The sequence below is a fragment of the Vibrio sp. 10N.247.311.14 genome, from assembly GCF_041467715.1.
Taxonomy (GTDB): domain Bacteria; phylum Pseudomonadota; class Gammaproteobacteria; order Enterobacterales; family Vibrionaceae; genus Vibrio; species Vibrio crassostreae_C.
In genome coordinates this window covers 1-46664 of sequence record NZ_JBFSVE010000044.1, presented here as the reverse complement: position 1 = coordinate 46664, position 46664 = coordinate 1, and the positions used below count along the sequence as shown (strand labels likewise).

At 44.1% G+C, this 46664-nt stretch carries 40 protein-coding genes; 9 read left to right on the top strand and 31 right to left on the bottom strand.

The features are described 5' to 3' along the window. Positions 1-256: 256 nt before the first annotated feature. The 7 genes from AB6F11_RS15800 to dusA all read right to left on the bottom strand — a co-directional run bounded on the left by AB6F11_RS15800 (position 257) and on the right by dusA (position 7410). Complete coding sequence (locus tag AB6F11_RS15800) at positions 257-1033, bottom strand: phosphoadenylyl-sulfate reductase (RefSeq protein WP_017059954.1); 777 nt, start codon at positions 1031-1033, stop codon at positions 257-259. After that, positions 1026-2753 (bottom strand): assimilatory sulfite reductase (NADPH) hemoprotein subunit, encoded by a 1728-nt coding sequence (cysI, locus tag AB6F11_RS15795; RefSeq protein WP_102394624.1) that lies wholly within the window; start codon positions 2751-2753, stop codon positions 1026-1028. The genes AB6F11_RS15800 and cysI overlap by 8 nt, the downstream gene beginning before the upstream one ends. Then, positions 2753-4618, bottom strand: a complete 1866-nt coding sequence (locus AB6F11_RS15790) for an assimilatory sulfite reductase (NADPH) flavoprotein subunit (protein ID WP_102394623.1) — start codon at positions 4616-4618, stop codon at positions 2753-2755. Before AB6F11_RS15790 ends, cysI begins: the two co-directional genes overlap by 1 nt. A 123-nt stretch (positions 4619-4741) precedes the next feature. Next, entirely contained in the window at positions 4742-4972 is a 231-nt protein-coding gene (locus tag AB6F11_RS15785) for a hypothetical protein (RefSeq protein ID WP_004735813.1), read from the bottom strand. A gap of 201 nt (positions 4973-5173) precedes the next feature. Next, the gene (locus AB6F11_RS15780) at positions 5174-5842 is read right to left on the bottom strand and encodes a TIGR04219 family outer membrane beta-barrel protein (RefSeq protein WP_102394625.1); all 669 of its coding nucleotides are present in this window, start codon (positions 5840-5842) and stop codon (positions 5174-5176) included. Between the two features lie 135 nt (positions 5843-5977). Next, positions 5978-6199 carry an envelope stress response protein PspG gene (gene pspG, locus AB6F11_RS15775; RefSeq protein WP_017059950.1) on the bottom strand — a complete coding sequence of 74 codons (222 nt, stop codon included), beginning with the start codon at positions 6197-6199 and terminating at the stop codon, positions 5978-5980. Positions 6200-6405: 206 nt separating this feature from the next. Then, the gene (gene dusA, locus AB6F11_RS15770; RefSeq protein ID WP_019822275.1) at positions 6406-7410 is read right to left on the bottom strand and encodes a tRNA dihydrouridine(20/20a) synthase DusA; all 1005 of its coding nucleotides are present in this window, start codon (positions 7408-7410) and stop codon (positions 6406-6408) included. Between the two features lie 104 nt (positions 7411-7514). Between dusA and AB6F11_RS15765 the strand changes: the two genes are divergently transcribed. Both AB6F11_RS15765 and AB6F11_RS15760 read left to right on the top strand, forming a co-directional pair. Next, positions 7515-8579 carry a site-specific integrase gene (locus AB6F11_RS15765; RefSeq protein ID WP_102394622.1) on the top strand — a complete coding sequence of 355 codons (1065 nt, stop codon included), beginning with the start codon at positions 7515-7517 and terminating at the stop codon, positions 8577-8579. A 45-nt stretch (positions 8580-8624) separates the two neighbouring features. After that, positions 8625-10637 carry an RNA-binding domain-containing protein gene (locus tag AB6F11_RS15760; protein ID WP_102394621.1) on the top strand — a complete coding sequence of 671 codons (2013 nt, stop codon included), beginning with the start codon at positions 8625-8627 and terminating at the stop codon, positions 10635-10637. Positions 10638-10828: 191 nt separating this feature from the next. Here AB6F11_RS15760 and AB6F11_RS15755 read toward each other — a convergent pair whose 3' ends face one another. The 5 genes from AB6F11_RS15755 to AB6F11_RS15735 form a co-directional block, all read right to left on the bottom strand. After that, complete coding sequence (locus AB6F11_RS15755) at positions 10829-10963, bottom strand: hypothetical protein (RefSeq protein ID WP_346762954.1); 135 nt, start codon at positions 10961-10963, stop codon at positions 10829-10831. 85 nt (positions 10964-11048) lie between these two features. Beyond that, positions 11049-13412, bottom strand: a complete 2364-nt coding sequence (locus tag AB6F11_RS15750; RefSeq protein WP_017059945.1) for a hypothetical protein — start codon at positions 13410-13412, stop codon at positions 11049-11051. Between the two features lie 43 nt (positions 13413-13455). Next, the gene (locus AB6F11_RS15745; RefSeq protein WP_102394620.1) at positions 13456-14931 is read right to left on the bottom strand and encodes a glycerophosphodiester phosphodiesterase; all 1476 of its coding nucleotides are present in this window, start codon (positions 14929-14931) and stop codon (positions 13456-13458) included. 216 nt (positions 14932-15147) lie between these two features. Further along, positions 15148-16302 (bottom strand): hypothetical protein, encoded by a 1155-nt coding sequence (locus AB6F11_RS15740; RefSeq protein WP_102394619.1) that lies wholly within the window; start codon positions 16300-16302, stop codon positions 15148-15150. Positions 16303-16326: 24 nt separating this feature from the next. Further along, positions 16327-16536, bottom strand: coding sequence for a hypothetical protein (locus AB6F11_RS15735; RefSeq protein WP_017059942.1), 210 nt, complete (start codon positions 16534-16536; stop codon positions 16327-16329). 433 nt (positions 16537-16969) lie between these two features. Between AB6F11_RS15735 and zur the strand changes: the two genes are divergently transcribed. Both zur and AB6F11_RS15725 read left to right on the top strand, forming a co-directional pair. Beyond that, complete coding sequence (gene zur / locus AB6F11_RS15730; RefSeq protein WP_017059941.1) at positions 16970-17428, top strand: zinc uptake transcriptional repressor Zur; 459 nt, start codon at positions 16970-16972, stop codon at positions 17426-17428. 17 nt (positions 17429-17445) lie between these two features. Then, the gene (locus tag AB6F11_RS15725; protein ID WP_017059940.1) at positions 17446-17907 is read left to right on the top strand and encodes a chemotaxis protein CheX; all 462 of its coding nucleotides are present in this window, start codon (positions 17446-17448) and stop codon (positions 17905-17907) included. Between the two features lie 148 nt (positions 17908-18055). On the opposite strand, the gene pgi is transcribed toward AB6F11_RS15725, so the two are convergent. Then, the gene (gene pgi, locus AB6F11_RS15720) at positions 18056-19708 is read right to left on the bottom strand and encodes a glucose-6-phosphate isomerase (protein WP_017065622.1); all 1653 of its coding nucleotides are present in this window, start codon (positions 19706-19708) and stop codon (positions 18056-18058) included. A gap of 326 nt (positions 19709-20034) precedes the next feature. Between pgi and AB6F11_RS15715 the strand changes: the two genes are divergently transcribed. Further along, entirely contained in the window at positions 20035-20454 is a 420-nt protein-coding gene (locus AB6F11_RS15715) for a secondary thiamine-phosphate synthase enzyme YjbQ (protein WP_017059938.1), read from the top strand. A 117-nt stretch (positions 20455-20571) separates the two neighbouring features. Here AB6F11_RS15715 and AB6F11_RS15710 read toward each other — a convergent pair whose 3' ends face one another. Genes AB6F11_RS15710 through AB6F11_RS15700 form a run of 3 tightly spaced genes read right to left on the bottom strand, consistent with a single transcriptional unit; the run spans position 20572 to position 24284 of the window. Continuing rightward, entirely contained in the window at positions 20572-21777 is a 1206-nt protein-coding gene (locus AB6F11_RS15710; protein WP_102394618.1) for a BamA/TamA family outer membrane protein, read from the bottom strand. 23 nt (positions 21778-21800) lie between these two features. Continuing rightward, the gene (alr, locus tag AB6F11_RS15705) at positions 21801-22886 is read right to left on the bottom strand and encodes an alanine racemase (RefSeq protein WP_017063183.1); all 1086 of its coding nucleotides are present in this window, start codon (positions 22884-22886) and stop codon (positions 21801-21803) included. A 6-nt stretch (positions 22887-22892) separates the two neighbouring features. After that, a complete protein-coding gene (locus tag AB6F11_RS15700; protein ID WP_016767560.1) occupies positions 22893-24284 on the bottom strand; it encodes a replicative DNA helicase in 1392 nt (463 codons plus the stop codon). A gap of 176 nt (positions 24285-24460) precedes the next feature. Here AB6F11_RS15700 and AB6F11_RS15695 point away from each other — a divergent pair, with 176 nt between their 5' ends. After that, a complete protein-coding gene (locus tag AB6F11_RS15695) occupies positions 24461-25345 on the top strand; it encodes a DUF481 domain-containing protein (RefSeq protein WP_102394617.1) in 885 nt (294 codons plus the stop codon). Positions 25346-25525: 180 nt separating this feature from the next. Here the strand turns inward: AB6F11_RS15695 and rplI are convergent, their stop codons facing one another. The 5 genes from rplI to rnr all read right to left on the bottom strand — a co-directional run bounded on the left by rplI (position 25526) and on the right by rnr (position 30453). After that, entirely contained in the window at positions 25526-25978 is a 453-nt protein-coding gene (rplI, locus tag AB6F11_RS15690; protein WP_010434182.1) for a 50S ribosomal protein L9, read from the bottom strand. 38 nt (positions 25979-26016) lie between these two features. Further along, positions 26017-26244: a 30S ribosomal protein S18 gene (rpsR, locus tag AB6F11_RS15685; RefSeq protein WP_000090472.1), complete on the bottom strand. Its 228-nt coding sequence runs from the start codon at positions 26242-26244 to the stop codon at positions 26017-26019. A gap of 112 nt (positions 26245-26356) precedes the next feature. Continuing rightward, positions 26357-26746 carry a 30S ribosomal protein S6 gene (gene rpsF / locus AB6F11_RS15680; protein ID WP_004741278.1) on the bottom strand — a complete coding sequence of 130 codons (390 nt, stop codon included), beginning with the start codon at positions 26744-26746 and terminating at the stop codon, positions 26357-26359. A 277-nt stretch (positions 26747-27023) separates the two neighbouring features. Continuing rightward, a complete protein-coding gene (rlmB, locus tag AB6F11_RS15675; protein ID WP_017063180.1) occupies positions 27024-27764 on the bottom strand; it encodes a 23S rRNA (guanosine(2251)-2'-O)-methyltransferase RlmB in 741 nt (246 codons plus the stop codon). Positions 27765-27951: 187 nt separating this feature from the next. Beyond that, entirely contained in the window at positions 27952-30453 is a 2502-nt protein-coding gene (gene rnr / locus AB6F11_RS15670; RefSeq protein ID WP_017063179.1) for a ribonuclease R, read from the bottom strand. A gap of 247 nt (positions 30454-30700) precedes the next feature. On the opposite strand from rnr, the gene AB6F11_RS15665 reads away from it, so the two are divergent. Further along, the gene (locus tag AB6F11_RS15665) at positions 30701-32110 is read left to right on the top strand and encodes an amidohydrolase (RefSeq protein ID WP_102394616.1); all 1410 of its coding nucleotides are present in this window, start codon (positions 30701-30703) and stop codon (positions 32108-32110) included. 155 nt (positions 32111-32265) lie between these two features. On the opposite strand, the gene motX is transcribed toward AB6F11_RS15665, so the two are convergent. After that, a complete protein-coding gene (motX, locus tag AB6F11_RS15660) occupies positions 32266-32901 on the bottom strand; it encodes a flagellar protein MotX (RefSeq protein WP_004735859.1) in 636 nt (211 codons plus the stop codon). A 298-nt stretch (positions 32902-33199) separates the two neighbouring features. Beyond that, the gene (locus AB6F11_RS15655; protein WP_010434108.1) at positions 33200-34516 is read right to left on the bottom strand and encodes an adenylosuccinate synthase; all 1317 of its coding nucleotides are present in this window, start codon (positions 34514-34516) and stop codon (positions 33200-33202) included. Positions 34517-34687: 171 nt separating this feature from the next. Here AB6F11_RS15655 and AB6F11_RS15650 point away from each other — a divergent pair, with 171 nt between their 5' ends. After that, the gene (locus AB6F11_RS15650) at positions 34688-34876 is read left to right on the top strand and encodes a DUF2065 domain-containing protein (RefSeq protein WP_010434105.1); all 189 of its coding nucleotides are present in this window, start codon (positions 34688-34690) and stop codon (positions 34874-34876) included. A 172-nt stretch (positions 34877-35048) separates the two neighbouring features. On the opposite strand, the gene hflC is transcribed toward AB6F11_RS15650, so the two are convergent. The 8 genes from hflC to tsaE form a co-directional block, all read right to left on the bottom strand. After that, entirely contained in the window at positions 35049-36026 is a 978-nt protein-coding gene (gene hflC / locus AB6F11_RS15645) for a protease modulator HflC (protein WP_017059930.1), read from the bottom strand. Between the two features lie 2 nt (positions 36027-36028). Continuing rightward, positions 36029-37231, bottom strand: a complete 1203-nt coding sequence (gene hflK / locus AB6F11_RS15640; protein WP_017063176.1) for an FtsH protease activity modulator HflK — start codon at positions 37229-37231, stop codon at positions 36029-36031. A 27-nt stretch (positions 37232-37258) separates the two neighbouring features. Further along, complete coding sequence (gene hflX / locus AB6F11_RS15635; RefSeq protein WP_017059928.1) at positions 37259-38566, bottom strand: ribosome rescue GTPase HflX; 1308 nt, start codon at positions 38564-38566, stop codon at positions 37259-37261. A gap of 44 nt (positions 38567-38610) precedes the next feature. Then, complete coding sequence (hfq, locus tag AB6F11_RS15630) at positions 38611-38874, bottom strand: RNA chaperone Hfq (protein WP_017059927.1); 264 nt, start codon at positions 38872-38874, stop codon at positions 38611-38613. Between the two features lie 192 nt (positions 38875-39066). Next, positions 39067-39999 carry a tRNA (adenosine(37)-N6)-dimethylallyltransferase MiaA gene (gene miaA, locus AB6F11_RS15625; protein WP_102394615.1) on the bottom strand — a complete coding sequence of 311 codons (933 nt, stop codon included), beginning with the start codon at positions 39997-39999 and terminating at the stop codon, positions 39067-39069. Between the two features lie 97 nt (positions 40000-40096). Continuing rightward, positions 40097-42301: a DNA mismatch repair endonuclease MutL gene (gene mutL / locus AB6F11_RS15620; protein WP_136989461.1), complete on the bottom strand. Its 2205-nt coding sequence runs from the start codon at positions 42299-42301 to the stop codon at positions 40097-40099. Positions 42302-42403: 102 nt separating this feature from the next. After that, on the bottom strand, positions 42404-44119 hold the full coding sequence (locus AB6F11_RS15615; RefSeq protein WP_017067933.1) for an N-acetylmuramoyl-L-alanine amidase: 1716 nt from the start codon (positions 44117-44119) through the stop codon (positions 42404-42406). Beyond that, positions 44113-44577 (bottom strand): tRNA (adenosine(37)-N6)-threonylcarbamoyltransferase complex ATPase subunit type 1 TsaE, encoded by a 465-nt coding sequence (tsaE, locus tag AB6F11_RS15610; protein ID WP_004735870.1) that lies wholly within the window; start codon positions 44575-44577, stop codon positions 44113-44115. Before tsaE ends, AB6F11_RS15615 begins: the two co-directional genes overlap by 7 nt. A gap of 240 nt (positions 44578-44817) precedes the next feature. On the opposite strand from tsaE, the gene queG reads away from it, so the two are divergent. Then, positions 44818-45996, top strand: a complete 1179-nt coding sequence (gene queG / locus AB6F11_RS15605; protein ID WP_017059922.1) for a tRNA epoxyqueuosine(34) reductase QueG — start codon at positions 44818-44820, stop codon at positions 45994-45996. Positions 45997-46664 lie beyond the last annotated feature (668 nt).

Below are 46664 nucleotides of genomic sequence, written 5' to 3'. Positions count from 1 at the left end.
TTCTCGCTGAAGCCTTGTGGCGTCTGCCGTGTCAGTGAGGCGGCATTATAGAGATATTCATCACATTGGCAAGTGTTTATTAAAGAAAGATGCAAAAATAACGATTACATGGCGAATAAACACTCAAAGCCTTATTTGTGTAAGTTTAACTACAGAGTACTTACAAAATAACCACAGACTTATCCACAATTGCTCTGATTTTCATCCTAGAAAACAAAAAAGCTGCCTCATGGCAGCTTTTTAAATGGCAACGAGTCTAAATCCCAGAACCATATTGCTCTCCATCATCTTCATGGAGACCACATTCGCGTTTCAACCCATTAAAACGAGTTTCCTCTTCAGTCATACCCGGTTCCCACTTCTTAGTTGTATGTGTATCTCCAACAGAAAGGTAACCCTGCTCTCGAAGCGGGTGATAACCGAGACCATGCTCTTCTAGGTAATAGTGAACATCTTTATTCGTCCAATCGATTACCGGCAAAAATTTAAACACACCATTTTGGATAGATAAGATTGGCAAATTTGCACGCGATTGAGATTGCTCTCTTCTTAAACCGGAAAACCATGTCCCAGCCTCGAGCTCATCCAACGCTCTTCTCATCGGTTCAACTTTATTAAGCTTGTTGTACTTCTCTATCCCTTCTATACCTTGATCCCAAAGTTTTCCATATTGCGCTTCTTGCCAATTAGGGCTCTGTTGGGCGCGAAAGACTTGAAGGTTTAGAGTCAACTTCTGACTTAACTCATCAATAAAGCGATAGGTCTCCGGAAATAGATACCCTGTGTCAGTCAAAATAACCGGAATATCTGGTTTTGCTTGGGTCACTAGGTGCAACATCAATGCTGCTTGGATTCCGAAACTAGAAGACACAACATGTGTCCCTTCTAAATTATCTAAAGCCCACTTAACTCTTTCTAATGCGGTTAGCTGCTCTAACTCTGCGTTGATTTGTCCAAGACGAAGTATTTGCTCCGTCTTAGTCAATGCGAGTAGCTCTGCTAACTTCAGTTTTGAAGCGACAGAATTATGCATGCAGATCCCTCTTTGAAATTATCACCTCTTCGATGATGCCAGCTCGGATTGTAAAATCACCGAACCCTTCATTGTCGTTACGTTCCGTAGCCCAACGTCCCACCAGCGAATCAATCTCTTCTAAGATCTGAGCTGAAGTGATGTTCTCTTTATACATCTTAGGGATACGAGTTCCGGCTTTGTTGCCACCTAAGTGCATGTTGTAACGCCCCGGAGCCTTGCCGACTAAACCAAGCTCAGCCAACATTGCACGACCACAACCGTTTGGACAACCTGTGATTCGAAGGATGATGTTATCTTCTTCTGGTAATCCATGTTTTTTCAGAATGTCTTCAACATCCGTTACAAACTCAGGAAGAAAGCGCTCAGCTTCTGCCATTGCTAAAGGACATGTTGGGAAAGCCACACACGCCATTGAGTTTTTACGTTGCTCTGAAACAGCATCATCCATCAAGCCATATTGACGCGCCAGTTTTTCAACCTTGGCCTTTTGACTCGTCGACACACCCGCAACAATTAGGTTTTGGTTTGCAGTCATGCGGAAGTCACCTTTGTGGATCTTCGCTATTTCAGCAACACCTGTTTTCAGAGCTTTACCCGGAAAATCAAGTAAACGACCATTCTCGATGAATAACGCCAAGTGGTGCTTACCATCAATGCCTTCCGCCCAACCAATGCGATCACCACGGCCAGTAAACTCATAAGGACGGCTTTCAGAAAATTCTACGCCTGCACGCTTTTCTACTTCTGCTTTGAATACATCAATACCAACACGGTCTAGTGTGTATTTGGTTTTTGCATTCTTACGGTTTGAACGGTTACCCCAGTCACGCTGAGTCGTTACCACCGCCGCTGCTACATCTAACGTTTTATCTAATGGCACAAAACCAAAGTCGTCAGCTTTACGTGCATAAGTAGAGGTATCACCATGTGTCATAGCAAGACCGCCACCGACTAACACATTAAAGCCCACCAGCTTTCCGTCTTCAGCAATAGCAACAAAGTTAAGATCGTTAGCATGGACGTCCACATCATTTTGCGGAGGAATGACAACCGTCGTCTTGAACTTACGCGGTAGGTAGTTGCTACCAAGGATAGGTTCTTCATCCGTTGTTTCTAGTTTTTCACCATCTAACCAGATTTCTGCATAAGCACGAGTCTTCGGTAATAGATGTTCACTGATCTTTTTCGCCCACTCGTAAGCTTCTTGATGAAGTTCAGATTCAACCGGGTTTGTCGTACATAGAACATTTCGGTTTACATCACCCGCTGTCGCAATTGAATCAATGCCAATGCTATTTAGCGTTTGGTGCATCAACTTAATGTTCGGCTTCAAGACACCGTGGAACTGAAACGTTTGACGAGTTGTTAGACGAATTGAACCGTAAGAGGTACTTTCGTCTGCGAACTTATCAATCGCCAACCACTGCTTAGGGGTAATGATGCCACCAGGCATACGAGCACGAAGCATGACGTTATGTAACGGTTCGAGCTTTTGTTTGGTACGTTCGTTACGAATATCACGGTCGTCTTGTTGATACATACCGTGGAAACGAATCAACTGAAAGTTATCAGCAGTAAAGCCACCTGTTATGCGGTCTTGGAGATCTTGTTCAATCGTACCGCGTAGGTTATTACTTTCACGCTTAAGACGCTCATTGTCAGCCAAAGGTCCAAGTACTTGACCTAGCACTTCTTGCTCTATTACTTGCTTGCTCATTAGTACACATCCCTTTGGTAACGTTTCGCTTTACGTAAATCATTAATATATTGTTCAGCTTGCTCGCGGCTCTGGTTGCCATGCTTTTCCGCTATCGAAACTAACGCTTCATGAACATCTTTAGCCATTCGAGTCGCATCGCCACAGACATAGAGGTACGCGCCCTCTTGCAGCCATTGCCACACCTGCTCTGCTTGTTCGATTAAACGATCCTGAACATAAACCTTTTCTTTTTGGTCACGGCTAAAGGCAACATCGAGCTTAGTTAGCGCGCCAGACTTGAGGTACTTTTGCCATTCAACTTGGTATAAGAAATCTTGAGTAAAGGTACGGTCACCAAAGAACAACCAGCTTTTTCCTTCAGCATCATTGTTTTCACGCTCTTGAACAAAACTGCGGAACGGTGCGATACCGGTACCCGGGCCGACCATGATGATTGGTGTATTGTCGTCTTGTGGTAGCTTGAAGTTATTGTTGTTCTCAACAAACACCTTCACTTCACCACCCTCTTCAAGACGTTGAGCTAAGAAGCTAGAAGCTCCGCCTAAACGAGACTCTTCGCCTTTTTGGTATTCAACCAAACCAACCGTCAAGTGAACTTCTTCATCTACTTCTGCTTGGCTTGATGCAATAGAATAGAGACGCGGTGTCAGCTTACGTAACAGGCCAATTAACTCATCAGCCGATAGCTTAGTTTTCTTCTCAGCTAAAACATCGACAACTTGAGTATTACCCGCGTATTCACGAAGCTTGTCTTTATCTTCCACCAGCTTGATTAACTTCTTGCTGCCCGATAACTCAGCAAACTTAGTCACAAGTTGAGGGTTTGAAGTGGTAATCTCAAATTTACTCACTAGCGCACTATGGATAGATAGATTCTCACCATCGACATCGACACTTTCGATACCCGATAACCCAACCTTAGAAAGAATCTGATTTGCGAGTTCTGAACTGTTTTCATACCATACGCCTAGCGCATCGCCGGGTTGGTAGGTAATGCCCGACTCATCAAGATCAATCTCGATATGACGAACATCTTTGCCCGAATCACGACCGGTGATCTTTTGGCTCGTCAATAGTGTCGCGGTGTATGGGTTTTGTTTGGTGTATTGCGAATGACCGGCGGCCGCTTGACCGACTGGTAATTGAACCACATCGGCTTCAGTGCCTGTCGATAGCGTCTCTTTTACTTGCTCTAATGCTTTAGCGCGCCATTCCGTTGCTGATTCTTCGTAATCAACATCACAATCAAGACGGTCGACAAACGATTTAGCACCAAGCTTAGCGAGGAAGTTATCGAAGTCTTTAGCCGTTTGGCAGAAGAACTCATAGCTTGAGTCACCTAAACCAATCACACCGTATTGTAGGTTTGATAATTTTGGCGCTTTCTTCGATTGTAGGAATTCATGCAACTCAATAGCGTTATCAGGGGCTTCGCCCTCACCATTGGTTGAAGCCACAAAAATGACGTGTGTCTCTTTGGCTAGGTTCTTACCTTTATAATCACTTGCATCGAAAAGCTCGACAGCAATACCTAAGGCTTTTGCTTCTGCCTCTAGCGATTCAGCGACGCCTTTAGCATTACCGGTTTGAGAAGCGAAGATAATGCTGAGCTTACCCGCTGGCTTAGCCGCTACTGCGGCGGCCGCTTGAGCGATTGGCGCAGCAGCACCGACAGGCTGAGCTTGGCTCACTCCCCAAAGGTAACCACTGACCCATGCCAGTTGCTGTGAAGACAGTTCAGAAACAGTTTGCTGAAGATGACCCAATTGTTGGTCATTAAGTGGTGCTGCTAGCCCAGGTAACTCATTAGCCCCAGACTGTGCATTATTATTTTGTGAAGACTCTTTCTTATTTAAAGACATGGTCACGACATCCCTAATCATTGCGTGACGATAGATTAACCACTCCTTTTAATAACAAGAAAGAATAGAAAAGTATGTTTTATAACTTTTTGGAAGTAAAAACCGATTGAAACGCAAATTGACTTACTGGTTTTCAATACGCACTTGCTGAAAGCCAACCGCCATTGCCGATTTAGATGCTAGGTCTAAATCCGCGTAATGGCACTCTTCACCATGAACATCAGTAAGCAGAACAAAGCCACCTCCCATATGGCGAAACTCCACAACCCAAGACCCTTCTTGAATTGAGGGCTCTATGATAGCTTCAACTAACAGGTTTTCTCTATATAAATTTCGTAATTCATTGAGTGTCATATTCCATCCCTTGCTTTGACCTCACTACATAGACCTTATAAGAATAGACGCAAATTGGCTCTCTGTATTAAGGATGGTCGAAAGTGATGAATGTGCTAACTAATTCCAGAAAGATATATACTCAAGTAACCAATAGATATAAAAAACGCCACTTAATAAAGTGGCGTTCTTAAAATTCGCTCTAAATTTACTTTATATGGCCTAGAAGCGCACTTCAGCACCAGCAAACCAGCCATCGACCATGACAAAGCTCTTGCCTAGTTCTGAGCTAAAGAACTCATCCGAATCTAAATCGATAACACGGTAACCACCACGCAGGGCAATTTCAGATTCTGATACTGGAATTCGGTACTGAACACCCGCCATCAAGTCAGTGCTCTTAATACCACTGCTATCACCAAACTCCATCGTACCAATGATATCGAAGTTGGTGTCAGGAACGTTGATCTCTGCGTTACCGTAGAAGCTCCAAGTGAATTCATCAAAGCTTGTTTGAGCGCCACCCGTTTTCGGTTCGATGTAATTCGAGTTTGAATACTGAGTAAACGTCACACCCGCATCGAAGTTCATCAGCTTGTGATCTAACAACGTGTAATAGAAGGTGTAATCGTACTTATCGAAAGCCAATGAATCTGCATCAACAGAAGTATAGCGAAAGCTAGCGTTTGGTAGCATCGGGGCATTATGCTCAAATGCGAAATACAACGAAGGTGAGTTAGAGTCATCATCTTGTCTAACTTCGTTTAGCTTTGTACTTCCCCACCACATATCGGCACCGACTTTAGCCGTGTAAGAAAACTCTTCTTCAGCAGACACTGCTGAACTTAAAGATAGCATTCCCACTAAAGCAATTAATGGCATTTTATTCATTTGAGATAGCTCCAATTCCATATCGTTGTGCTAATTGTATGCACATTCATAGATTATTGGGGAAAATTCTATCACACATCTTAAATTCTCAAACGATAAACCGCTGACGATCAAAGATTTGACGACACCATGATCTTAGTAACGTCTTTGGTTAGAACTGTGTACAAAGTTTTTGAAAAACCACACACCGATTGCAATCACGATCAACCAAGGCAGTAACTTAAACACGACCCCCATCATACCTAAGACCAACATGACTAATAACGCTACTCCGGTTGCAGCCAATACCGTCATAAACGTGATACCAGTGACAAGTAGAGTCGCAACGAAAATAAGAACAAATATTAATTCAAACATAATGGTCTCCCTAATGAGTTAATGACCTATCTTTCCTACTTTCTAACATTGCAGCTTCCATACCAAGTATGCCAACCCTATAAAATCCTTATTTATCAGATAAATAAAAAGCCACACATCTTCATGCGTGGCTTTTCGGAAACTTATAGTGGTAAATTTAACCTCTAGTGGCGAATTTAACCTTAAGTTTTTAACTTAGAGGGAGCTTAAACATTTAGCTCTTTAGGGATCTTAGCCAATGCTGTTTGCATCACTTCAATACCTGCACCTTTCTTATGTGCGTTTTCACTGATGTAGCGACGCCATTGTCTTGCACCAGGCATGCTTTGAAACAAACCAAGCATGTGACGAGATATGTGACCTAAGCTTGCGCCATTTGAAAGTTCACGCTCGATGTACGGGTACATCTCTTCGACAACCTGTGAGCGCTTCTTAATTGGAGTGTCTAAACCAAAGATCTGTTGATCAACTTCAGCCAAAATAAATGGGCTATGGTAAGCCTCACGACCAATCATCACACCATCAAGGTGTTGCAAGTGCTCCTTAGTTTGCTCAAGAGTAGTAATGCCACCATTCACGGCAATCACCAGATCAGAGAAATCTTTCTTGATTTGGTATGCACGATCATAATCTAGCGGTGGGATCTCACGGTTCTCTTTCGGGCTAAGGCCACTCAACCACGCTTTACGCGCGTGAATAGTAAATTGCTCACAGCCACCTTTTTCAGAAACCGTCGAAACAAACTTAGTTAGAAACTCATAAGAGTCTTGGTCATCGATACCGATACGCGTTTTCACGGTAATTGGAATATCAGTGACTTCTTTCATCGCTGAAACACAATCTGCCACCAACTCGGGCTCAGCCATCAAGCATGCACCAAATCGACCATTCTGAACTCGGTCTGAAGGGCAACCTACGTTAAGATTCACTTCATCGTAACCACGCTCACCAGCAAGCTTGGCACAAGCAGCAAGATCAACCGGGTTTGAACCACCGAGTTGAAGTGCAAGAGGATGTTCTTGCTCGTTATATTCTAGGAAGTCGCCCTTACCATGTAAGATCGCGCCCGTTGTTACCATTTCCGTGTACAGAAGAGTCTGCTGAGAAAGCAAACGGTGAAAGTAACGACAGTGGCGGTCAGTCCAATCGAGCATGGGTGCAACAGAAAGTCGGTTACTAGCGTATTTACTGGTTTTATTAGTGTTTGTCATGATTCAGTCTCAATTAATACTGTACAAACATACAGTTAATTACCTAGAATTAAACGGAATTACTTCCTGTAGTACCCCTCAAGTACCCCTTTAGGAGTTGGACAATGGCAAGTTATACCATCGAGACCAGAAAGCTAAAAAGCGGTGAACCAAGGTTCAAGGTAACAATCATCGTTAAAAAGAATTCGCGCATTATACACAGGGAAAGCAAAACTCTAAAAAAGAAAGCGCTCGCTAAAGCTTTGGGTAAAAAAAGGGTAGCTGAACTAGAGGCTCAAGGGGTACTAAATCAGCCAAAAACAGTCCCCCTTTCGGTACTCCTCGATTTATTCATGGCCGAAAGAGATCTTTGGGACAATACAGGCCGCACCAAACGCTATGTGATTAAGATGCTTAGGGATTGCGACATCGCCCAAGTTGAGAGTAATCAGCTACGAACTAGCGACTTAATCGAGCACTGTAAAAACAGAAGAGGTGCAGGAGCCAAACCCGCAACGATTTATCATGATATTGCTTACCTACGTTCTGTAATGAAAAAGTCTAAGCCTGTCTTCAACATCGACACCAATCACCAGATATTTGATGAAGCCGTCCCAGTTCTGATTGATATGGGGTTAGTTGGTAAGAGTCAGAAACGAACACGTCGCCCTACTTCTGAAGAACTGAAGCTTTTAAAACTTGGATTAGAGCAACGTGAGTCTTTCCGGCCAAACGGTACAACTCGAATCCCATTCACTGACATTCTTGAGTTCAGCATTCTTACTTGTATGCGAATTGGTGAAGTCTGCAAGCTGCGTTGGGAAGATCTCAACCAAGAACATAAAACGATACTCGTTAGAGATAGAAAAGACCCAAGGAAGAAAGATGGCAATCACATGATTGTTCCGTTACTTGGTGAATCATTCGAGATCGCACTTAAACAACCGAACAAAGGCGAACTCATTTTCCCGTACAACTCACGTAGTGTGAGCGCAGGCTTTCAGCGAGTTAGAAACGAATTAGGCATTGAAGATTTAAGGTATCACGACCTACGAAGAGAGGGCGCTAGCAGGCTGTTTGAAAAAGGCTACTCAATCGAAGAGGTTGCTCAAGTTACTGGTCATCGGAATTTGAATATATTGTGGCAGGTTTATACGCAATTATACCCACACAAATTGCATTCCAAATAACAAGAAGTATCATACTTACAGATTGAGTCAAATATCAGGATTAGCATGAGCATTACCACCATCAATGACATCCTCGACCTAGAAACACTGTCGGAGTCAAATCAAGTTGAGTTTAAATTGGCAGGAGGCAGAGATGGTAAAGGAGCATTACCAAAAGACTTCTGGTCGTCCTATTCAGCTATGGCTAACAGTAGAGGTGGTTGGGTAATACTTGGAGTCCAAGAGCTCAATCAAGAGTTTATTCCTGTGGGTGTCGCTGAGCCAGAGAAAGTAAAAATTGACTTGTTTAATCAATTGAATGATCGTGATCGTGTTAGCGCCAACGTCATATCAGATGATGATGTACAAATAGTTCAGCTCAAAAGCAAGCCTGTTATGGCAATTCATATACCTCCAGCTACGCGAAACCAAAAACCAGTGCACCTCAAAAAGACGCCTTTTGGTAACACTTACATGCGAATTCATGATGGAGATCGTAAGTGTGATAACGAAACTGTCAAACGAATGATAGCTGAACAACTCTATGACAGCCGAGATAGTGAAATCCTCTCCGAACATTACAGTTTTATTGAGGATATAAATATAGATAGCCTTAAAACCTATCGCAACTTGCTGGCTGCTCATAGTCCACAGCATCCTTACCTTGAATATGAACTTTTCGACCTATTTAAAAAAATAGGTGGGTGGATCAAAAACAGAGAGAATGGTAAAGAAGGGCTTACTCTCGCAGGTGTTCTGATGTTTGGTAACTGGGAAGCAATTTCCGCAGCCGCTCCGAATTACTTTGTTGATTTTCAAGAACGGCCAGAGGCAAAGACAGAACTCAGATGGGTTGACCGTGTTTGTCCCGACGGTACTTGGTCAGGTAATCTTTTTGATTTCTACCGTAAAGTATATGGAAAGCTATCCTCAGAAATCAAAGTTCCTTTTGAAGTCGAAGCTGGTCAACGAAAAGCAGACACACCAGTTCACATTGCTCTGCGTGAAGCTCTCGTCAATAGTATTGTCCATTCAGACTTTACAGATCGTGTATCTATTCTAATCGTCAAACGTCCTGATATGTTCGGGTTCCGAAACCCTGGGCTCATGAGAATACCACTTGAAGATGTGATAGCAGGCGGCGTTAGTGATTGCCGAAACCGACTTTTACACCAAATGTTTCTTCTGATTGGCTTAGGTGAACGTGCTGGATCAGGTATGCCCAAAATATTCAGCGGTTGGAAATCTGTCAATTGGCGCACACCAAAATTATGGGAAAAACCAACTCCGCCTCAAACTATACTTGAACTATCTACCGCAAGTTTAATACCAGATGCTACTCGCGCTAAACTACTACAAATCTTTGACTATAAGTTTAATGCTTTAGGAGACTTTGAACAGTTAATTGTAGCTACAGCTGCAATCGAAGGCTGGATCAATCATGAACGAGCTTGCCAACTAACAACCAAGCACTCACGTGAAGTAACATTAACTCTACCAAAATTAGAAACTAAAGGTTTTTTAGTTTCTAACGGTGAACAGAAACAAAAGTCTTACACACTTCCGGGGGTATCATTACCTACACCTGATGAAGTTTTCGCACCTTCACTTGAGTTAAATGCGTTAACCCTAGATAGCAACTCAACGCAAAACTACGGTAGCTTAACGCACAACGACGATAGCTTAACGCATAACGAAACAGGCTTAACGCATAACACAAAACAATTGCCAAACGAAGAAAAGAGAGATGTACAAGGTCGCATTATTTCTGAACGCTTTGAACGCCCATTCGTGGATGATATTAATAAGCTTGAGCCTAGCTTTAAAGAGCACTTAGAGGGTATTGCCAAGCTTGCCATGGAAAATAAGAGGTTAGCCCCAGAGGATATGCGAAACATCTTGATATCATTATGTAAAGACCAATATATACCAATTGGAGAGTTAGCAAAGTTAGTTAACCGAACTAGCCAAAACATACGACAAAGTCATTTGAAACCTATGATTAATGAGGATTTACTCAAAATGGCCTTTCCAAATACTCCGAATAATCCAATGCAAAGTTATACGGTAAAAAACTAAGACTCAATAATCTCAATAAAACCTAGATAATTGATTGAACTTCATTTCTAGGTCATTAACTTTTTTAACGAGCTTATCCATTAATACATTAGTACTTCTGATGTTCTGCCAAAGCATTCCTAAGAGTACTATTTCCACAGGCTTAAGCCCCAGCTGAGATAGCAGGGGCAAAATTTGTAACTCGCTCATAGCTAACCCTTAAATTCATTGCGTAGGGTTTCCCACAGGCCAAATACTATTGGAGCACTTGCGCCAATAATGCCACCGAATTGAACACCGTCTGCCGATACGCTCGCGGTGATAAGTTCAGGGTGACCAGATACCAAAGCAGCTCCCGCGCCAAGTAACGCTAAACCCTTTTTAGTGGAAGGAGCAGATCATTTTCTTCTGTTCACTTTCTATGACGCGGACTTAAATAACCAACTTTTCAAGTTCGATTCGGTGAGAGGCTTTTCCTTTACTGTGCTTTACCCATAAACGCTTTGGTTGGTATCCATTGGCACGGACCTCAACATCATAATTACCCTCTGGCAATCGCATACCGGCTTGGTACCTAGGCTTAATATTCATTATTCGAACCTTAAAACCCGGTTGGTTCTGTGCATTTGAATTGATGTACATAGGAAACTCCGTTTGGGCTTCATTATTGTTTTTAGCTGAACTCACCGGTTCGCTCTCAGCACGCTGAGTTAAATAACGAGCAAAAACACCATCCAACTCCGCTACCGAATGCTCCAAAGAGGTAGAAAACCCATCAGTAATACGCATACTTTTGTCTATTTGAGCGCCAAGTGGGTGAATCAACGGTTGAGTATGTATCACCCAACGAACGGCATAAGAAGCCGACGGAGATAGTGTGTCACTGACTTGCTCTAAGAAAAAGCCAATCGTTGAGTCCGTTTGAGTGTACTTGGATGAAAATACATTCACAGGCACAACAAGAATAACGAATATGACGATAAACGAGCTGCCTATATTCAGAGCCTTGCTCTTCAAGTTCGGTGCTGGCCGTGGTTTATGGTAATTCATCAACACGATAAATTTTCCTGGCAGCTTAAACACCGTTAGGACAACGAGAAATAGCGATAGTCCCATTGATATTGGCGGCACAATGATAGAACGCAATGCCGCTTTGCCTTGTTCAGCATAAGGGCCATCATCAGCAAACTGAGCGCGTGACGCCTCAATATAACCTAGCCAATAATCTCTCTCACGCCTCACATTTGGAACAATAACCTGTTGGTAAAATTGCTTATTATTCCACGTCGCCATCATGGGCTCGACGTAATAACGTTCGCCCATACGATTCTTTATTTGTTGCTGAACTTCGGCTACTTTTTGAAAATCATTCCAAGATAAGTTCGGTTCAATGTCGTAACCCCGCTGCTTTGCCTCGGCATGCCAACGAGCTTTGGTGTCCTTCATAACTTTGTTTCTGACTGCATTTTTAAACACGCTAATTTGGTTTATTTGCCAATTGGAGTCTAAATGGATCCCCTTTCGATGAACTTGAGTACGAACCTTACTTGCTGTTGTAGAGTGGGAGCGAAACTCCGACATAGAGTCGATTCCCATAGGATAACCGGTCTCTTTTAAGAACTGTTTTTGCCACACTGCCAGTATTCGTGGTGTGTAATGAGCGACACTATTGGTATACGTTTTATCTTGAATGGCTTCTCCAGCTTGCCCTGTCGCCTGCTCAATACCGGCTTGGATAACTGATAAGCCTAGAGAACCGAATGCTTCCCCCCAAGATGTTTCACCTTTCGTTCGTCGAAAGGTTTTCTCTAACCAATAATCCATCGGTTGGTGGGGAATCGAGTTATCTTTTAATAAGCGTTCATAGCGATCTTCAATGCGGCTGATACAATTGGCTCTTGAGCTTCCTTTGCGTTTATAACAGCGTTCTTTATCATCAAATAGGTCAAAAATAGGTTGTGCAACTCTTTGTGCTCTCGCCTCTGCTCTCGTTAAATAGGCCTTACTCGCCTGTTGATAATCACGATACCCCGTCGCGACGGTCGACTCGACCTCTTCCCACGCTTGATTGGCCTTTTGATGGCGAGACTCTACCGTCTGATTATACGCCCCAACATGTTTTTGATATTGATGCCACGATTGCTGAACTTCACTCCGTAATACTTTATAGTTCGCATAGTGCTCATCGAAATTGGCGTTTGCTCGATTTTGAATATAACGATCCAAAATTTGAACTTTCTTATCATCAATATGACTTAAGAATGCATCATTGCTGTAAACCAACCCACCGATCAAAGCGAGAAAAGTCATTTCTGACGACTCGGTACTCGCCTCTGAGTTATAAGGGATCCCTTCGATATTAATCGCATTCATCGCTAAACTAGATCGCAGTACAGAGGAAAAGAAAGCCTCCTGTCTCTGCTTTGCACTACTCGGTTCAATCAACCATTTATCTATTACCGCCTTTTGACCAAAAAAAACCGTTGGCCAAACCAAAGCTGTAATCACGACCAACGATGAAATAGCGCGAAACTTCGTCGTGGTCAGCCATCCTTTAAGTAGAAAATCCGCAACAATTAAAGTCACCCCGATCCCTGAGATGGTTCGGCCAAATAGCTCCGTTTTATGTAATTGAGCATCACTAACATCGATTCCACCCGCAATTTCAACCAACTTGGCGTTGAAAGCGACTTCAGGAAAAAGATAAAGAAGTGAACAAAAAAACAACAAAACAGCCAACCATTTCGGCTTCTTATTATTTGTGGTTATTACGTCCTGGCTAGGAACTGGTTTCATCTTAACGCTTCCATAATTTGTCTATCCCTGTTCTCATCAAACATCATTTTTCTGTCGGCATCGAAATGCTGATCGCATCGTTACTTAAATTTAAATCTTCATCTTGAATATCAAACAGCACTGCTGGCTTCGCGCTCTGCGTTGTTTGCGTTCTTTTTTTCACACCTTTCACGCTAGCAGGCTTGGAATATGACACACTCCTAATGAGACCTCGGTTAGTGATGTAATGGCCATCTTTGAGGTAATCTATTTGTTCATAGAGTCGGTGAAAATCAGCGTCATTGGGTAGGCCAGCAACGGTTTCGCCTGCTAACGTTGTGGGTTGGTAGCCATTTGATTGAACGACAAGCTGTGGAGCAAGCTGCTGACAAATAGAGAACTTACTGGTATCCATGATCGCCTCATCTGGCAGAGGTCGACCTGCCTTAGCTAACGAGACCAATTGATCTTGGTGGTAATCCGTTCCGTTAATCGTATAAGTCACCACCTTCATGCCTTGCGCTTTCGCACGGCTGTAAATTGTCGCATATTGTCGGTAACTTCTTATATCAACATGTAATCCACTATTGGGGCCAAGTATTCGTTTTACCGTTTTAGCGGAATGTTTGGGCTTATGCTTACGATAACGCCCCTCCATAGCAAAGGCGCGATCGATATTCTTTTTATTTTTCTGATAATAATCATCAGAACCCATGCCTCGCTTTGCATCTTTTTTAAATTTAGCAACCGACGCCGAATGAGGCTCCCATACATACCCAAGATAAACACTTGGATTGATTTCCCGCATTTTTTTCAGAACGTCCATATCCATTGATGAATAAAAATAGTTTCTATAGGGGAGACTTTGTCTGGCCATTTCGTCGAGTTTAAACAAATCTTCCATGGAGCCATCTGATGTTTTTATTTCAATATTAAGGGGTTGTTCAATCGTTGCGTAATGGTACCAATCATTCACGGCTTCATTGAAATAAGCGGGACGATACCCATCTAATGTTCCGTCAGGGCTCCTTCCACTCAGAGAGTTCCACTCACTACTCTTCATACGACTCACGCGATATCGCTTACCATCACTACGAGCGGTTGCTCTTCCTGTTTCTATGTCGTGATGTACAACCCAATCTTTATCACGCGTCAGCATCACATCAATTTCTGCTCCATCAAAACCACTTACCGCCGCCATTTGAATCGCATTACGAGAGTTTTCAGCATAATTAGAGCTGCCACGGTGGGCGATAACATCAATAGGGCACTGTCCTTTGATGTAAGAGATATCCCCTCCCATGGTTTGATAAAGATTGCGCGATTTTAACGCCAACTGCATATCACGAAACATTTCTCGCCCCTCTGCTGAGTTATGATTCGAGATTAGTTTTGCATCTGCAGGTAATCCAAGCCCTCGCTCCAAGGTTGGTTGTGGTGGTGTTACTTTATCTGTAGATGAACATCCCTGAATAAGAGCAATAGTAGTGACAAGCAGCCCTCTTGAAAGCGTGGTTACACGTGAAGGTGGTGAAAACATGAGATCCTTATCCGTTGGTAGCTTATATGTGACATAACTGGGTTTCACACGCTGAGCACGACAAAGTCGGCCTCCAAGCACGGAGACCGCAAAGTGCTAATATATGATGACTCCAACCATTGATTTCGATTGTTGATATGTTGTTGGAGTGGACGTATTTAATGGTTTAATTTGATTGAAAGCAAAGGCTCAAAAACTCATAAATACAAATCATGATTACATTATTTCATCAAATAATAATTGAATAAGCCCTTGTTCATCTGGGATGTCATACCCCTTTCGACATGGATAAGCCAAACCATCTGTGAAGTTCAAAAACGAAAAGCTATTGTCTATGCTTTCGCTCCCCTCTTCATCCTGCCATGGTTCAATAGTACTGTTCTGTTTAGTCACGATATAACCACACGAATTGACAGGCATCTCGGTCTTACGATTTAAGACTATCTTATGATTGGAATTATTGTAGTGATTTACTCGAATCTTACCGGCTAACGCTAGATATATCGCCCCTGCGGCGCCCAAAAGCAAAGTATGGCCGATAACTTTACCTGTCGCACTCGCTACGGCGATTCCAACATTAGCAGTCGCACTCGCGATGCTTTGACCTCGGTTTCCATAACGGTCTGTAGAATACACGTAATCCACGCTATGTTTTCTTTCAACGCGAGCACGTTGTCTGACAGGAGTATGGTTTATGTACTCTTGACCACCAAAAGCATCAAAGTTGTGTATTAATACCGGAACACAATGATAAGTTTCTCCATTCCAGTTCACTACACGAGCCTTCATTTGCCATGGATAATACTCTTCATCTAAATATTTCTTACATAAAGCTGGTAACAAATGGCTAAGTAACGCTGTGTTGTGATCGCTCTGCGCCATGTTGTACAGTCCTTGCGTTATTGATCGGGCCTGCTCTTGATCTCCTGATCTTGCGGCAACGATAAAGAGAATGACCTCGCCCCAAAAAGTATCGTTGATCAAGTAGTCAACCGGCAAATTATCGATTTCGATTAAAGCTCGTGGAACATCTTCATCGGACAAAGCCTCCAATACTGCAGACAAGTGATGCACGCGATCTTGAGGCTTTGCAATAGGTTCGTAATATGCGTCCCATCGTTCAACAAAGGTCTTCCAACGCATTATTTTTTTAAACTCCTCAGTTACTCCTTCCGTGGTGAGTAACTTAGGTTCAATATATTTTGCAATGTGCTTTTTATGACCGTCTCGCTTTTTCATCGCCTTTGTGTAAATTTTGCTATCAGACTTGAATAAGTGCAGTGCTAAACCATAGCTTTCATACCATTCACCAAGGTTAAGATGACTACTTTCTAATGAAGCTTTAGCCAAAGCGTCAAAATGCTTTTTCATTTTATTCCCTTCCAATTTGACGACTTAAATAAAGATAAAGGCGATGACTAAAATAATAGCTGCGGCTATAGCCAGTTTGATGTATAGCTCATTTTTTTTAACTCTTGGTTCTTCCACTTCTTCAAGCTTATCCCTCATGGCCTTAAAGTCATCCAAACGTTGTTGATAACGTTTTTCTCTTTGATTATAGATGGACAACAGTTTCAGAAATGATTCTTTGTTTACTTGCTCCACAGCTTAACTCCAAGAATTTGAAATTAAAGACTAAAACTCCAATACACCATGACAAGCTCATGTTGACAGGAGGGGTCAATAGTCTTCTTCTAGTCTATATTAGGCATCGACTTTAGCGAATAAGGAACAATATGCGATAAGAAATGTGATTTAAAACAGCACATTATTGTAAGAAAAATTAATTGAGCTAAATTGAACTCAAATGAAGATGTCATATCAACTTTACCTCATACTTTTTTATAAACCTATTCACCAGATCTCTAATTCAACCTCATTAATCAGTTATGCCTTGAGTCACACTGTCATTTTGAGTTACCTTGTCTTATTCAAAGTCGTGGGTCACAATACGCTCTGTACCTGACTTTAATAGAAATCATTGGCTCCCAAAACGTAATAACCTAGAAATAAGGTTTGATTAGGGATGTCCGATTGAATGGTGAAAAATTTGGACCACACATTAATAGAGCAAGTTGAAGGGATATGCGCATCGCGAGGCGTTAGATTAACACCTCAAAGAAAGCGAGTGTTTGAGCTCATCCTCTCTAATAAAAAAGCCTCCAGTGCTTATGAATTATTAGAGCAGTTGAAAGTCAGTGAACCGCAAGCCAAGCCACCTACAGTATATCGCGCTTTGGATTTCTTGTTGGAGCAAGGTTTCATTCACAGAGTTGAGTCAACCAATAGCTTCATATGCTGCTGCTCTTGCAATGCCAACAAACATTTCTCCCAACTACTGATCTGCGATAAATGTGGCACTGTGATAGAACTGCAGGACGATGCGCTTGTCACCCTACTCGCCAGTAACGCTGAGAAGCATGGCTTTCAATTGACGAATCATGTCATTGAATCGCATGGCATTTGCCAATCTTGCTCCTCCGAGATGAAAGAATAAGATTATAGAAGAACATTATGCGCGCTGAATTTGTAAACCCGTTTTTAGCTTCTTTGATGAACGTATTAAAAACGATGGCTTCTCTAGAATTGAAGCCACAAAAACCGAGAGTTAAGAAAGATGAAATCGCTCGTGGTGATGTATCCGGCCTAATTGGTATGGTGGGTACACAATCTCGTGGCTCTATGTCGATCACCTTTGATGAAGGTCTCGCTCTCGAAATCATGGAAAACATGCTTGGTGAACGACCAAACGGCCTCAACGAAGAAGTGACCGATATGGTGGGTGAAATCACTAACATGGTGACTGGCGGTGCGAAACGTATTCTTGCGGAAAGCGGTTTTGACTTCGATATGGCAACACCAATCGTGGTTTCCGGTAAAGGTCATACGATTCGTCACAAGTGTGATGGGGCAATCATCATCATGCCTTTTTCATCTCAATGGGGTAATGCTTTCATCGAGATCTGTTTCGAATAACAGCTGTTGATTTCTAGCAGTACTGAGTATCAAAGAAGGTTGGCATAATGCCAGCCTTTTTTATTACCTGCGATTTAACCATTGCTTGCTCTACAGATACAAAAACGCCAACCCGAAGGTTGGCGTTTTTTTGGTGCTATCAACTCAATTAAGCTTTAAGCGCTTTAAATGCGTTGATTAGACCGTTAGTTGAGCTGTCGTGAGACGTTACTTGAGCATCGTCAGCAAGCTCTGGAAGAATTTGGTTTGCTAGTTGCTTACCAAGTTCTACACCCCACTGGTCGAAGCTGAAGATGTTCCAGATAACGCCTTGAACGAAGATCTTGTGCTCGTACATCGCGATTAGGTTACCTAAAGAGCGAGGGTTGATTTGCTTAACAAGAATAGAGTTCGTTGGACGGTTACCTTCAAATACTTTGAAAGGTACAAGCTCAGCCACTTCTTCAGCTGTTTTGCCAGCCGCTAGGAATTCAGCTTCCACTGTCTCTTTTGTCTTACCGAAAGCTAGAGCTTCAGTTTGAGCAAAGAAGTTAGACATTAGCTTCTGGTGGTGATCAGATGCTGGGTTGTGGCTGATAGCAGGCGCGATGAAGTCTGATGGGATCAGCTTAGTGCCTTGGTGAATCAGTTGGTAGAAAGCGTGCTGGCCGTTTGTACCAGGTTCACCCCAGATGATAGGACCAGTTTGATACTCTACCGGGTTACCTTCACGGTCTACAAACTTACCGTTTGATTCCATGTTACCTTGCTGGAAGTAAGCCGCAAAACGGTGCATATATTGATCGTAAGGTAGAATTGCTTCTGACTCAGCGCCGTGGAAGTTGTTATACCAAATACCGATAAGCGCAAGGATTACTGGAATGTTGCTTTCAAACTCAGTTGAAGCAAAGTGGTTATCCATCTCGTGAGCACCTTCTAGTAGCTCAACGAAGTTATCGAAGCCAACAGATAGTGAGATAGAAAGACCGATTGCAGACCATAGTGAGTAACGACCACCAACCCAGTCCCAGAATTCGAACATGTTGTCAGTATCAATACCAAACTCAGCTACCGCAGTTGCGTTAGTTGATAGTGCTGCGAAGTGTTTAGCTACGTGTGCGTTGTCACCCGCTTCAGCCAAGAACCAATCACGTGCAGAGTGCGCGTTAGTCATTGTTTCTTGAGTCGTGAATGTTTTAGATGCCACTAAGAATAGCGTTGTTTCTGGGTTAAGAGGCTTAAGTGTCTCAACGATGTGAGTGCCATCTACGTTAGAAACGAAGTGCATGTTTAGGCGAGTTTTGTATGGCGTTAGTGCTTCAGTCACCATGTATGGACCAAGATCCGAACCGCCGATACCGATGTTTACAACATCAGTGATCTCTTTACCTGTGTAACCTTTCCACTCACCAGAAACGATGCGGTGTGTGAACAGTTCCATTTTTGCTAGTACAGCGTTAACTGCTGGCATTACGTCTTTGCCGTCAACCATTACTGGCTTGTCGCTACGGTTACGTAGAGCAGTGTGAAGTACTGAACGACCTTCAGTCTTGTTGATTGCATCACCACCGAACATTGCTTCGATTGCAGACTTAACTTCAGTCTCGTTCGCAAGAGCAAATAGGTGCTGCATAGTTTCAGCATCGATAAGGTTCTTAGAGTAATCCACTAAGATGTCAGAACCGAAACGAGTAGAAAAGCTCTCGAAACGCTTTGCATCTTGAGCAAACAGCTCTTTCATATCCATATCTTGAGCAGACTCAAAATGTGCCGTTAGAGCTTTCCACGCTTGTGTTTGCGTTGGGTTGATATTTTTCAACATGGTATCTATCCCGATGTTACTGTAGGTTTTATTCTAAACGTCACCTGGGTGATGAATAGAACCCCCGATTAGGCGAAAGTTTATATTTTTCTGTGATGACCAAACCGCGTCACCACTGAAAGATTCTTTGTAATTTTTTTTCACGACGTATTATGCCGCATATGAAGAGCTGTACCTTGAGATAAATCAGGATTAGATTTCCTGACAGAAGAATCGGTACAGACTCTAGCTCTAACATAATTAAATGTGAGCGATACCTGATAAATTCAAGTTCAAAAGATAGCGTTAAACCACTTTTTTTCCAAATACATTATAAAGGATGGCGTATGTGGATTCAGAAGACTATACACCTAAATGCACGAAAGCGTGGATTTCATCTCATTACTGATGAAATTGAACAACAGATACACGATATCAATTCTCTATCTGTTGGTTTATTACATCTTTTTATCCAACATACCTCTGCCAGCCTCACGCTAAACGAGAACGCTGATCCTACCGTCCGTACCGATATGGAGTCGCACTTTAATAAGTTTGTCCCAGAGCGAGCGCCCTACTACAGACACACCTATGAAGGTGATGATGACATGCCTGCCCACATTAAAGCATCGACACTTGGCACCAGTGTGACAATACCAATTAGCAATGGTCGTTTAGCTTTAGGAACATGGCAGGGTATTTACTTAGGAGAGCACCGAGATTGTGGTGGAAGCCGAACTGTGATTGCTACGATGCAAGGTGAGTAGACTGCTTGAAAACAAGATCTCCTTAATAAAAACAATATCTTGTTAATAAAAAAGAGTGGTGTGCTTCCACGACCACTCTTATAAAAATAGTATTTGGCCTACTGTAGGCCGAAAGGTTTAGAAGGGCTGGTTTATCATAACCCTAAAGGTCCCTTCATCACCACCTCGCGCCAACTCAGCACGAACAACAATGCCTTCCACTTGGAAACGCACCGCGCCACCTAAGCTCCATTTCATGTCCGAGTGCAGTGTTTTGATGTCGTACTCATCGGCAACGCGCCCTAATTCAGCAAACGCTACCCATTGCCACCAAGGCAAATCGTAGTAGTTTATCAGTGGGATATCGCCAAGTGGTTGCCAGTCAGGAAGTACTCGGTACTCAGCAGAATAATGAACTGCAGAGCGACCGTGATAACGACCTCCGGTATAACCTCGTAAACGATACAAGCCACCCAATCGAGCTTGCTCCGTTTCTGGTGGGCGAGCACAATCTTGCCCAGAGCAGTTATCCCACGTTGGCGTGTCAGCGGTATAGAAATCAAATGCTAAAACTTGTTGATCGAACAGGTCCCCTAGAGGACCTAAAGCGAAGTACTGGCTATTTTGGAAGGTCCACTTAAGCCACAAGTCATCGTTAGACCAACTCTCTGCGCCAGTGGTGAACTCAAGGTTAGTTTGAGAACCTCTGGTCGGGTTGCGTGTGCTATCACGGTTATCCCAATTAAACGCCAAACTAAAGCCTGTTGCCTCCTCGGTATTATTTAAACCTTCCAACTCACGAGCAGTATAAAAAGGCGTAAATAGAATCGAACTGACACCCGATTCGATTGGCGAAGCAAAGCTCACATCTTTGATTGGCTGAAAAGCACCGAGTAAACCGTGTTCTGCAACGTTGCCCCAAGGTAGCAAATACTTAAACTCAAACTGATAGTTTTGCTCTAAGCCATCAGCAATGGTTTTGTCATCGATAGATGAATCATTATCGCCTTGAGAACCAATGTAATACGGGTTGTCGTTGAAGCGCGCTTGATACATCTGAGTGCTAAACAATACGTTCTCAGACAAGGCATAGTTAAAAGCCGATAGAAAACCGACGTAACTGTCTTTGTCTGAATAGAGTGCCATACCAAACAGAGCGGCTTGAGGTTGCCAAACACCCTTTGCGACACCCGCAACCCCAAAGGTGTTACCCATGGTTTCGGTGCTGAAGTAGAAAGGAACAAAGGCTGAATCTTTTTCTTCACTCACAGCGGAAGAAGAAAAGCTGACACCGAGTAATGTCATTGCAGACATTAGCCAGCTTCGAGTCGTTCGCTTGAACATAATTTACTTATCAAGATCCATGATTACTTCACATATTCCATCGCAACACGCGAAGTCAGCTTAGTGACTAACTCGTAAGCGATAGTGCCGATATGTTCAGCCACTTCTTCTGAAGGTAAACCTTTACCCCACAGAGTCGCTTCATCGCCGACTTTATCTGCCGCATCAGGGCCTAGATCAACCGTTAGCATGTCCATTGATACACGTCCTGCGATCGGTACTTTTCGACCGTTAACGAACACTGGAGTACCGTTAGGTGCAGTACGAGGATAACCATCACCGTAACCAATCGCGATAACACCAACCTTGGTATCACGTTCACTGGTCCAGTTTCCGCCATAACCCACACTTTCACCGGCTTTCACATCGCGAACGGCAATTAGGTGTGAGGTCAGGGTCATCACAGGCAAAAATCCAAGCTCTTGCGCTGATTTATCAACAAATGGAGAGACACCGTAAGATATGATTCCCGGACGAACCCAATCAAGGTGGCTGTCTGGCCAAGCGAGTAAACCCGCAGAGGCAGCAAGTGAACGCTCCCCTTCACAACCTTCAGTAAGCGACAAGAAAAGCTCTGTCTGTTCAACGGTGGTTGCTCTATCCAGTTCATCAGCACAACCGAAGTGGCTCATGTAACGTAGAGGTTTGGCAACATTCGCACATTGATGCAAACGCTCAACAAAGTTTTGGTATTGCTCAGGGCGAACACCTAATCGGTGCATACCACTGTCGACTTTTAGCCATACCACAACGGGTGTTTCCAAATCCGCATTCTCTAGCGCGCTTAATTGCTCTTCACAATGCACCACCGTTTGAATGTTATTGGTCACCAAGATTGGCAAATCGCCCGAAGAGTAAAATCCTTCCAGCAACAAAATAGGTTTAACAATGCCACCAGCACGAAGTTGTAACGCTTCTTCAATACGCGCCACACCAAAAGCATCAGAGCTTTTTGAATGCTTGGCTATATGCAGTAAGCCGTGTCCGTAGCCATTGGCTTTCACAACAGACATGACCTTGCACTGAGGAGCCTTCGACTTTATCTGGTTCAGGTTATGTTCGAGCGCGTTTAAGTCAATGCTCGCCGTCGCCGCTTTCATGTAAGTCATTAGCGATTACTCATCATCAAATGCAGGGCCTGCATAGTTATCAAATCGGGAGTGTTGGCCTTGGAACGTAAGACGAACAGAACCGATCGGACCGTTACGTTGCTTACCAAGGATGATCTCAGCAATGCCTTTCAAGGAACTATCTGGGTTATAAACCTCATCACGATAGATGAACATGATCAAATCGGCATCTTGCTCAATCGAACCTGATTCACGCAAATCCGAGTTTACTGGGCGCTTATCAGCACGTTGCTCTAGGGAACGGTTAAGCTGAGAAAGTGCCACAACCGGAACGTTGAGCTCTTTTGCTAACGCTTTCAATGAGCGAGAAATCTCGGCGATTTCAAGAGTACGGTTATCAGATAACGAAGGTACACGCATTAATTGAAGGTAATCTATCATGATCATAGAGATACCATCGTGTTCACGAGCGATACGTCGAGCACGAGAACGCACTTCTGTTGGCGTTAGACCCGAGCTGTCATCGATATACATATTCTTCTTATCCATCAGAATACCCATACTCGACGAGATACGAGCCCAATCTTCATCATCTAGCTGACCAGTACGAATCTTGGTTTGGTCTACGCGAGAAAGTGACGCAAGCATACGCATCATCAGCTGTTCGGCTGGCATCTCTAGCGAGAAGATTAAAACCGGTTTGTCTTGCTTCATCGCCGCGTTTTCACACAAGTTCATCGCAAATGTGGTTTTACCCATCGATGGACGAGCAGCAACAATAATTAAGTCAGAGCCTTGTAGACCTGCTGTTTTCTTGTTGAGGTCGTTGAAGCCAGTATCGACACCTGTCACACCATCTTGCGGCGTTTTGTATAGGATCTCGATACGTTCTAGCGTCTTCTCTAGAATGCTATCAACGTTTTGTGGACCTTCGTTTTCACTTGCACGGCCTTCGGCAATCGCGAAGACTTTACTTTCAGCAAGATCAACCAGCTCTTCCGATGTACGACCTTGAGGGTCATAACCAGAATCAGCAATCTCATTCGCGACACCAATCAGGCTACGAACAAGTGCACGTTGCGCTACGATATCCGCATACGCATTGATGTTTGCGGCACTTGGTGTGTTTTTCGCTAAGTCAGCAAGGTAAGCAAAGCCACCCACTTCTTCAAGTTGCTCACGCAGCTCTAAATGTTCAGAGAGTGTAATAAGATCCAGAGGAGAACTTTCTTCAAGGATATCCTTTACCGCTTCAAAGATCAGACGGTGAGGACGGCTATAAAAGTCTTTGGCCACAACCTTTTCGGCAACTGTATCCCAGCGTTCGTTATCTAATAACAAACCGCCAATAACAGATTGCTCAGCTTCTAATGAATGTGGCGGGACCTTGATGGCGTCCACCTGATCGTTGGCTGATTTCTGACTTTTGGTATCCACTATGACTACACTCAATAACTAATAATGATCGTTCATTATACCCAAGAACATCCGTTTGTAATCCGATCCTATGAGTTTGTTTTATTCTTCAGGAAGAATTTACCTATTGCTGACGGAATTAACCAAGGGTAGCATTACGATCCTGCCATTCACTCACTGTATAACTAGAGGTATGCGTGTCCAAATTATTGGCTCTGAGCACTGGTATTCTAAGCACTGGTCTCCTGAGCGCTCCGATGGCCTTAGCTGATGATGCTAAAGACTCTGTTGATGCAATCCTCGACTCTATAGTAGTTTCAGAACCTACTTCTGAGCCGATCGTCGTTGCACCGACACCTGAAGAAAAAGAGTTGGATATCGCACCGAGTGATACAAGTGATACAGAACTACCGAGCCCGCTAAAAACGGAAGTCGAATTTGGATATCAGTCGCATACTGGTAACTCTGATTCACGAGCGCTTAACGCACGCCTTAACGGTGAGTACACGGCTGGCCGTCATAGAACCAGTGGTGAATGGAAATACTACAACCTCTACAAAGATGGCGAAGAAGATAAAAGGCAATCGACTTACTCAGCTCAGAGTGACTACAAGTTAAGCCCTAAAACCTACCTTTACGGCAGTTTCAAAGGAGTCGACTCGAGATACAGTGCTTACTTTAAGGACTACACAATTTCGAGTGGTCTGGGTTACCAGTTTTCGAATACCGAAGAGTTTGTGTTGGAAGTCGAAGTGGGACCAGGTTTTCGTTACCAAGAACCGAACCTTGATGAGATTGATGATGATGACATCATCTTCCCAGAGATTGTTGAAGAGGCAATTTTCCGTGGCAACGTGAATACGTCATGGCAGGTGTTGAAGAATTTGCAGCTCAAGGCAGACGTGACGCTTGTCTCTGGTCACAGTAACCTAAAGTTTGATACTGAGTTAGAAGCCATCAACGATATTACTGACAATATCGCGCTGAAGATCGCTCACTCTCGCCAGTACCACGATAAAGTGCCTGAAGGCTTAAGCAAACAAGACTCTGTTCTATCGATCAACTTGCTCTTCCAGTTCTAATCTTAGGCCACCTCTAACCTTGAGAACAACTTGTTCAGCAATAACAGCTTATGGATCACCGTAAGCTTTTTACCTACTGTAGCCCTTCCTTGTACTTTCCTATATTCCAGACATAAAAAAACACCAGCCGAAGCTGGTGTTTAAAACTTTCAAAAGAAAGAATTCGTCTTGGTACTGAAATTACTCAGCTGCAACGATAGCGATTTTCGCAGTAGCAAAAACTTCAGAGTGAAGTTGGATGCTTACTTCGAATTCGCCGATGTTACGTAGAGCGCCTTCAGGTAGGCGTACTTCGCTCTTAGCTACTGCAACACCTGCCGCTGTAATAGCGTCAGCGATGTCACGAGTACCGATAGAACCGAATAGTTTACCTTCGTCACCAGCTTTAGAAGCGATTGTAACGCCTTCTAGAGTGTTAACGCTCTCTGCACGAGCTTCAGCAGCAGCTAGTTGCTCAGCAACTTTAGCTTCTAGTTCAGCACGACGAGTTTCGAACATAGCAACGTTGTCTTTAGTTGCCATAACTGCTTTACCCTGTGGGATAAGGAAGTTACGAGCGTAACCAGATTTAACGTTTACTTGGTCGCCAAGGCCACCTAGGTTACCGATCTTATCAAGTAGAATAACTTGCATTATCTTAGTCCTCTTAAACTATTATTAACTATTACCGATTACTGATGCTTGTCAGTGTACGGTAGTAGAGCTAGGTAACGAGAACGCTTGATAGCGCGAGCTAGTTGACGCTGGTACTTAGCGCTTGTACCAGTGATACGGCTAGGTACGATTTTACCAGCTTCAGTGATGTAGTTTTTAAGAGTTGCTACGTCTTTGTAGTCAATCTCTTGTACGCCTTCTGCAGTGAAACGGCAGAATTTACGACGACGGAAGAAACGAGCCATGGGCTATCTCCTGATCTTAAATTTAGTAAAGCGGTCTTTCACAATTATCGAAATAACTATCAATGACCTAAAACAAGTTGAGAATTTTTTAAGGCGTTAAGCCAAAAAAGAATTACTCAGCAGCTGCTTCTGGTTTAGCTTCTGTACGCTCTTCGCGACGAGGAGCACGCTCTGCACGCTCTTCTTTTTGCTTAAGCATAATAGATTGCTCAGTCACAGCGCCTTTAGTGCGCATGATCATGTTACGTAGAACTGCATCGTTGAAACGGAAAGCAGTTTCTAGCTCGTCAATCACTTCTTGACCAGCTTCAACGTTCATAAGAACGTAGTGAGCTTTGTGAAGCTTGTTGATTGGGTAAGCCATTTGACGACGACCCCAGTCTTCTAGACGGTGGATAGTACCGCCAGCTTCAGTGATAGAACCAGTGTAACGCTCGATCATGCCAGCAACTTGCTCGCTTTGATCAGGGTGAACCATGAATACGATTTCGTAATGACGCATTTGGTTGCTCCTTACGGATTATTAGCTTCCACGAGTGGCCCGGTCGTCCAGAGGAAGCAAGGAACTAAAGATAAATGACCGAGTTTTAAGGACGGCAAATGTTATAGAAAGAACCCGGTATTGGCAAGCGCTATTTGGTGAATAATGAAACAGTTTTTCTGTCGCCATCTAGCCATCCGACAAACCGATGGATTTTGCTATAACAGCCTAAAAAGAAACGCCCACCAGCAAGTGGTGAGCGCTAATAAATTCATAGACTTAAAGCAGCGTTAACGCATTACTGAGCTAAACGCTGTCTTACCGCTTCGAACAGGCAAATACCCGACGCCACAGAAACATTTAAGCTCGATACGCTACCTGCCATTGGAATCTTAATCAGATCATCGCAAGTTTCACGAGTTAAACGACGCATACCGTCACCTTCTGCACCCATAACTACCGCAAGAGGACCCGTTAGCTTCGCTTGATAGATATCATGCGTTGCTTCACCTGCCGTACCCACAAACCATACGCCCTGCTCTTGCAGTGCACGCATTGTGCGAGCTAGGTTGGTTACGCGCACGAGAGGAACCGTTTCAGCTGCGCCACATGCAACCTTGCTTACCGTTGCTGTTAACGGCGAAGAGCGATCTTTAGGTACGATAACAGCAGCGACACCTGCGGCATCCGCGTTACGTAGACAAGCGCCTAGGTTATGAGGGTCTGTTACGCCGTCTAGAACTAACAGCAAAGGCTGTTCGTGCTGCGCTAGGATATCGTCTAGGTGAGTTTCATTAAGCTGCTTAGCAGGCTTCACCTTAGCAATAAGACCTTGGTGATTCGCACCTTGTGCTTTTTCATCCAACGGCTTACGACCCATCTGTTGAATCGACACACCAAACTGTTGCAGTTGGTTCAGTAATGGAAGAAGACGCTCGTCTTGGCGACCTTTCAATACATACGCTTCGATAAAACGTGCAGGATCTTTTTCTAGTACGGCTTTCACCGCGTGAATACCGTAAATAAATTCGTTACTCATTGTCTCAACTTACTCTTATTGCTCAGAGATGAATGACATCAATGCCGATGTGTCCACCTCTGTGTTGTTCATTTCGAGAGTATGCGTCTTGTGCCTGATACTCTCGCATTAAAGTCATTTCACACTAAATCAGTAGGCGCTAAACCTGATTAGCAGAGCGCCTTATTAGCCTTAAGATTTATCAGTCTTAAGAGTTATCAGCCTTTGGCTTACGGCTTGCTGCACGCTTTTTCTTAGCGCGAGCTTTAGCAGCACCGGTTTTATTCGCTGGCTTTTTCTTCTTAGCAGGGCCTTCGCTGCTTCCGTCAGGTCGCTTAGTTGGCTCAACCATAGGCTTCGCTGATACACCTGGCTTATTACTCTTCACTGCTGAGCGCTTCTTGCTTTTCGCCTTTTTCATCGCTTCGGCTGCACGCTTCTTGGCTGTTTTGCCTTTGCCACGCGGCTGACGATCAGTGTCTTCTAAGTCAAAGTCGATTTGGCGAGTTTCTAAATTAACCGCAGAAACCTTCACTTTAACCGAATCACCCAAGCGGTAGATATTACCTGAGCTTTCACCCACTAGACGCTGACCAACAGCATCAAATTGGTAGTAATCATTCGCTAGCGCTGAGATGTGTACCAAGCCATCAATGTGCAGTTCAGTTAGACGAACAAAGAAGCCAAAACCAGTCACGTTGGCAATCACACCATCCATCACCTCACCGACATGGTCTTGCATGTATTCACACTTCAACCAGTCGTTTACTTCACGCGTTGCGTCATCAGCACGACGTTCAGTCATTGAACACTGCTCGCCGTAGAAGTCCATATCATCGAAAGTGTAGTGGTAACCACCAGTTGGCGTCCAACGTTCGCTGTTACGACCTTCTTCTTTCGCAATAAGGTACTTAATCGCACGGTGCAATAGCAAATCTGGGTAACGACGAATTGGCGAGGTAAAGTGAGCATAGCGTTTAAGAGCTAAACCAAAGTGACCCGCGTTATCCGCGTTGTATACCGCTTGCTTCATTGAGCGTAGCAGCATAGTTTGGATTAATTCACGATCTTCACGTTCATTAATCTGTTGCATCAGTTGTGCATAGTCTACTGGTGATGGCGACAGACCACCTTCCAGTGTTAAACCTAATTCACTTAAAAAGCTCTTGAAGCCCATTAAGCGCTCTTCGCCCGGAGTTTCGTGAACACGGTACAGCGCAGGCTCTTTCGCTTTTTCTACGTAAGATGCCGATGCGATATTCGCAAGAATCATACATTCTTCGATGATCTTGTGTGCATCGTTACGAATTACTGGCTCAATACGGTCAATCTTACGATCCGCATTGAAGATAAACTTAGTTTCTACCGTTTCAAATTCAATCGCACCACGTTCGTCACGCGTTTTCTTAAGCACCTTATACATCTTATGAAGCTCTTCAAGATGTGGTACTTCAGGTTCGTAACGCTCACGTAATTCTTCATTGCCATCTAAGATCGCGCCTACTTTGTTATAAGTAAGACGAGCATGAGAATTCATTACCGCTTCGTAGTGCTTGTAGCCCGACAGCTTACCTTTGTCTGAGATAGTCATCTCACACACCATACATAAACGGTCTACCTGAGGGTTCAATGAACACAAACCATTTGAAAGCACTTCTGGCAGCATTGGCACGACTTGTGACGGGAAGTATACCGAGTTACCACGGTTAATCGCTTCTTTGTCTAGCGCTGTATCTGGGCGAACGTAGTAACTTACGTCAGCAATCGCTACCCATAGACGCCAGCCGCCGCCTTTCTTCGCTTCACAGTAAACCGCATCATCGAAGTCACGCGCATCTTCACCATCAATGGTAACCAATGGCAGTTTACGCAGGTCTACACGTCCTTCTTTTGCTTCTTCAGGAACATGCTCACCTAGGTTTTCGATTTGCTTATCTACCGCTTCAGGCCACTCTTGTGGGATCTGGTGAGTACGGATCGCAATCTGCGTTTCCATACCCGGCGCCATGTTTTCACCAAGAACTTCGGTTACTTTCCCCATCATGTTACGAGAACGACCACCGCGATCCGTAATTTCAATCACAACCACATTACCCATTCGAGCACCGCCTTTATGCTCAGTAGGGATCTGGATGTCGTGACTAATACGCGAATCATCAGCAACAACGTAAGAATGGCCGTACTCTAGGAAGAAGCGACCAACAAGTGGCGTTTTACGCTCTTCAAGCACACGAACCAAGCGACCTTCACGACGGCCACGCTTACTGTTGTCAGTAGGCTGAACCAATACGTAATCACCGTGCATGATGGTTTTCATCTGATGATGCGGCAGCACGATATCATTGTCTTTACCCACACTGCCGTCTGGGCGAACCCAACCATGACCGTCTTTATGACCAATCACATAGCCTTTGATCAGTTCCATCTTCTCAGGCAATGCGTAGCACTGACGACGAGTAAAGATAAGCTGTCCATCACGCTCCATTGCACGCAAACGACGACGCAGCCCTTCATATTGTTCCTCTCCAGCAAGACCCAAAGCTTCGAATAGATCGTTGCGGTTCATCGGAATATTCGCGTCTGTTAGAAACGAAATAATGAACTCTCGGCTTGGTACTGGGTTATCGTAATTTTTCGACTCTCGGTCGGCAAAAGGATCAACAGTGGTTGTCGCTGTCGTATTTTCTGACGTTGGTGTGTTTTTTGACATAGGCGGGCCTGCTTAAGCAAGGAAGGTATATACCCCTAGTATATCTGATGCTAGGGGTAAGCTACAGATATGCTTTAGAAAACACTCAAATAACCTCAGATTGATACATATCTTCACTTTGTGAAACATCGCTTCATAGACGTGGATTATCATCAAAATTTCAAGCAAGCGATAAAACAAACGTTTGCGCCATGAATGAAATACACTATTATCCACGCACTTTACCAACTCCTGTTCTGGGTATGATATGAAACTAAAACGCACTTTATTGGCTTCAGCTATGGCGAGCCTAGCGCTGTTCCCATTCGCAAGTTCGGCAATGGAAAAGGCTGACCTGATGATTACCGATGCGATGGTTCTAACCATGAACCAAGACAAAACGGTTTATGAAAGCGGTACTGTTGTCGTCAAAGACAACAAAATCATTGCGGTTGGAGATGCTTCACTAGAGAAGCAGTACCAAGCTAAGCAAGTGTTAGACGTGGATGGCGATATCGTTATGCCAGGTCTCATCAATACCCATACTCATGTATCAATGACAGTTTTCCGTTCGTTAGCCGATGATGTGCCAGATCGCCTGCACCGTTACATCTTTCCGCTAGAGAAGAAGCTAGTATCGCGAGACATGGTACGCATTGGTGCGAACCTAGGTAACGTTGAAATGGTGAAAGGCGGTGTGACCACTTACGCCGACATGTACTACTTCGAAGATGAAGTCGCAAAAACCGTCGATAAGATCGGTATGCGTGCCATCCTAGGTGAAACGGTGATTAAGTTCCCTGTAGCCGATGCGGCCAACGCCGAAGAAGGCATTAAGTACGCGTTGAACTTCATTGAAGAATACAAAGATCACCCGCGAATCACACCAGCGTTTGCACCGCATGCGCCTTACACCAACACCACAGAGATCCTTCAGAAAATATCTAAACTATCCCTAGAATTAGATGTTCCAGTAATGATTCACCTTGCAGAATCACACCGTGAAGAAGAGAAAATCGCAGAGCGTTCTGATGGATTGTCCCCGGTTCAATACATGGACAGCATTGGCGCACTCAACAAGAACTTGGTGGGTGCACACATGATCCTCGTTGACGAACATGATATCGAACTGGTGAAGAAATCGGATATGGGTGTAGCTCATAACATGAGTGCTAACATCAAGTCAGCAAAAGGCGTATCTCCTGCACTTAAGATGTATGACGAAAATGTTCGTATTGGTTTAGGTACCGATGGCCCAATGTCTGGTAACACACTGAGCACCATTGATGAATTCAACCAAGTCGCTAAAGTTCACAAGCTGGTTAATAAAGATCGTGCCGCAATGCCGCCGATCAAGGTGATCGACATGGCAACAATGGGCGCAGCAAAAGCGCTACACATGGAAGATAAGATCGGTTCTCTTGAAGCCGGTAAACTCGCCGACATCATAGTGATCGATACGAAAGCGCCAAACATGGTTCCGGTCTACAACCCATACTCTGCATTAGTTTACTCAGCTAACTCGGGTAACGTTCGCCACACCATCGTTGACGGTAAGATCATCATGCAAGACCGCGACATGCTAACGGTCGATGAAGATAAGATTCGCCAAGAAGCACTCGATTTCACCAAAGTCGTTCGTAAGACGGTGATTGAATCTGGTGAAGTTGTTCAATAACGCCACCGAGTGAGATAAACGGTTTACCGTTAAGATCAAAAAAGGCCTCATAGGTATTTACCTACGAGGCCTTTTTAATACGGTATCTTTCTATATCAAGATAGATGGTTAACGAGTGCAGTCGTTCACCATCTAACCTTAATTAATATTCGTAATTACCAGAACACGTCTCGACGTTTTGCTCGAGCGATAATATTGTCCGGCATTCTCTGTTCCAGACCGCTACGAAGCACGGTGATGCGTTTGTGTTGCCTGTCATCCGCAGTCACCGAGTTGTATAACCAGCGGTAAGCATCTTCATAATCTAACGGGCTACCGTAATCACGCAGCAAGAGTTCCGCTAAGTGAATGCTTGCACTGAGATTACCCATAGAGGCCGCTTCACGTAAATACGGAATCGCGCGCTCTTTGTCTTGTTGAACCAAGGTTCCACGAGAATAATAACGACCTAGCTGCTCTAGTGCAGCCGGTAAACCTTGATGCGCCGCGTTTTCCATATAGTAAATGCCAAGCTCGACATCTTGTGGAACACACACGCCCCAAGCCAACATATCACCGTATAAAAACTCATAAGAAGGCAAGCTAATACGCGTTGCACGAGCAACGATATCTTCAACTAACTGGCACTTATCAGCTTTCACTCGCTCTAGGTGTTGATTATTCTCGATTAAATTAATCAGTTCAGCTTCTGTATATATTGGAACGGGCTCTCCCACGTCAGTCAAATTTGCATGACTCAAGGGTGAGCTCAGCGCCATTATCAATGAAGCTGCTACAATTCGTAGCTTCATACCTGCACTCTATTATCTGTCGCTAAAGTTATCTATTGAGGGCCGCAGAGGATTTCTACACGCACAAAACAGGGTGAACTTCACTTTCCATGATATCTGTATCGGCAATAACCCCGACGGCTTTAGACAAAACTTGCCGCTAATGGGCAATATTTTGCCTGATGACGCTTAAAAGATCACCATCAAAGAGTGAGCGGTTAAATTGCAGGTATTAAAAAGCCGACTTAATAAAGTCGGCTTTTAGAAAACTATTTTATTATCAAAGCACTGTTCGTGCCTGGTAATCACTCAGCAGGCATTATGCGCCGTATGGGTGAACCTTGATGATAGTTTCGTTACGATCTGGGCCAGTTGATACGATATCAATTGGAACGCCAGTTAGGTCTTCGATACGCTTGATGTAATCTAGAGCAGCTTGTGGAAGCGCGTCGATAGATTTAGCACCAAATGTGTTTTCAGACCAACCAGGCATTGTTTCGTAGATTGGCGTCGCTTCTTCGAATGACTCAGCAGCCATTGGAGAAACTTCTAGGATAGAACCATCTTTCATCTTGTAACCAGTACAGATTTTTAGTTCTTCTAGGCCATCTAGAACGTCTAGTTTAGTTAGACACATACCAGATAGAGAGTTGATTTGGATTGCACGACGCATAGCAACAGCATCGAACCAACCAGTACGACGTAGACGACCAGTTGTTGCGCCAAACTCGTGACCAACATCGCCTAGGTGTTTACCAACTGGGTCTTGCTTCTCAAGGCCATCGTATAGCTCAGTAGGGAATGGACCTGAACCAACACGAGTACAGTAAGCCTTAGTAATACCAAGGATGTAACCGATGTGACGAGGACCGAAACCAGAACCTGCAGCAACACCACCAGCAGTCGTGTTAGAAGACGTTACGTATGGGTAAGTACCGTGGTCGATATCTAGTAGCGTACCTTGAGCACCTTCGAACATGATCTTGTCGCCGCGCTTACGTGCTGCGTCTAGTTCGTCAGTTACGTCGATAACCATCGCAGTTAACATATCTGCGTAGCTCATCGCTTGCTCAAGAACTTCTTCGTAGCTTACTGTTTCAGCTTTGTAGAAGTGCTCTAGTTGGAAGTTGTGGAATTCCATCACTTCTTTTAGCTTCTCAGCAAATGCTTCTTTATCGAAAAGGTCACCAACGCGTAGACCGCGACGAGCAACTTTATCTTCATAAGCAGGACCGATACCACGACCCGTTGTACCGATAGCTTTAGCGCCACGAGCGATTTCACGCGCGTTGTCGATTGCAATGTGGTACGGAAGAATTAGAGGACAAGCTTCAGAGATGAAAAGACGTTCACGTACTGGAATACCGCGATCTTCAAGAGGCTTCATTTCTTTTAGAAGTGCGTCAGGCGATAATACTACACCGTTACCAATAACACATTTAACGTTATTACGTAGGATGCCTGATGGAATTAAGTGAAGAACGGTTTTTTCACCGTCAATTACAAGTGTGTGACCTGCATTGTGACCGCCTTGGTAGCGAACCACGTATTTTGCATCTTCAGTTAAAAGGTCAACGATTTTACCTTTACCTTCATCACCCCATTGGGTGCCTAGAACGACTACGTTATTTCCCATCTTTCCAATTTCTGTTGCTAATTAAAAATGGATTCTAGCACTGAATCACACTTCTTGCAGTCACTTTTTGTTCATAAACGTTAACGCTGTACAAAAATAAACCAGCCATAACTGGGGCAGATGTGTAAAGATACTGATATCATTGCTTTTTTACAGACAAAAGGCAGAACCATGTCTCAATCAATTTGGCTCGCTATTGGGCTCGTACTTATTGTGGAAGGGCTCGGCCCCTTGATTGCACCCAATGGCTGGAGAAACATGGTCGCGCAACTGAGCGAGCAACCAGACACGCAACTGCGCCGCATTGGAGGCTGTCTTGTGGTGGCTGGAGCGGTTATCGCTTTCATGACCTACCGCTAGGTTTCTATAAGTAGAACGCTGTTAAGCGCCTTCCCTCGCGCCCCAATAGTGAATCCACAAACATGTCTCCTCCTGAAAGAAGTCATAGAAAACAAAAAGGCTCCCACAATGGGAGCCTTTTAAGTTTTAACGTATTTTGCTTATTAAGCTAAGCATTCGCTAACGCATCAGCTTATTTTGCTGGAGCGCCGCTTGCTTGATTCATGTATTGGAAGAAGTCAGTCTTCGGATCCAGTACTAGAATGTCGCTCTTATCGCTAAATGATGTCTCATAAGCTTGCAATGAACGCATGAAGCCGTAGAACTCAGGATCTTTGCTGAACGCATCAGAGTAGATCTTCGCTGCTTCTGCATCCGCATCACCACGAGTGATTCGAGCTGTACGGTCAGCTTCAGCAAGAACTGTTGCCACTTCTAGCTCAGCTTGAGCACGGATAACTTCCGCTTTCTCACGACCTTGAGAACGGTGTCTACGAGCAACCGATTCACGTTCTGCACGCATACGGCGGTAGATAGATTCACTGATTTCGTCAGGAAGGTTAATCTTCTTCATACGAAAATCAACAACTTCAACACCTAAATCAGCCATCGCACTTTCTGCCGTTCCAGACAAAACGTTTTCCATGATCTTATCGCGTTCGCCATCAACTTCTAGTGCTTCTGCAGCCGCTACCGTTGTGACGACTTCGCTATCAGCAGAGTCTGGCAGGATGTCCTTGTTGCGAGGGCCTGACACGATCTGCTTAATTTCACGAGAACCAATTTCAGAACGAAGAACATCTGTCACTTTACGCTCAAGAAGTGCTTCTGCCGTCATGATATTACCGCCACCGGTACTCAGATAGAAACGTCCAAAATCAGCAATACGCCATTTTGCGTAAGTATCAATTAGAACGTCTTTTTTCTCTGATGTTACGAAACGGTCAGAACGGCCATCCATCGTTTGAATACGAGCATCAAGTACTTTTACGCGATCAAACATCGGTAGTTTAAAGTGCAGACCTGGTTCATAGATTCGTGATACGCCGTTGTCATCGAGAACTCGACCAAAACGAATTACCATGCCACGCTCACCTTCTTGAATCACAAACACTGACATCAATAGAAGGGCAATCGTCACAACTAATACAGGGATCATTAATTTACGCATTATTAGTATCTCCCTTGGCGTGAACTGTCTGAACGAGTTTGAGTGCTAGGCTTTGGATCCGCTTGAGTTTCTAACTCAATTTGATCGTAAGTTGATGATGCTTTTGCAGGGCGAGAGCCCGACTGAGAACCACCTTGTGCGCCTAGCTTATCAATTGGTAGGTATAGCAAGTTACCGCTTGATTCAGAATCAATCAGGACTTTCGATGTGCTTGAGTACACTTTTTCCATTGTATCTAGGTACATACGGTTACGTGTTACTTCAGGAGCAGCTTGGTATTCAGGTAGCAGTTTCTCGAATTGAGCAACTTGACCTAGAGCACCATTAACTGTGCGCTCTGAGTAACCCACCGCTTCTTTCTTCAAACGCTCAGCACGACCTGTTGCTTTTGGAAGAATGTCATTTCGGTAAGCTTCAGCTTCACGTTCAAAACGCTCTTCATCCTCACGAGCCGCGATAGCATCATCAAATGCATCTTTCACTTGCTCAGGTGGACGTGCTGACTGGAAGTTCACATCAACAATCAGAATACCCATATCGTAGCTATCAATAATACGGTTCAACGTTTCTTGAGTGCTTTGACGAATCTGCTGACGACCACTTGTCAGGATACTATCCATTAGTGAGTCACCAATTACCGCACGAAGCGCGGAATCGGTTGCTTGACGTAAACTGTCGTCTGCATTCGTTACACGATACAAGTACTTGTATGGGTCAGAAACACGGTATTGAACACCCATTTCAACGGTCACAACGTTTTCATCTTTCGTTAGCATCGTGCCAGCAGCACGTAGAGAACGAATCGCTTGAACGTTTACTAGTTGCTCATCACTGATTTCATCGATGAAGCGTGGGTGCCAGTTAAGACCAGGTTCTTCGATACGGTCGAACTGACCCAGTCGAAGTACTACTGCTCTTTCTGCTTCGCCAACGGTGTAGAAACCAGCGAAGAACCAGATAGCAATAGCAATAACGGCAATGACACCAAAGCCAATTGCACCGCCACCACCAATAGATGGCCCGTTACCGTTGCCACCCTTTTTACCAAACTTGCCACCTAACTTTTGACTTAGTTTATTAAACACTTCGTCTAGATCTGGCGGTCCTTGATCTCGGCCGCCGCGATTATTTTTATTACCCCAAGGGTCATTATCGCGGCCGTTATTATCGCCGTTGTTGTTATTTCCAGGCTCATTCCACGCCATTAGAAAGCTCCATCATTTGATATGACGTTATACTGTAGCAGTCTCTTTGGTAACGATAAAGTCACCTAAGAGCGCCCCTTCTCTTTTTTCAAGTTTAGACCAATCTATTTGTTGCATTCGGATATCTATCAACAAGTTACCATTTTCATCATACTCTTCCTGTTGAATACATTTCATCTCGAAGAATAAGCTGCGAATACGGCCCTGATGTTGATGTGGAATACACAACCGGAATTGAACCATCTGGCTAGCTAAACGCTCAGTTAAAGCTTCAAACAGCAGTTCAATACCTTCTCCTTCCATTGCAGAAACCCAAACAGCGCGAGGTGCGCCCTCTTCGTCTCTTTCAATTCGAGGTTTTTGGTCTTCCATGCAGTCAATTTTGTTCATGACTACAAGGGTTGGCACTTCATGAGCATCGATTTCTTCTAATACTTCATGAACAGCCTGAATGTTCTCACGAAAACGGTCATCACTGGCATCAACAACATGTAACAAAATGTCAGCTTCCTGCGTCTCTTGTAATGTTGCCTTGAACGCAGCGACCAAGTCGTGTGGTAGATGACGGATAAAACCTACGGTATCTGCGAGAATTGCAGGCCCGACATCTGCCAAATCAATCTTACGTAGTGTTGGGTCTAGGGTTGCAAACAGTTGGTCTGCCGCATAAACACCAGCACTTGTGATGCGATTGAAAAGTGTTGATTTCCCTGCGTTGGTATAACCAACCAAAGAAATTGTTGGGATTTCAGCTCGATTACGAGCACGTCGTCCTTGTTCACGCTGTTTAGCAACTTTCGCTAAACGACGTAGTATTGCCTTTATACGGTCACGCAACAAACGTCGATCGGTTTCCAGTTGAGTTTCACCTGGACCACGAAGACCAATACCACCTTTCTGCCTTTCAAGGTGAGTCCAACCACGAATCAATCGGGTAGAGATATGACGAAGCTGAGCGAGCTCAACTTGTAGCTTACCTTCATGAGTTCGCGCACGTTGTGCAAAAATATCTAAGATCAAACCCGTGCGATCAATCACACGACATTTACACAATTGCTCGAGGTTGCGCTCTTGGGCAGGAGAGAGGGAGTGGTTAAAAATCACAATTTCAGCACCGGTCAGCTGAACAGCTTGTGCGATTTCTAGGGCTTTACCTTCTCCAACGTAGTATTTAGGGAGTGGGGATTGTCGGCTACCAGTAATCACTTGTAGCGTTTCTACCCCCGCTGAGGAGACCAGCATTTCACATTCGCTTAGATCTTCCCATTCTCCCTCTTGCGTGAAGTTGATATGAACAAGTACGGCTCGCTCGCCGGATTCATAACGGTCAAACAAGCAACCAACTCCTTATTACAGCGCAAGCTGTACAAATTGAACGATTAATCTTCAGTCTTCTCTGGACGATCAGATGGCGTGCGTTGCTCGCCGCTGTGGTGACTAACTGCGCGAGCAGGTACCACAGTAGAAATCGCATGCTTGTAAACCATTTGGTTTACTGTGTTCTTCAATAAGATCACGAATTGATCGAAAGACTCGATCTGACCTTGCAGCTTAATGCCGTTAACAAGATAGATAGAGACTGGAATGCGCTCACGACGGAGTGCATTTAGGAATGGGTCTTGTAGCGATTGCCCCTTAGCCATTTTATTTTCCTTATTTGTATTTTGTTGTAATTATTTAGCTAGTGGTGCACAAAAAGGTGCGGCCTTTGCATCTGAGCTAAATGAATAAAAAAACTCCGTTGTTATTGAAAGGCTGTGATTTTTAAAAGCCTCAATAACGGATCCTTTCCAGAGTATATTCACGCAAAAGCGATCACATTATACACAGCAATACTAATCAGATGCTATTGCATCTGAAAGAGTTTCTAACGCTTGATCAATGTTTTCGCTATCTAACCAAGTTAAATCATCCCAACTGCGCAACCAGGTGATTTGTCGCTTGGCCAACTGACGGGTTGCACAGACACCACGGAAAACCGCTTCGTCTAAATCACAATTACCGTCTAAATAATCCCACATCTGCCTATAACCAACGCATCGGATCGATGGCAGTTCAGGGTGAAGATCTTCTCTGGCGTACAACGCCTTCATTTCATCTTCAAACCCAGCTTCTATCATCTTCTCGAAACGCAGCTCAATGCGGCGATGGAGTTCAGTCCTTTCCTTGGGAGCTATTGCAAATTGTTTTACACGAAATGGCAGGCTATCGCCTTTCGTTTGAGTTAGCTCTGTTAATGTTTTACCCGAAATTCGGTAAACTTCCAATGCCCTTGAAAGCCTTTGTGGATCATTTGGGTGTATTCTTTCAGCGGATACGGGATCTATCTCTCTTAATTGATCGTGCAATGCCTGCCAACCTTGTTCGATAGATTCCGCTTCAATCTGCTTACGAATCTCTTGATCCGCGGCTGGTAATGGCGATAAACCTTCCAACAATGCTTTGTAGTACAGCATTGTGCCACCAACAAGTAACGGGATTTTGCCTTCCGCTACAATCTTATTCATTTCATTGATCGCATCACGACGAAAATCTGCCGCAGAATACGCTTCGCTTGGATCCAAAATATCAATCAAGCGATGAGGCGCGAGCTCAAGCTCTTCCGCATCCGGTTTAGCGGTACCAACATCCATGTCTTTGTAGATCAATGCCGAATCGACGCTGATGATCTCTACAGGGTATTTCTGACGTAAGCGGATAGCTAAATCTGTTTTTCCTGACGCCGTTGGGCCCATTAAAAACAACGCTAAAGGTAATTTTTCAGTCATGATATTTTGTATTTGCTTCTCTGTTTTAGCGCTTTTTAGCAAAGGGCTTTGTGTCGCGACGTATTCAGCTAAAAAGACAAAGGTCGTCGCGAAAAAATTAAACCGTAAACGCGGCTATAGTCGCTGAAAAGTCGATAGGATTAACAAACTCTGGATCATCTAATGGAAGTAGACCATGCCAAAGTTGTTCTAGTTCCCCAACTAGTTGAACCGCTTCAGATAAAGTGTAGTCGCTTTTTACTTGTGCGGTTTGAATCCCGATCCAGTTAACCAAAGCTGACAACATGTCATTAGGTTGCTTCACTGCACCCTGGGCATTTATTGAAGCCGCGTAAGATAACAGATCTGGGATCAAAATTTGTAAGTTTTGCTGCCTTAAAGGAGAAGGCACGCCCATCACCATTACCGCCTCGCTGTTTCGCGCCTTAAGCTCAATCCCCAGTAATGCCAGAGTTTGACTCAGCGCCTTAGCAACTTCGACAAGTTCACTACCCAGCTTAATCGATAAAGGCACCAATAACGGTTGGCTTTTTAACGCGCCACCTCGAGTATCAAGCTGACCAACAACACGTAATAATTCAGCCTTAGCTAAGGAAACCAAAACACAGCCATTCTTGTTGCCCATCACGAGATATTGACGTTCAACAACCGAGACCGCTTTCCCCAAATCCGTCACTGCTGCTCTTGGCTTTAAATGAACAGGATTCTGTTGAGCAGGCTTAGCTTCTTTATTTTCTTTATTTTCTAAGTTGTCTCTGGTTTCTACTGGTGCCACATGCTCTTGAGAAGATGAAGGCTGTACAACTTGATCATCAAAATCAGGCGTTTTCAAAAGCTCTTTATAGGCTTTCACTTCTCGCTTAGAGGGCGCGGGTTCACCATGATGTTGGTGTGGCTCTTTCTCTTTTTTAGGTTCAGGTCGAGACTCTATCCACTCTTGGCGAGAGGAACCGGTAAAACTGCTGTCACTAGTAGCCGAGCTTCGGCCAGCAGATGAACTTGAGCTGGTTGATGAGCTTGGGCTAATTGATGAAACATAATGTCGCCCACCATCATTAACGCTGTGTTGAGGCTTATCAAAAGCGTGCTCTGATTCTGCTTTTCTCGGGTAGGCAGGCGTTTGCTCAATAGCGTGTCGCACCCTATCCGAAACTTGGGTTTGATCCGAACTGCTAGGCATTACGCTTTCTGGCTCAGCGAAACTTGCAACACCATCAACTGCAGAGCTCGTACTATCTTGCTGATGATGAATCACTTCTGACTGATGAAAAGCCGACTGATTGATTGGTGCAGCATCGATCTGCTTGCTCTGCGCTAAACCATCGCTCAATGCTTGGTAAATAAAGTCATGCACAAGGCGCGCTTGATGAAAACGCACTTCATGTTTTGCAGGGTGGACATTCACGTCCACCTGATGTGGGTCGAGTTCAATGAACAACACATACGTCGCGAATTGGTCTGGACGCAGGCTGGTTTCGTAGCTTTGACGAATCGCATGATTGATCAGCTTGTCACGCATCATACGACCATTCACATAGCAGTATTGCAGGTCGCTTTGCTGTCTGGCTCCTTCTGGCGTGGTGATCCAGCCATGAAGTTTTAGGCCTTGATGCTCAAGTTCGATCTTAAGCATATGACGAACAAAAGGATTGCCACATACCGCAGCGATGCGCTTTTCTGCTTGAACTTGTGTTTTTGCAGCGCGGTACTGACGAATCATCTTGCCGTTATGACGAAGGTTGATCGTCACATCAAAGCGACTTAATGCAATACGCTTGAGCAACTCATCAATATGGGTGAATTCAGTCTTCTCGGTGCGTAAGAATTTGCGGCGCGCTGGTGTATTGAAGAACAGATCCAACACCTCAACCGAAGTACCAATTGGGTGTGCTGCTGGCTGCAGTTTTACCTGCATATCACGACCTTCACTGTGTGCTGCCCAAGCTTGATCTTGAGTGGCAGGGCGTGAAGTCATGGTCAAGCGCGCAACCGAGCTAATACTCGCCAGCGCTTCACCACGGAAACCGAGGCTGACGATCGCCTCTAGGTCATCAAGAGTGTGGATTTTGGAGGTAGCATGACGACTCAGTGCCAAGGCAAGCTCATCTTTTACGATGCCTTTACCATTGTCACGAACGCGGATCATCTTGGCGCCACCTTTCTCGATATCAATATCGATACGTGTCGCACCAGAATCCAAACTGTTCTCAACCAACTCTTTTACAACAGAAGCGGGTCTTTCTACCACTTCACCCGCTGCGATTTGGTTAGCTAACCGAGCTGGCAGTATTTTGATCGTCATATTTATAGCTACCTTACTGCCATTGATGGAAACGCTGCTACGTTTGCACTAGTTCTTATTTTTTATCATTGATATACCTGAAGCTGTTTAGCATTCCCAAGACTACTTGTGAGGAATAATCAACACTTGGCCGATAGCTAGACTGTCAGATCTTAGCTTATTCGCTTGGCGAATGCTGTTGACGCTCACGCCGTATTTCGAAGCTATCTTGCCAAGGTAATCACCTCTTGCAACTTTGTGTTTGCGCAGAGGAACATCTTTAACTTCAACCGTAATACGTAACTTTTGGCCTACTCTCACCGTCTCTGATTTCAAACGGTTCTCACGTTTAATATCAGCCACCGACACTTTATAGCGGCTGGCGATCTTACCTAGGTACTCTCCAGACTTAACCGTGTGAGTGATGGTCTTCGTTTTAACCGCACTGCTTGATGATGAAGTTGAAGCACTGCCTGGAATCTTAAGTACTTGGCCAATTGCTAGGCTGCTCGATTTCAGATTGTTGAACTTCATCAACGTCTGTGTCGACGTACCATACTTGCTCGCAATCACAGACAAAGACTCACCACGAGAGACTTTATGTTGGCTCACGCTGCCCGTTGATGACGTTGCGTTAGACAAGATAATCCCTTCAGGCGGGTTAGCCTTCAAATACTTAACCACCGCTTTAGTCACTGCTCGTGCCAATTTATCTTGGTGCGAACGTTGGAAAAGAAGCTTCTCTTCCGTCGGATTCGAAATAAAACCTGTCTCTACCAGTACTGATGGGATCTGTGGTGAACGTAATACTGCTAAGCTGGTGTTAATCGGCTTGCTATTGTGCAGTTTCGCAACCTTACCCATTTCAGACAGAATTGCCGTTGCCAGTTTGTAGCCCTCTTTTTGAGAGTGGCTAAACTGCAAATCAAGCAGGGTTTGGTTTACGTTCTTATCATCAATATTGCTTGTGAACGCTGCACCGCTACCACCAAGCAATTCAGACTGTTTCTCTTTATTCTCAATCCAACGAGAGATCTCTGTATTTGCGCGTCGAGTGTTCAATACAAACACTGAACCACCTCTTGGTTGAGGCGTCGTAAAGGCGTCGGCGTGAATAGAGATCAACAGGTGAGCTTCATTCTCTCGAGCAATCGCAACACGTCGATTCAGGTTCACAAAGTAATCAGCATTACGAGTCATACGAGTTTTGATCCCCGGGACCGCATTCAGTTGAGCTGCTAACTTCTTAGAAATACTCAGAGTCGCGTCTTTTTCGTATTTACGCGTAGGACCAATCGAACCTGGGTCTTCACCACCGTGGCCAGGATCAATCACAATTAGAATATCTTTCTGGCGCTTAACCTGATTAATGTTCTTACTTACCGTTGGCTTACTCGGTGTCGATGTCGCTTTACTTGCCGCACCATGAGGTAAGTCGATCACCAAACGGTGTCCATACTGACCACCTGGGGTCGGGCTCAGTTTGAATAATTCTGCTTTAGACGACTTCTTTAACTCAAAAACCAAGCGATAGGTGTTTTTGTCTGGCGGTGAGCTCTTACGAATCTTAGATAGAACAGGGCTGTCTTTCACCTCGACCGGTAACTTAGTCGCAAGACTGGTATTTTTTAAATCAACCACTAAGCGACTCGGGCTACTCAGGGTGAAATAGCTAAAGTCCGCTTCTGATTTTAAGTCGATAACCACACGAGTTTCTTCTGGAGAAGGCCAAACCCTTAAACTTTTCAGTGAGTTTGCAGAAACAAGTGAAGAAAACAGTATAGAAAAAACAGCAGCCATCATGGCCACTGTTGAAATAAGGCGTTTAGAAATCAACATAACTCCAACTGACTAAGTAAGCGCTGTCCGTATTCACTATTAGCGGTTAAAGAAACAATACGGTGATCGTCTTGGTAACGAATATCAATATCCAAATCGGCTTCTGGTAGCATCCCATAACCTTTCTCAGGCCATTCAACCAAACAGATAGCATCCGGAGTAAAGTAGTCACGAATTCCCATAAACTCTAACTCTTCAGGATCGGCTAGGCGATAAAGGTCAAAGTGGTACACCTGCCAATCTGCAAGTTGATAAGGTTCAACTAGAGTATACGTTGGGCTCTTTACATTTCCTTGATGGCCAAGCGCTTTTACAAAGCCACGACTAAAGGTCGTTTTGCCTGCGCCAAGATCACCATGCAGATAAATAGTCGTCTGCTGTGAGCAAAGATTAGAAAGCTCCGTTCCTAATTGAATCGTTGCTTGTTCATCTTTCAAAGTAAATTGTTTCGTGCTCATGAATACGTTCTCTAAAAATCGATCGTTGACTATATAAAAATCAAAAGAACAAGAATAGTAAACCGTGATGCTTTTGGGAGACAAGCACTCAAGTGTAAGTTCTATGAAAAATACTGCTCAAAACGCGTCTGTTCTGGTCAACACCACTAAGATCCGTTAAGATCCGCCCCCATTTTTGCCGAACCTAATTTTAATTAGCCTTATCTCTAATTGTAAAACAGAGAAAATAAGAAATAAGCCATGAATCTAGACCATCTTGCTGAAAAAATTAAAATCTGGGGAAAAGAGCTGGGCTTTCAAAAAGTTGGCATCTGCGATGTTGATTTAAGTGAACACGAAGCCCCTCTTCAAGCATGGCTAGATGCTGGCAACCACGGCGAAATGGATTGGATGGCTCGACATGGGATGATGCGTGCACGTCCTGATGAACTTCACCCAGGCACAATTCGAGTGATCAGCGCTCGAATGAACTACCTACCACCAGAAGCTCAGTTCGCCTCTAACCTAAGCGATACCACTCAAGGCTACATCAGCCGCTATTCTTTAGGCCGCGACTATCACAAATTGTTCCGTAACCAGTTGAAAAAGCTAGGACAAAGAATTGAAAAAGAGGTCGAGGGTTTAGACTCACGCCCTTTCGTCGATTCAGCGCCCATTTTGGAAAGACCACTCGCTCAAAAAGCAGGGTTGGGCTGGACAGGTAAACACTCATTAATTCTTGATAAAGACGCTGGCTCTTGGTTCTTTCTAGGGGAGCTGTTAGTTAACATCCCTCTTCCCACGGATGAACCCAGTGTTGATGAGTGCGGCAAATGCACCGCATGTATCACTTCTTGCCCAACGGGTGCCATTATTGCTGATGGCGTGGTTGATGCGCGCAAATGTATTTCGTACTTAACCATTGAATATGATGGTGTGATCCCTGAAGAGTATAGAGATGCCATTGGTAACCGTATCTACGGTTGCGATGATTGTCAGTTAGTTTGCCCGTGGAATCGTCATGCCGAACTCACAGAGCAAACAGACTTTCACCGCAGAGAAGATTTCCAAGAAGCCGATCTGGTTTCACTTTCAAGTTGGGACGAAGCAACCTTCCTAAAGAAAATGGAAGGCTCAGCAATCAGACGTATCGGCCACACCCAGTGGTTACGCAATATCTTTGTTGCGATGGGCAATGCACCATTTCAACAACGCATTATTGAAACCCTGGAGTCTCATCAAGGCAAAAACGAAATGCTTGATGTGCATATTGAGTGGGCTTTGAATAAACAACTACAGCAGTTACCCAACGCTAGCAGTGTGCAAGAAGATAGCTCTACGCAGAAAAATAGCTGTGTGCAAAAAAGTAACAGCAAAATCTCCACCAAAAAGCACAGACTGATACGTATAGTAGAGAAAGGACTACCAAGAGACGCCTAGCCCTTTTGGTATCAACGATTGACAGCGACACCCACATCGATAGTCCAATATTTAAGATAACTCGTTGCACATAATTTTAGAACAATGTTTGACCTTGTTCTCAATTCTAACAATGTGGAAAAAATTCAGAACTCTCGTAAACTTCCGACACCCGAGCAAAGTTAAACACAGTACCGATAAATGATTAAGATCAAAAAACAACAAGTTAACGATCTTTTATTAAATCCAAGATAGGCATCCAACTTGATAAAAAACAACAAGTTACGATCGCTGCAATTCATCTAATATATTGAAAACAAGAAAGATCTTTTAGGGATAGGTAAAGAATTAAGCCTGAAACAACTTTATCAACCAAGTTATCCACACCTAACATTTTGTGGATAAGTCTGTTTATAGATGTGAAAAACCTCAAGTGTCTGCTTCAGAGACCTGATATTTACTAGCATTCCAGTTGCTAAGAAAAATTTAAGACAAAAAAATATCCACCATGATGGAGGATTGTTTGCTTTTTTGGGGGGATGATGCTTCGCAGCATTAAAGAAAGAGCGTGACCTTTGTGGTCGCCTTTAAACACAGAGGTTTAAAGTACTTATTAGCTTTTTTAGAAGAAAGCTGGAGCGATACATCGGGTTCGAACCGATGACCTCAACCTTGGCAAGGTTGCGCTC

What these genes read in the sequence shown, in the direction of transcription:
- AB6F11_RS15760 (WP_102394621.1), top strand. Translation starts at nt 8,625, where the DNA reads ATGAGCATTACCACCATCAATGACATCCTCGACCTAGAAACACTGTCG.
- hfq (WP_017059927.1), bottom strand. Translation starts at nt 38,874, where the DNA reads ATGGCTAAGGGGCAATCGCTACAAGACCCATTCCTAAATGCACTCCGT.
- AB6F11_RS15615 (WP_017067933.1), bottom strand. Translation starts at nt 44,119, where the DNA reads ATGTTGATTTCTAAACGCCTTATTTCAACAGTGGCCATGATGGCTGCT.
- miaA (WP_102394615.1), bottom strand. Translation starts at nt 39,999, where the DNA reads ATGACTGAAAAATTACCTTTAGCGTTGTTTTTAATGGGCCCAACGGCG.
- AB6F11_RS15710 (WP_102394618.1), bottom strand. Translation starts at nt 21,777, where the DNA reads ATGTTCAAGCGAACGACTCGAAGCTGGCTAATGTCTGCAATGACATTA.
- motX (WP_004735859.1), bottom strand. Translation starts at nt 32,901, where the DNA reads ATGAAGCTACGAATTGTAGCAGCTTCATTGATAATGGCGCTGAGCTCA.
- rlmB (WP_017063180.1), bottom strand. Translation starts at nt 27,764, where the DNA reads ATGAGTAACGAATTTATTTACGGTATTCACGCGGTGAAAGCCGTACTA.
- rnr (WP_017063179.1), bottom strand. Translation starts at nt 30,453, where the DNA reads ATGTCAAAAAACACACCAACGTCAGAAAATACGACAGCGACAACCACT.
- AB6F11_RS15745 (WP_102394620.1), bottom strand. Translation starts at nt 14,931, where the DNA reads ATGTTTTCACCACCTTCACGTGTAACCACGCTTTCAAGAGGGCTGCTT.
- pgi (WP_017065622.1), bottom strand. Translation starts at nt 19,708, where the DNA reads ATGTTGAAAAATATCAACCCAACGCAAACACAAGCGTGGAAAGCTCTA.
- AB6F11_RS15780 (WP_102394625.1), bottom strand. Translation starts at nt 5,842, where the DNA reads ATGAATAAAATGCCATTAATTGCTTTAGTGGGAATGCTATCTTTAAGT.
- pspG (WP_017059950.1), bottom strand. Translation starts at nt 6,199, where the DNA reads ATGTTTGAATTAATATTTGTTCTTATTTTCGTTGCGACTCTACTTGTC.
- AB6F11_RS15785 (WP_004735813.1), bottom strand. Translation starts at nt 4,972, where the DNA reads ATGACACTCAATGAATTACGAAATTTATATAGAGAAAACCTGTTAGTT.
- hflK (WP_017063176.1), bottom strand. Translation starts at nt 37,231, where the DNA reads ATGGCGTGGAATGAGCCTGGAAATAACAACAACGGCGATAATAACGGC.
- zur (WP_017059941.1), top strand. Translation starts at nt 16,970, where the DNA reads ATGGTGAAAAATTTGGACCACACATTAATAGAGCAAGTTGAAGGGATA.
- AB6F11_RS15740 (WP_102394619.1), bottom strand. Translation starts at nt 16,302, where the DNA reads ATGAAAAAGCATTTTGACGCTTTGGCTAAAGCTTCATTAGAAAGTAGT.
- AB6F11_RS15655 (WP_010434108.1), bottom strand. Translation starts at nt 34,516, where the DNA reads ATGGGAAATAACGTAGTCGTTCTAGGCACCCAATGGGGTGATGAAGGT.
- AB6F11_RS15765 (WP_102394622.1), top strand. Translation starts at nt 7,515, where the DNA reads ATGGCAAGTTATACCATCGAGACCAGAAAGCTAAAAAGCGGTGAACCA.
- AB6F11_RS15650 (WP_010434105.1), top strand. Translation starts at nt 34,688, where the DNA reads ATGTCTCAATCAATTTGGCTCGCTATTGGGCTCGTACTTATTGTGGAA.
- rpsF (WP_004741278.1), bottom strand. Translation starts at nt 26,746, where the DNA reads ATGCGTCATTACGAAATCGTATTCATGGTTCACCCTGATCAAAGCGAG.
- rplI (WP_010434182.1), bottom strand. Translation starts at nt 25,978, where the DNA reads ATGCAAGTTATTCTACTTGATAAGATCGGTAACCTAGGTGGCCTTGGC.
- AB6F11_RS15750 (WP_017059945.1), bottom strand. Translation starts at nt 13,412, where the DNA reads ATGAAACCAGTTCCTAGCCAGGACGTAATAACCACAAATAATAAGAAG.
- AB6F11_RS15790 (WP_102394623.1), bottom strand. Translation starts at nt 4,618, where the DNA reads ATGTCTTTAAATAAGAAAGAGTCTTCACAAAATAATAATGCACAGTCT.
- AB6F11_RS15725 (WP_017059940.1), top strand. Translation starts at nt 17,446, where the DNA reads ATGCGCGCTGAATTTGTAAACCCGTTTTTAGCTTCTTTGATGAACGTA.
- AB6F11_RS15715 (WP_017059938.1), top strand. Translation starts at nt 20,035, where the DNA reads ATGTGGATTCAGAAGACTATACACCTAAATGCACGAAAGCGTGGATTT.
- mutL (WP_136989461.1), bottom strand. Translation starts at nt 42,301, where the DNA reads ATGACGATCAAAATACTGCCAGCTCGGTTAGCTAACCAAATCGCAGCG.
- hflC (WP_017059930.1), bottom strand. Translation starts at nt 36,026, where the DNA reads ATGCGTAAATTAATGATCCCTGTATTAGTTGTGACGATTGCCCTTCTA.
- alr (WP_017063183.1), bottom strand. Translation starts at nt 22,886, where the DNA reads ATGACTTACATGAAAGCGGCGACGGCGAGCATTGACTTAAACGCGCTC.
- dusA (WP_019822275.1), bottom strand. Translation starts at nt 7,410, where the DNA reads ATGACAAACACTAATAAAACCAGTAAATACGCTAGTAACCGACTTTCT.
- cysI (WP_102394624.1), bottom strand. Translation starts at nt 2,753, where the DNA reads ATGAGCAAGCAAGTAATAGAGCAAGAAGTGCTAGGTCAAGTACTTGGA.
- queG (WP_017059922.1), top strand. Translation starts at nt 44,818, where the DNA reads ATGAATCTAGACCATCTTGCTGAAAAAATTAAAATCTGGGGAAAAGAG.
- rpsR (WP_000090472.1), bottom strand. Translation starts at nt 26,244, where the DNA reads ATGGCTCGTTTCTTCCGTCGTCGTAAATTCTGCCGTTTCACTGCAGAA.
- AB6F11_RS15665 (WP_102394616.1), top strand. Translation starts at nt 30,701, where the DNA reads ATGAAACTAAAACGCACTTTATTGGCTTCAGCTATGGCGAGCCTAGCG.
- tsaE (WP_004735870.1), bottom strand. Translation starts at nt 44,577, where the DNA reads ATGAGCACGAAACAATTTACTTTGAAAGATGAACAAGCAACGATTCAA.
- AB6F11_RS15800 (WP_017059954.1), bottom strand. Translation starts at nt 1,033, where the DNA reads ATGCATAATTCTGTCGCTTCAAAACTGAAGTTAGCAGAGCTACTCGCA.